This window comes from Chryseobacterium daecheongense (genome assembly GCA_027920525.1).
Taxonomy (GTDB): Bacteria; Bacteroidota; Bacteroidia; order Flavobacteriales; family Weeksellaceae; genus Chryseobacterium; species Chryseobacterium proteolyticum.
In genome coordinates this window covers 1,384,117-1,441,787 of record CP115858.1, presented here as the reverse complement: position 1 = coordinate 1,441,787, position 57,671 = coordinate 1,384,117, and the positions used below count along the sequence as shown (strand labels likewise).

Sequence of the window (57,671 nt, the reverse complement as noted above, 5' to 3'; positions counted from 1 at the left end):
GTATTCCTGGAGAAACAGGGAAATTCAGAGTTCTGAGAAATAAAGGAAGCGATGTATTTGAAATTATAAAGTTAAGTCCATTTAATTCTAAATTAGAATATACAAGAACAAGCAATACTTCCACCTTAATATTTGACTCTTTTACTGTAACAAATGATAAAGGAATTAAATACAAATTTCAAAATTATGATCTTTCAACAATGCGTGTATGGATGTATGATCACCCATTGGAAGGATCAATGTATGCCGATAGAAATTATAGGAGTGCCTTTTATTTAAATTCTATTTTGGATGAAAACAATCAAGAACTTGTAAAATATAGTTACCTAAAAGACACAAAATATGTACCAGGTACTTCAAATTTAGTCATAGAATCAGAAACGAACAAAGTTAGCAAAATAGAAATTAAAGATAGAGGAATCATAGAGTTAAATTATGATAAAAATGAGTCGGTAGATAAAAAGACCGATAGATTTAGCATTAACAATATTGTTTTAAAAAATATTAATAATCAATTTATTAAAAGATACAAATTTGATTATGATTACTCACCCAATCGAAGACTAAGAGCTTTTAAGCAAGTGGATGCTGCTGAAAATGAGATTGAAAAGTATACATTTAATTATCAATTAGTATCAAGTCCTATTTCTGAGGGTGACCAAGAATCATTAGAAGTATTAAAAAATGTTAAATTACCAACCGCAGGAATGGTTGAATATAATTTTGATCTTGTTCGTTCTTATTATACAGATATTACAAAAACATATACATCACCACCTGTAGAATTGGCTACTGTATCTTTTGATCAATTTAATGCCAGTACTAAAAAATATTATTTCACTCTTACCCAAAATAAAGAAATAATGATAAATATACCCTCACAGCTTCTTTCTGGATTTTGGTCGTTGAATTTTTTTAAAAAAGAAGGAAACACTTATAAAATGCTTCCCTTCACACTAGATGTTAACTCGCAATCAATGGAAAAAAGGATATATCCACCAGGAGAATACTATGTTTCTTTAGAAAATTCAGATCCTTCAGCTCCCTTCAATGGCCCAATTAATTTTAAAGCGCTTTACTATGACCAGGACCCTATTGAAACGGTTAATTTGATCGCTGGAAAAGCCAGGCTGCTAAGGATTAGGAGTATAAAATATTTTAATGAAGAATCTGTAGGCTTGGTTGCAGCCAGAATGGAAGAGTATAATTACAACAAATTTGATGACCCTTCAATCACTAGTGGATATTATACAGAGATGGGATCAAATTCAGATCTCAAACCTGTAAATCCAATAGCTGTCTATAAAAATGTAAAAGTAACTAATGGAAATGGTTATACGAAATATTACTTTAAAGCAGCTGATGCTTATCCTTCTCAGCCAACTGCTGATCATGACCGGGCTTACTGGCCATATTTTAACATTATGAGAAGTGGTCTAATAGAAAAAAAAGAGATATATAATTCTTTGAATCAAAAGATTACTGAAGATGTTTTTGAATATACGATCAATGATGATGCATCTCCAACATATTTGTCAATTCCGACGTGGATGGGAGGTAATTTTTATATGAACACTTCATGGATAAAAAATCAAAAAATAAACTCTAAAACTTTTTTTAATAATGGTATAAGTGAATCGCAATCAGAGACTGTAAGAAATACGAGTAATTATAAGATAAATCTTGAAAAACTTATTTCTTTTGATGGGACAATTGAGGAAACAACTTATCAATATGCTTTGGATAAAAACAATCAAAAGCTTATTGGAGCCAATATGATTGGTATTCCTTTGGAAATAACTTCTGTAATAAAGAAAACACCTTCTGATACAGGAAAAATAATGTCAAAATCAGAAACAAAATATGATAATGTTGCTAACAAGTTTCCATCTTCTATCATTTCTTATGATACTCAAAATATCCTTGCGTCAGAAACGATTTTCAATCAATATGATATCAAAGGGAATTTACAACAGTATACGACTAAAGACGGAATCCCTGTTTCAATAGTTTGGGGTTATAATAAGACACTGCCTATTGCTAAGATTGAAGGCGCGACGTACAGTCAAATAAATTCATATGTAGCAGATATTATAGCTAAATCTGATGCTGATAAAGATGATGTATCTGAACAGAATCTGCAGAATGCTTTGAGCCTTTTCAGAAATAACTCCAATCTCAGAAATTACCAGATCACAACCTATGTTTATGATCCTTTGATCGGTATGAAAAGTATGACCCCTCCTTCAGGGATCCGTGAGATTTATAAATATGATAGTGCCAACAGGCTGGATCAGGTTATCGATGAAAACGGAAAAGTATTAAAAAAATATAGATATAACTACAAACATTAAATGTAAAATGTATTAGCGTAAAATGTAATAATGAGTGATAAGTAAGTACAGATTACAGGAATACAGAAAACAAAACTTTATGAGAAAAAGAATAATATTATACATATCATTGTTTGTAGCAGGATTTTCATATGCACAAACAAGCACGGAAAACTATATACAAAGTGCAACCTGTTTAGATGCGGATTGTATCAAGAAATTCGAAACAGTACAGTATCTTGACTATTTGGGAAGACCAAAACAGATTGTGGGCATAAAAGCTACACCTACAGGAAAGGATTTGGTAACACCCATTGTATACGATGAATTGGGAAAGCAAACCAGAAGCTATCTTCCGGTTCCACAATTGTCTACTACTAATGGAAATATTTATCCTCAAAGTGCGGGAATGGTTCCTTATCCGGTAGCGGATGCTACCAATTTTTATGGAGGTGAAAAAACATATACAGAGAAGACCCTTGAAAAGTCTCCCTTGGAAAGGGTTTTTGATCAAAGACAGGTAGGAAATGCATGGAATAATAAGCCAATTACTTTCGGATATGATATAAATAGCTTAGCCGACCATGTCAAACAGTATGAAGTGGTAACGACCTGGGATCTAACCGAAAAATTATACAAGAATGAACTGAAATATACCGTTTCTGAATATGCTGTTGGGAAATTAATGAAAAATACGGTGACAGATCAGGATGGAAACAAGACCATAGAATTTAAAGACGGTTCTGGACAAACGGTATTGATAAGAAAGGTAATAAATGCGTCACAAAATGCCGATACCTACTATCTTTACAATGACTACAAGCAACTTGTCTATGTTATCCCACCAATGGCCTCTGCAGGAACTCTTAATGAAACCGTTGTAAACAATTTTTGTTACCAATATAAATATGACAGTAAAGGTAGGCAGGTTGAAAAGAAGCTTCCAGGAAAAGGCTGGGAATATTTTATTTACGACAAACAGAATAGACTCATAATGACCCAGGATGCCAAAATGGGAGATTCCAGGCAATGGTTTTTTTCAAAATATGACCAGTTTGGAAGAATCGCTTATACTGGAATTTATACATCAACGCAAGCCTACGGAACAGCAGGAAGAGTTGCTGAACAGGCATTGGTAGATGCTAAAGGGAATAATAATGTAGTAAGAATGGCTTCTGTAGGATTTATTGTAGGTGGCCGTGGAGTGTATTATAGTAATAATAACACAAGTTATCCCAATTCAATCAATGTACTTTTGAGTATTAGCTATTATGATACCTATCCGGTATATAGTTTTAATCCAACTTTTCCAACTGATATTTTAGGAAGTTCTGTAATTACGGATAATTCTACGGGAAATTCTATAAGTACTAAAGGCCTTCCAGTAATGACACTGGTTAAAAATATAGAAGATGATAACTGGACTAGTGGCTATAACTTCTATGACAATAAAGGAAGGATTATAGGGACTTATTCAGTCAACCATTTAGGTGGATATACGAAAACAGAATCAGAACTTGATTTTACAGGGTTAGCAAAACAAACCAAGGTTTACCACAAAAGACTGGCAACAGATGTTGAAAAGGTAATTACCCAGACCTTTACCTATGACAATCAAAACAGGTTATTGGTCAATAAACACAAAGTAGATAGTAACCCAGAAGAAATTCTGACACAGAATGATTACAATGAATTATCTCAATTAAGAAGCAAAAAAGTAGGTGGAACAAGCATTGCATCGCCACTTCAAATTATTAATTATACGTATAACATCCAGGGATGGCTGACCAAGATCAATGATCCTGCAAATCTTAACGGTAAGCTCTTTGGGTACGAAATGAGGTATAACAATCCTGTTAACACCAACATTGCACCAGGAAGGTTTAACGGAAACATCGCGGAAGTAGATTGGAAAAATGCTTCAGAAGATATATTAAAAAGATACAACTATGAGTATGATAATCTGGACAGGTTAAAAAAAGCTCTCTATAATGAGCCCATTACAGGAAATGAAGGTAAGTATGACGAATATCTTACCTATGACCTGAATGGAAATATAAACAACCTTAAACGTACAGCTGTTCCCGTATCACAACTTACTCCTACGGTAGTTGATAATCTTGATTACCAATATACAGGAAATCGTTTGGATAAAGTGATTGAAAATTCAATGAATGACACCGGTTATGAGGGTGGAAATAATCCCATTGATTATGACCTTAACGGTAATATGATCAATATGAAGGATAAAGGAATTAATACAATTGCCTATAATTATCTTAATTTACCAGATTCATATTCAATTACTCAGAATGATCCCTTTTCCGGAGTTGTTAATTTTGGATTAAACTATTTATATCGTGCTGATGGAGTAAAGATTCGTAAGACGAATACGAGAGGTGGAGGGAAAGGTAAGCCTACAACAAAAAATATAATTGATTATTTGGATGGTTTCCAATACAGTTATTATGAATCTTCCACTTGCTTATGGTGTAAAACCAGTGTGGCATTTGAACAGGAAGCATTTAAAGATGGAGATCCTGTTTTAGAACCAGTACCATTGGATCCACAATGGATTCTTGATTTTGTTCCAACTGCTGAAGGGTATTACAGTTTTAAAGAAAACCGCTATATTTACCAGTACAAAGATCACCTGGGAAATGCCAGGGTGAGCTATGCTAAAAACAGCGCAGGTGCTCTTGAAATTACCGATACCAATAACTATTATGCATTTGGGATGAATCATATTGGACAAGGAAAAGGTCTTTTAGGGGGATATAATAATTATAAATATAATGGGAAGGAAATCCAGGAAACAGGATTCTATGATTATGGAGCACGGTTCTATATGCCAGACTTAGGAAGATGGGGAGTTATAGATGCTATGTCTGAAAAATATAGAAGACACAGTCCCTATAATTATGCTGTAAATAATCCTATAATGTTTATTGATCCGGATGGAAATGACGTAACAACTTATACAGGAGAAGCTGCACGACAGATGTTTTCAGCATATAAAGCAAGCATGTCCCTAAGCTCTGAATTGGGAAATAATTATTTTACTGGGTTTAATTTCAGCCAATTTGGAAATGGAGATAATAATCCTCCTGATGATCATTTTAATCAATTTGGAAAGTTTTTATATACGGATAATAAAAAAACAAATAATATTGTTATTGATTTTCAAAACCCTATTACAGGGGCCCTAAATACAGCTCCTTGGCTATCTGTAGAATTAAAAGATTATATTTTTGATAAAAATAATTTTTCTATTATTATGAATATAGCAAAATATTATGCAAAAGCGGCTGGTGTAGATTTAGCAAACCTCAGAAATGGAGAATTTTCAGGTTCTGTATGGAATGGTCAGAAGTGGGAAGGTGGACAACCTATTTTAAAAAGTGGAACATTTAATACTTTTAATGGTGGAACATATTCTTATAAGGGAGTCTTAAGTACAATAAAACATGATAGAACAATTAACTTTACTGTTACTAATGGGCATTTAAATGGCTATTTAAATGATAAATATAATTTAATAAGTACTCTAGAACATGAGGGTGGTAAGGTTAGCCATTTAACTGTAAACATGCAATCTCCTATTGATGACTCAGATGTTGCTCAAAGAAATGAGCACTTAATTTTGTACAAAAATCAAATTAATTCTCCTACATTTAAGAAAACTACTCTCGATTATCAAAAATTAATATTAAGTAACTATAAAGATGTTAAAAATGGAGCAACTGGCAATTAAAAATTTTATATATCTATTCATTCTTTCTCTTATATCATGTAAGCAAGAAGAAAAAAAAATTGAAACACGAATTCATTATCAATATGTTGTTTACAAGGCGAATAAAAATAATCATTTAGATCTATATCTAGAGAATTTCCTTTATTTATCAAATAATAGCAGAGATACTATTAAAATAAAATTGCAGGATATTATAGATTCGTACAAAGTTATTTATAAAAAAGATACTTTAAATCTTCAATTTTCTGACGATCAAGATATTTTTATTTTACCCAATAGTTCAATAGATGTAAATTGTATAACAAATTTGAAACAAAAGGTTTCAAAATATCCTGAAGAACAACAGGCTGATAGTTTAGAATTTAATATATATAATATAAATGATAATAAACCATTGAAAAGAACTGTGGATTATGAAATACGAAATACTAAAAACTTTATGATCTTTAAGGATGCTTCAGAACAAAGTGATTCTGCAAAAAACACTTTGTAATAGATAATCTTCCCCAGCTTGCTTTCTACCGCTGGCGCGAGCGTCTCGCTCGTGTCGATAGACAAAAACAAACCCTCCCAATTTGCGAGGGTTTTGTGTTATAATGAGTAATATTTTTAATTTTGAGTGCTTGAATAAGCCATTTACAATAGAATGCAGATGTTTTTTATTTTCGGATCAAGTTTTTTGATGTCGCTAAAACGGTTGAGCATTGCCGGATCTTTAAAGATGTTTATTTCCTCAGTTTCTCCTAGAAGATAACTGATAGTAATTCCTAAAATCTTAGCAATATTTTGGCTACTCCAATAGAAGGATAAGGAAGCTTTTTGCCATTGAATTTACTAATGCCATATTTTTTCTATATTTAGGAGAAGTATATAGTAAATACAAAATGCTCGTAAACTCAATGCCCCATGCTGGCGCGAGCGTCACGCTCGTGCCAGAATAAAGATTAACAATCTATATATAAATCCGAGAAGATACACTTTCTCGGATTTATATTTTTAGTATTTAAGATTAATGGGCCTGAAAGTAGCTTTGTAACATAAATATACAAATGGAAATATGGTAATGAAAGAAACTACTGTAATGACGACCAGAAAATTCTGGAAATAGATTTAAATTTGTGATGTGAATGGCAACGAGCGTGACGCTCGCGCCAGCGGAGGCAAGCTCTTTTACAAATGAAGCTGTTGCAGAATCAGTTATTAGATCGACAATAAGAAGTAATCGAGCTGCAATTAAATCGTGGTTAAATTCGGGAGCTACGACCAATCTTAGATTAGAATATAATAGAGTGAATAATATAGGTCGAGGAATAATGAGAAGTACTGGTGTTGTTAATGATTTGAGTAATGCTAGAATAATTCTTAAAGCAAATGGAAATGGTAATTATTTTATATTAACAGCATTCCCACAATAAAATAAAAAAATAATAAAGAATATGGACTTTAAAAAAAAATTTCCAAATTTATATCAGTTTTTTGGAGCATACTTTCCAGATGCAGATTTCGATGATTTAACTGATGAAGAAGTTGTTGAAAATTATATTACAGATTGTAATAAATCGGAAGTGTCAATAAAGACTTTAGGTAAAGTAAAAGAAGAATTACTTATTCTCATTGAGAACATTGACTCTTACTGGCAAGAAGTTGGAGATGAAGCTAATCGTTATTTTGAAAACTCTAATGATGCTTTAGAATGGTTAATGATGATAAAAAAAGAATTGAATGGCTAATTTTGACTTTTATCACTAACGAATAAATAGATCCGAGAAGGTATACTTTCTCGGATTTTTATTTTAGTATTTAAAAGACTGAAAGTATTTTTTTGTGGAATCTTATAATTGAAATTTAATACTACAAAAAATTACCATAAAGATGATCAGGGAATTTTGGTAGTACGTTTAAATTTGTAATGTATGAATGGGCAATGAGCGTGGCGCTCGCGCCAGCGAGGGAGTTGTTGGCGCTATAGCCTTGAAGCAACCCGTATAGAGATTTTTCTACAGGATTTGATAAGGGTAAGATACTAGAAGCCATGAAAAGTTATGATAAAATACATTTCAACACAACTGGCTTTGGCAAAGTTAATTTTTCCAGATTTAATCCAAAGGCCCCCTGCTGGCGCGAGCGTCTCGCTCGTGTCGTTAGACAAAAACAATATTTTTAATTTTGAGTGCTTAAATAAGCCACCAATAATAGAATGCAGATGTTTTTTATTTTCGGAATCAAGTTTTGATGTCGCTAAAACGGCTGAGCATTGCCGGATCTTTAAAGATGTTTATTTCTCAGTTTCTCCTAGAAGATAACTGATAGTAATTCCTAAAATCTTAGCAATATTTTTGGCTACTTCCATAGAAGGATAAGGAAGCTTTTTGCCATTGAATTTACTAATGCCATATTTTTTCTATATTTAGGAGAAGTATATAGTAAATACAAAATGCTCGTAAACTCAATACCTCCGGATGGGGGCATGTTATATAAAGAAACCGATATGGCTCAGTTTTTTCCTGAGCCTTTCAATGCAATAACTGCTGTATTTTTTTTAGCCATAGCCATTTTCTGGACCATTAAATTGAAGGGTCGTTTTAAAGAATATCCTTTTTTAACCTACTGTTTAGTTTTATTGTACATTGGTGCCATAGGCGGAACTGTTTACCATTCTTTCAGGCAATGGCCGATATTTATCATGATGGATTGGATGCCCATTATGCTGCTGTGTCTGTCTGCCGGATTTTATTTTATAGCAAAGAGCACCAGATGGTACTATGCAGTTGTAATGGTTATTGTCTATGTGATCCTTATGTTAGGTTTGAGAAATTGGATTTTGGTCGATAACGTTGCTCTCTTTATCAATATCAATTATGCGATCATGGCTTCATTTGTGCTTTTCTCGGTAGTAAGGTACTTGATGTATACAAAGTGGAAAGCCGGAAAATGGGTGGGTTTTGCTTTATTGTCGTTTGTTTTCGCACTTATTTTCCGTATCGTTGATCAGTGGGGATGGTTGAGTTTCGGAACCCACTTTTTATGGCATACTTTCGGAGCGGCAGCCACATTTTGCATGTTTAATTATATTTATCTTACGCAGAATACAATGAGAAAAAAATAAAGAGTTTACATTTTCTTTGAATTCTAATTCATTCATAAGTGTGTTTAAACTTAACCACAAAATCACAAAAGTTTTATCATTTAAACCTCTTCGGTTTGTGGTTTAATAAAAATTTAAACATTTTTTTGTGAAATTCACAGTGTGATTCTTTTACGTTTGCAAGAAAGATGATTTACTTATATTTGTCGCAAAGCAAATTTAAATGTTCAAAAAAGTAAGCGCTGTATTTATTCTTGGCTTTTATACGGTTTTTTGTTCGGCCCAACAGGTTCGACCTTCCCAATCATCTGAAATTTACCGTGAACTCAAAACACTTAAACAGCTGCCTAAAGTTTTATACCTTGCGGCTCATCCCGATGATGAAAATACAGGATTGCTTTCCTGGCTAATCAACGATCAGAATGTTGAAACGGGCTATCTGTCTTTGACAAGAGGTGATGGTGGGCAGAATCTATTAGGGACAGAGCAGGGAGCTGCATTGGGTTTAATCAGAACGCATGAGCTTTTGGAGGCAAGAAAGTTAGACGGCGCCCAACAGTTTTTTACCCGTGCGATTGATTTCGGGTTTTCTAAAAATACGACCGATACTTTCAAACAATGGGATGAAAAGAGTATTATAGCGGATGTTGTTTGGGTGATCCGTCAATTCCGTCCGGATGTTATTATTTGTCGATTTCCTCCAACTGCAGCAGCAGGCCACGGACAACATGCGGCTTCGGCCGTGGTTGCGGAAAAAGCCTTCAGGCTGGCAGGTGATAAAACTGCTTTTCCGGATCAATTAAAATATGTGAATGTATGGCAACCTAAACGCGTATTGTGGAATACTTTCCGGTTTGGTGGGGTTAATACAACCGCTGAAAATCAACTGAAAGTTACCGTTGGGCAATATGATCCGCAGCTGGGAATGGGCTATGGTGAACTGGCAGGATTAAGCAGAAGCCTACATAAAAGCCAGGGAGCAGGAACACAGTCTGTAGCCGGAATCAAAACTGAATATTTTTCTCATGTTATCGGAGAGCCTGCAAAAGCAACACTTTTTGACGGAGTCGTTAAAACCTGGACCTCAAAAGGAAACGCTGACATTGACCGGGCATTAGATCAAATTATTTCCACCTTCAATTTCAATAATCCTGACCTGAGTTTACCCGCTTTGCTTGCCTTACGAAAAAAAGTTATGGCAGTTCAGGATGCAGACCTGAAAAAGGATAAAATAAAATCTCTCGACCATATCATTCTGAGCTGTGCCGGATTTATGGGCGAGGTGGTGACGAATCAGGCTGAAGCCGTAGCCGGGGACCATTATAATTTCAGGTTAAATCTGATTTCAAGAGCTGCTGATCCTGTTGTTTTAGAAAATGTACAATGGTTACATCAATCAGAAAGCTTCAATAGAAAACTGTCAAAAGATTCTTTAATTACCATTCAGCATGACATTCAGATTCCTGCAGATGCGGCACTTACAGAACCTTACTGGTTGGCAAAACCTCCCGCCAACGCAGCAACTTTCTCTGTTCCGAATGATACTTTAATTGGTTTGCCTGAGGCGGAGTCATCCCTGAATGTGTTGCTTGGTTTAAAAATAGGCTCGGAAAAGTTTCGGGTTAAACTTCCTTTATCTTTTAAGAAATTAGATCCGGTACGTGGGGATGTGGTCGAAGGCCTGCGTATTGTTCCAGCATTGGAACTGAAATTTATACAACCCCTGTATGTGGTTAAAGAAAATGAAGATTTGCATTTGAGTTTAAATGTTAAGGTGAATTCCAGCAAAGACTTCAATAAAGGTATTCTCAATCTCATGCATAACGGAGAGCGAGTAGGGGGCGCGGATATTAGTTCGCTCAATGGAAAAGATACTACCATCGATTATGTTATTCCAAAAACGAAACTGGCTTCAATTAATTCATCCCGCTTGCAACTGGAAGCCAATTTTGTTGCAGATGGAGTTACCTATAATAAAAAGCAGATATTAATTCAGTATCCGCATTTACCTTCCTTACAATATTTTGCACCTGCCACTGTAACCGTTATGAAAGGTGACATTCAGGCGAAGGTTAAAAAAGTGGGGTATATAGAAGGTGCAGGTGATTTCATTCCTGACTTTCTACGCATTGCAGGTATCCAGGTAGACGTCCTGAAAGATGAAGATTTTTATGGCAATATAGATGAGTCTGCCGGAAACGGGAGTCAGAGCAAGCTGTCGCAATACGATGCCATCGTACTTGGGGTTCGCGCTAATAACACAGAGAAAAAACTGGGTCGCTGGATGCCTTTTCTATGGTCTTACGTAAAAAAGGGTGGTAATCTGGTGATGCAGTATAACACCAACCAGGATACAACCGTTGATAAATTGGGGATATACAATTTCAGTATTTCCAATAAACGGGTTACCGAAGAAAATGCTGCGGTTACGTTTTTAAACCCTGATCATAAATTACTGAACTTTCCAAACAAAATTACTCCTGATGATTTTAAAGGCTGGGTGCAGGAACGTGGTGCCTATTTCCCTGCACAATGGGATGCAGCGTATGAACCGCTTTTTGAAATGCACGATACCGATGAAGAGCCTCTTCAGGGATCTACTTTATATGCCCAATACGGTAAGGGTAATTTTATCTATACGCCGTTGGCATTTTTCAGACAGCTACCTTCAGGAAATGTGGGGGCGGCACGTTTATTTTTTAATTTTTTAAGTGCACAGAAAAACTGATGAACAAACAACTTAAAAACTGGAATATCTGGTACATACTATTAGCAGTAGCATTAGTATTCCAGATCGCATTTTATTATTGGTTTACTAAATTCTGGGCATGAGTAATATAGATTGGACAGTTCTCATTTTTACACTGGTTGCAGTGGTGGTTTACGGCGTATTCATCGGCCGGGGCCAAAAAAACAACGAATCCTACCTGAAGGCAGATAATAAAATGCCGTGGTACATTGTGCTGATAGGTATTATGGCTACGCAGGCTAGTGCCATTACATTTCTTTCAGCACCGGGCCAGGCGTATACGGACGGTATGCGTTTCGTTCAGTATTATTTTGGTTTGCCTTTGGCGATGATCGTTATCTGTATTACCTTCATCCCTATTTTTCAGCGCCTGAATGTGTATACGGCCTATGAATATTTAGAAAACCGTTTTGATAAGAAAACAAGGGTACTCACTTCATTGCTTTTTCTTTTTTCCAGGGGTTTGTCAACAGGAATCAGCATTTACGCGCCAAGTATCATCTTATCAAGCGTTTTAAACTGGAATATTTATTTGACCAATGTTTTAACGGGCGGCATTCTGTTGATTTATACCTATGTTGGCGGTGCAAAAGCGATCGCTCACACGCAAAAATTGCAGTTTCTCATTATTTTGGGAACAATGGCTTTTGCAGGGTACCTGCTTATCGAGAATATGCCGAACGGAATTGGTTTTAAGGATGCGCTGTATCTGGCGGGGAAATCAGGCAAGCTCAATGTCATTACCACAGAATTCGACTGGAAAGACAAATACAATATCTGGAGTGGATTGATTGGCGGTTTTTTCCTGGCACTTTCTTACTTCGGGACGGACCAGAGTCAGGTCGGCAGATATATTACGGCCAAAGACAATACCAATGCAAAAATGGGTTTGCTGTTGAACGGATTGGTTAAAATTCCGATGCAGTTTGCCATTCTCCTGATCGGTGCCCTGCTTTTCGCGTTCTTTTCTCTGAAACCGGCTCCGATTTATTTTAATGAACGTTCTTATCAGTATTTAAAGGAGACAAAACCTGAGCAGGCTGCGGTTTTTGAAAAAGAACATCAGGATTTACAAATAAAATTTAACGCAGAATCAAAAAAAATTTTAAAGCTAAAAGAAACTCATTCTCCCCGGCTCAACAAAACAATTCAGGATTTTAAAAATACACAAACTGAGGTAAAAGCATTGCACGGAAGGGTAGAGGAAGCAATTAATAAATCAAATTATAATGCAGAGAAAACGGATACGAATTACATTTTCCTGTATTTCGTAAAAAATAACCTGCCTGTAGGAATGATCGGTTTACTGTTTGCCGTCATTTTTCTGGCAAGCTGGGGGTCCATTTCAGCAGCACTGAATTCCCTTGCCGCCTGCTCATTAAAGGATGTTCATCTGATATTCAGAAAAGATATTCCTGATGAGAAAACCGAATTGAAATACAGTCGCCTGCACACTTTGGCCTGGGGCATTTTCTCCATCGGGGTAGCCATGTTTGCCACGCAAATGGGTTCGCTTATCGAAGCGGTGAATGTATTGGGTTCCCTTTTTTACGGTCCGATATTAGGGATTTTTCTGGTTGCATTTTATTATAAGAAAATCAACGGCGCGAATGTATTTATTTCTGCCATTGTATCAGAAATTACGGTAATTGCCGTTTACCAGTTGGATATCATTTCTTTCCTCTGGCTTAATGTAATCGGCGCAGCGGCAGTCGTTATATTTTCTGCAATTGGTTTAGTGTTTTATAAGCCGAAAGATGTAAATTCGTAAACAACAAATAAACAAACAAATTATTATGAAAACAATGATTAAATCTGTTACTGTAGTTTTTGCTGCAATGACGCTTTCAGTAAATGCTTTTGCACAGGACACTAAAAAGCCTGCCAGCCCTCCGGCTACTGCTACGGGAAAAATTAAAGATGCCACCATTACCATAAACTATAGTAGCCCTTCTGTTAAAGGGCGTACCATCTGGGGTGGTTTGGAAGCTTACGATAAAGTTTGGCGTGCGGGAGCTAATGAAGCAACTACTTTTGAAACGGATAAAAATATTACTGTTCAGGGTAAACCGCTGCCTGCAGGGAAATACAGCTTCTTCCTGATTCCTAAAGAAAGTGGAACATGGACTGCAATTTTCAACAAAGAGCCGAAACAATGGGGTGCTTACAAATACGAACAGGCAAAAGATGCTTTACGTGTTGATGTAAAAACAAAAGCTTTACCGGCAACACAGGAAAATTTAGTGTATAAAATCAACAGTAATGGATTCACAATGGATTGGGATAAAATCTCAGTTCCTGTGGAGATCAAATAAATTGAGATACAAGAAAAAAAATCCCGGATCATCCGGGATTTTTTTATTTACAATTTTGATATTGTATCAAGCGCTGCAATATACAGTACCCCGATTTTTCTACAGAAATTAAGAAGTATGGGGGCATTAAAAATCATGATTACTTTTGGAAACAATGAATCTGTATAATATCATCATTAAATTCAGAAGCAATGAGAGAAACATCAGTATAAGAAAACATCCTTTCATATGCGTAGCAAATGATGATATTGATATCAATTTGCCGTTAATATCAGGATATTGAATAAGTACACTAATGATCATACTATTTTCTAACCAATCGAAAATTCCAGCCAGTAACGGAAGAAAAGCAATAAACCGGAACCAGCTATTCCATAATCTGTTTTTGATAAGTAATCGCACGGTAAGAAGGGTAAATACTGTCACATAAAAGAAAATAAACGGGACATCTGCATATAGCTCAAGAGACAGATAGGAATGTCTTCCTTCATGACCGAGTTTCTGCATTAAATATTCGGCATATTCCGTAGAATATCCACTGAACATGGTGTCCAAAAGCTGGGTAGTGCCAAGGTGCGCCTGCAGACCCGGAATAAGAAAAAAAGACATTATTCCGAATAGTATACCCATTGGTACTATAAATAACCATATATTGATCTTAAGACATAAGTTTTCAAATTTTTGTTTCATTTTATTTTTTTATTTGATTGGACAATATTTTATCTTTTCACAATAATTACCATATAATTATTATCTTTGACAAAGGTATAATGATGGTTTAATGAATAAAATAGTAAAAAATGACCATTTTTCAGCGACAGAAAATCTACTCTCGGAGACAATTTTTAATCAGGCATTTAAAGGTGAGCTTGATCCTAAAATGTCATTGGAAAAATATAGGCATGTGGCGTTTATCTTTTCAGTACTCCAGAATTCTACTGCGGTTCTAGTAGATTTAAAATTCAAAAAAAATTATGTGTACCATGGAGGCTTATCCGTGTATCTCGGAATTGCTGATGAGCAGACCGGCGAGGTAACCAGCTCTGTTCAAAATGACAACATTTTAAAACTTATTCATCCGGAGGATCTTACGATGAAGCATCTTACAGAACTCAGATTATTTCATTTCCTTAAGAATAAAACGCCTGTAGAACGCCTGAATTATCATATTATTCTTATCATCAGGATCTTAAATAAAGACGGGAAGTACATTCCTGTAGAACTGAAGATATTTTATGCTTCATCAACAGACAGTATTCAGCTTGTTTTATATCAGTATAGTTTTAGTAGTAGTATTGAACAGGCTCCTGCTGCTGTAATTATCGATTCCTCAAATGGGCAGATCATTCCCAATACAGCTTTTAATACAAAAAAAATTCTCACCAGAAGAGAAATAGAAATTTTAAAAGAAATTGCTGTTGGCAAGCCAAGTAAAGAAATTTCACAAAAACTTTTTATAAGTAAAAATACCGTAGACCGGCACAGGCAGAATATTATGGAAAAGCTGCGGGTAAAGAGTGCTATTGAAGCCTGCTATATTGCCGGTATGATGGGGATTATCTAGACTCTTCACTAAATTAACCCGAGCAAAAAAGCTATAGTGAGCCAAATAGAAAAGCAAATTTGAGCCGAATAGAAAACCAACAAAGTAAAATTGATCCTAATTTTGCTGTTGTAAATCATAACACATGGAGAGTAATGAACAGCCACAGGTATTCTTTTATTGTACGGATCATAATTATTCATCGATAGAATCTTTTATGACCGAACATAAAATATGGCATATACAGAGCGGATATATATTATTTTATGAAAATGGTAAAACCTATCGGGCAGATGCCGGACAGACCATCCTGCTACGTAGAAACCAACTTGTAAAGGCTTCCCTGATGAATGGTGAAAATGGTGAGCAATTTCAGATGCTAAAGATAATGCTGACCCGTGATTTTTTGAATAAGCTGATTAAAGAGGATCCATCATTTGTTTTGTGCGGGTCAGAGTGTTCACTAGAATATCCTGATAGTTTTCTTGTTACAGATCATGAGCTTATGTCCGTGTTTTTTACCTCACTAAAGATTTATATCAATGCGGGGCAGAATTCTCAGGGTCTTTTAAGTACAACAAAGTCCAAAGAAATTTTTTTGCTGCTTGAAATGTTGTGGCCTGGTATTAAAAACAGCCTTTTTGATTTTTCTGAGCCTGGGAAAATTGATCTGGAAGAGTTTATGAAGAAAAACTATAGTTATAACGTTACCTTAGAACGTTTTGCATATCTTTCAGGACGCAGCCTGGCCGCTTTCAAAAGGGATTTTAAAAAAATACACAGTTTGTCTCCACATAAATGGCTGATGAAAATGCGCCTGGAAGAAGCCAGACGTCTTATTATTGAAGAAAACCAGACACCTTCATCTGTTTATCTGTTTGTAGGCTTTGAGAATCTGTCTCATTTTTCTACAGCTTTTAAAAAATACTACGGCTTCAACCCTTCATCTGAAAAGGTTTATCAGTGAGTTTGATCTGTCAACGTCTATTATACTTAATAAATTATAAATTACAATGAGAAAAGTACTTATTACGGGCGCTAATAAAGGCCTCGGTTTTGAGCTGGCCAAATATCTGCTTCAGAAAGATTATTTTGTATATCTGGGATGCCGGAATACTGAAATGGGGAAGAATGCTGTTCGAGAATTAAAAAATTCAGGATTTGAAAACTGTATGCTGCTGGAAATCGATATATCGAAAGAAGAATCAGTGAATAGGGCGGCTAATGAATTTGGAAAATATAGTGATGTTCTTGATATTCTGATCAATAATGCAGGTATTCTCGGAAAAAGAAAGAGTGAGGATAATCCATTGTCAATTTCTGATGTAAGGGAAGTTTTTGAAACCAACTTTTTTGGTACGATTGCCGTTACAGAAGCATTTCTGCCTTTTCTGAAAAAATCATCTCTTCCAGTTATCGAGAATATTACCAGTGATCTTTCTTCCCTTACAATGCATCAGGATCCGGATTGGTTGCTTTACAATGCAAAATCGATAAGTTATGGCCCTTCAAAAACAGCTTTAAATGCCTATACTGTTGCGCTGGCATATGAATATAAAGACTTAGGGTTTAAGATCAATTGTGTTACTCCGGGGTGGACTTCCACCGACTTCAATGGTAACAGCGGAGGAAAATCTCCAGCTGAAAACTGTATCAACCTTGCAAAATATGCAATGCTTGATGAGAATGGCCCAACAGGAAAATTTTTTGGTGAAGAAGGCGAACTTCCATGGTAGATGAGGTTTAATAAGAAGATGGGAAAAACATTATTCAAATCTGGTATTATCAGTTTCTTCAGCTAGATTCTCTGTTGATATTTGAAGATTAAACCTGCTTTCAGAGAATTTAGTAATCTGAAAGCAGGTTTGGAAATTACTGTTTAAGTTTATCAAATCTAAATTTTTTATATCAGCTGCATCTGATCAGTAAAAATTATCCAGCTTTCGGATCTATATCCAGCAGTCTCAATTACATTATAATACAGCCTCTGACCATTCCTCAGCCATCTTTTCAACATAATCTACAAAATTGTCAACATCTTGTATTGTGTAAAAAGTGTATTCAGGCTGATCTTCAAGAGGATCAACATTCTCAAACCAATGATCATGTGCAAATAAAAGTACCTTCCCTGAATTCTTTTCATACATTGTCATATTGCCATTAGCTTCAAGGGCAAAGCAAATGAAGTCATTATATTGTATCGGTTGTTTGTGTTCTTCTTCACAAAGATTTTCATAATATTCTTCCCATTCGCCGATTCCCGTTATGCAGGCAGATTTTAAGAATAAATAGTCCTGATTATTAGTAAGGGATGGTTCCGGCTGATGATAAGACTCTACAATACCGCCTATCTCTTCAAGTAATAATTCATGTTCTTTTGCTAACATAAAGTTATCCGTATAATCTGACTCAATTTTGGTTAACCAGCCACAGCTTTTATTATACTTATTGGTCCATGAGAACAATCGGTAGGGATGATTATTTACACTAAATTCCAGCTTTCTGGCCTTTTGAATAAGTTGAGATAATTTAGGGAATTTTGATGTAAAATTTTCGGAAAGATTCAGAACTGATTCTATATCATAAAATGTAACAAGATCATTTGGTCTCATAAACCAATTGATGTCTTTTTTAAATGTTTCAAAGTCTAAATTCATTTTGATTTCTAGTTGAAAATTGAATAGACTGTAAATATAAGGAAGAAGTAATAATTGAGTCAGAGACATTGCAATTTAAGGATATGATTTCGAAGGCAGATCTTCATTCTTCAAGTCTGATATTATAATAAGAAATAACTCTATCAAATTGAATATCTTTATGATAATACACTTAATAATGAAAAAGTCTTGGTAATGTCATATAATGTTATTAGCTTTATAATGAATTCTGAATTCTGAATTCTGAATGACAATATTATTACACCTCACTAAATTTATTTAATCATGAAAAAGCAAATCTTTATCGTTGCGTTATCTCTGGGAGCAACTGCCTTAGGAACCCACCGGGTTATGGCACAAAATTCAGAGCAGGTGAGTACATCAGTCAATATTATTTTATCAGACGTTATTGCAATGGATATTGGCTCTGCTGCTTCAGAAGGTGCCGTAGGTTTTAATTATGGGAGCACAAAAGATTATAATTCATCAAAAAATGTGACCGTTCCCAATAGTTTAGTCATTATTTCCTCTAAAAATTTTGATGTAAAAGTAAAATCTGAAGGGGCACACTTTGTAAATGGCGCAAACGTTATTCCTGTAGATATATTACAGGTAAAAGCGATACCAGGCGGAAGTTTGGTGGGAACTCTGAATGAGGTCACTTTATCTCCAAATGATCAGGTATTGGTGAGTAATGCAAGTTTGGGTACCAAACAGTCTTTAAATATTGCTTACTCTATTTCTGCGGAAAATGCATCAAAGGTACTTTTAGGAAAACCACAAGGAACTTATACACAAAAAATAACTTATACTGCCACTGCATTGTAAGTAAATATCAATTTTAAATAGAAAAGCCCTCGATACTACAAAAGTATCGAGGGCTTTTCATTTATCATATGAGTAAATCTTGTAGTTATTTTACTACATGAACTTCCGTTTTCCACTACAAAGAAACTTTTAGCACCACTATAAATTTGCAGTATACAAAAGATAACAATTAAGTAAAAAATAACAATAAAATATTACCACCATGAAAAAACAAATCGTAATCACAGCCTTAACTTTTGGAGCAATCATATTTGGAACTAACAATGTTCAAGCTCAAAATACAACTGCAACTACAACCGTAAACATTACCCTGAACGACGTAATATCTATTGACGCGGGAAGTACAGCCATTGGTAATACGGTTGATTTTAACTATGTTACTGCAGCAGACTATAATTCTGATCAGACGATTACTAAAGCCAACTCTTTAAAAGTAACTTCAACGAAGAACTTTAATGTTAAAGTAAAAGCAGGGGGTGCTAATTTCATGAATGGAACGAACTTAATCCCTGTCAATGTTTTGACCATCAAAGCAGCTACAGCTGCCGGAACCATGGGGGGAACAAAAAATGCTGTAGTTTTATCTGCAACTGATCAGAATTTAGTTACAAATGCCCCACTAGGAAGCGCATTAACACTGAATTTGGATTACACTATTCCAGCTGCAAAATCATCATCATCTGATATTTTAGGTAAACCGGCCGGAACTTATACTCAAACAGTAACTTATACTGCAACAGCTTTATAAATTAATTTTTCATATTAATATTTTGTGATTTGGTGTTTCGAAGGCTTCCTCAGGAGGCCTTTGATTTTATATATATTGTACCGGTATAAATACAATTCAAAATCCGGGAATAAGTATCTGTCAGATGTAAGGTAGAATCTTTGTTTTAAATAACAATGATAACACATTTACCAACCTATAAATATTTTTTGTGAAAACCTAAATAAAAATTATACGCAAACGGTAGTTTATATTGCGACAGCCTTATAATAGAAATTACAGGAATTTATATACTCCCTCAACAATTAGAAAGTGTTGAGGGCTTTACTATTTAAGTTAAATGAATAAACCTTGTAGTTATTTTACTACATGAACTTCCGTTTTCCACTACAAGGAAACTTTTAGCACCACTATAAATTTGCAGTATACAAAAGATAACAATTAAGTAAAAAATAACAATAAAATATTACTATCATGACAAAACAAATCGTAATCACAGCCTTAACTTTTGGAGCAATCATATTTGGAACTAACAATGTTCAAGCTCAAAATACAACTGCAACTACAACCGTAAACATTACCCTGAACGACGTAATATCTATCGACGCAGGAAGTACAGCCATTGGTAACACGGTTGATTTTAACTATGTTACTGCAGCAGACTATAATTCTGATCAGACGATTACTAAGGCTAACTCTTTAAAAGTAACTTCAACGAAGAACTTTAATGTTAAAGTAAAAGCAGGAGGTGCTAATTTCATGAATGGAACGAACTTAATCCCTGTCAATGTTTTGACCATCAAAGCAGCTACAGCTGCCGGAACCATGGGGGGAACAAAAAATGCTGTAGTTTTATCTGCAACTGATCAGAATTTAGTTACAAATGCCCCACTAGGAAGCGCATTAACACTGAATTTGGATTACACTATTCCAGCTGCAAAATCATCATCTTCTGATATTTTAGGTAAACCGGCCGGAACTTATACTCAAACAGTAACTTATACTGCGACTGCTTTATAATAAAAACACATTTATATATAAATATGCCCTCAATACCGGTAAAGTGTTGAGGGTTTTCTATTTAAACCAGATGAATAATACTGTAGTTATTTTACTACATCAACTTCCTCTTTCCACTACAAAGAAACTTTTATCGCCACTGTAGATTTGTAGTGTTCAAAGAGAGCAAATAAACAAGAATAAAAATTAATAATACTACCATGACAAAACAAATCGCAATCGCAGCCTTAACTATTGGAGCAATCATGTTAGGATCTAACAATGTTCAAGCTCAAAATACAACCGCAACCACAACCGTAAACATTACCCTGAACGATGTAATCTCTATTGATGCAGGAAGTACTGCAATGGGAGGAACAGTTGCCTTTAACTATGTTACTGCAATGGACTATAATTCGGAAAAAACAGTGGCTCAAGCCTCGGCTTTGAAAATCACCTCAACGAAGAACTTTAATGTAAAGGTAAAAGCAGGTGGCCCGACTTTCGTCAATGGTTTAAACTCCATCCCTGTAGATGTTTTGACAATCAAAGCCGCAGCTGCTCCTGGAAATATGGGCGGAACAAAAACTGATGTGATTTTATCAGCAGGAGAAAAAACTTTAGTAGCAAACGCTCCTCTCGGAAGCGCATTAACACTGAATCTGGACTACACCATTCCAGCTGCAAAATCATCATCATCTGATATTTTAGGTAAACCTGCCGGAACTTACACGCAAACAGTAACTTATACAGCGACTGCTTTATAATAAAATTTTTAGTTTGTAAAGGTCCATTTTGATGCGTTTTCAGTAGTTTTGGGAATCTTTATTATTAAACTATTTACACCATGCACAAGTTCATTCATCTTTTCATTTTCTTTATCCTCGCGGGATATTCCTCACTTCTGGCACAAAGTATTTCAATGTCGCCTACACGCTTGTTTTTCACAGGTAATCCAGGTGAAAAAGTAACAAAGACAGTCACGCTTCAAAACAGCTCCGATAAGGATTATGTTTTTAATCTCAACTATAAAGATTGGGTTAGAGAAGAAGACGGAAATAAGGTTTATCTTGAAGCAGGCAGTTCAAAAACTTCCAACGCATCCTGGATATCTACTTTAGAAAATACTGTAACAGTTCCTGCAAAAAGTACAAAGGAAATTGTAGTAACCATGCAGATTCCTGCAAATGCATCAAAGTCTGCCGTCACAAACAGTATGTTGTTTTTCACCCAACTTCCTCAGCAGGCTGATAAGGCACGTATTCAGAATGGTATTGGTATTATCACCTTATTTGAGGTGGGGCTCCACATCTTTTATACTCCACCGGGTAACCACGTAAAAAGTTTGGATATTACCAATATTTCAGAAGCGAGTAATGAGAATGCAGCGAACAGAAAAGTCGCAGTAAGTATCCATAATGATGGAAACACCATCAATGATGCCACCGTTGAGTTTGAACTCACCAATACAGACAGTGGTAAGGAAATAAAATTACCCGCAATTTCCATCTCTATGCTTCCCGATACCAATCAGGTCGTTCAATTTTCCTTGCCAGAGAACATTTCAGGGAACTTCCTTGGCGTGGTTATTATCAAAATGGCAGAATCAAATGATTTACGCGTAGGAGAAAAAAACTTTAAATTTTAAAATTAAGTCTTGAAACCACAGAATGGAATACCGATATCATTGCTAAGAAGAACAATCTTATTTTTTGTAATTGTTTTTCTGCACTTTTCGTTGGCCTTTGCGCAGGAAAAGAAGGATATTCAAATCCATTTTGAAAATGACAGCGTAGCTGTTGAGAAAGGTTCTACTTTTAGCAATTTCCTGGTTATTGAGAATAAAAGTTCTGAAGAGATTACCATTCAGAATATTATACCCAAGGAAAAATATCCGGGATTGCTTTTCTATCCTAAAAATGATTTTATCTTAGGTGCGGGCCAGTCTAAAAATCTTCCTGTGAAACTGATCGCCAACGTGGATTTTATGAAACTTCGGTCCAATGAGATCCAATTCCAGATTTCGTACGTTACCCCGACGATTACCAGAACTGAAAATGCCTCTTTCTTCGTTACCAAAGGCGAGAACAAAAATATCGCAATTTATACAGCTACATACGAAAATTTCATTAACCCTGCTGTGCCCGAATCCTCAATCCTGCTGACTGTAGAAAACCAAGGGTACAGTAAACGAACCGTTAAGATTGATTTGCAATCCATTCCCGATGGTTTGGAAATGATGCCAAAGCAACAAACCGTATCTCTGGAGGGCTTAGAAAAACAAACGATTGAGATCAAAATTGCGGTCAGAAAACAGAATACAATTTATCCCGAATTTAATATTAATGCAATAGTCACAGATCTGCTTGATAATAAAATAGTAGGAAGCAACACGCTCTATCTGGTCGTTTTATCGCACAACAGACAAATTGCCCGGGGAAACGAAGCGATGGGCGGAAGTAATTTTGCGGAAATTAGTTATAATGAAAACAGTTCAGGTTTCAATTATTTTCAATTGAGAGGGAATACAGCGTTTCGGGTGACAGATAATTTGAGATCGCGTTTCAATATTAATGCAGATTACTATCATGAAGACGGCCGTTATAACTTCTATGATACCTGGCTGGAATTGGAGAGAAAAAATACGGTATTACGGGTGGGAAATGTTAATAGCAATGATTACGATTACCCGATTTTCGGTAGAGGAGGGAAAGTTTCTACGAAATTTGGTAAAAACAATCAGATTGAAATTCTTGCGCTTGAAAATAATTATAACTTGTATGGTACTTATTTCCAACAAACAAAAGGATCTACCATGGTGGGTGCAAAATATGGTTTTGGGAATGCTAAATCTTTCAACGGGAAAGTATCCTATATATTTGACCATGATCCGCGCTTTAACATAGATACACAGGTAGCGAATGCAGTAACTTCATTGCTAATTAATGATAAACACACCATCCGCATGGAGATGGGCCTGAGCCACGAAGAAGGTCTTTTGAATAAAGATGAAAATGCTGGAGCTTTAATGGGAGCCAATTATGAGGGGAAAATAGGGAGATGGGATATACAATCTTTCAATTCCTTTGCCACCAAAAGCTATGCAGGGATCAAGCGGGGATCTTTTTTCTCAAATCAGCGAATCGGTCACCAATTTTCCGCTTCTCAACGCGCTTTTATACAATATCAGAATTCGCAGGTAGAACCTGAGTTCCTAAGTTTCCAAAGTGAGCCAATCCAACCGGGGAATACCGCTAATTTGCGCTATTATTTCAACAGTACAGAAGCTTTGGGGTTAGGCTATCAGTTTTCTTTAAAGAAGTGGAATTTTCTACTTTCTCCAAAGGTTGAAAACCAGAAAACAGCTAATTTTTATACATCACAGGAGCTTTTTTCATACAAGTTGGAAGCCAATATAAGCACGACATTAGGTGCTCATGGATTCAACCTAACGGCGGAATATTCTTATTCAAAAGAGAACAATAAACAGGACTGGTTCAATAGTCTGAAAACAACTTTATCTTACAGATATAAATCATTTTCCCTTAACGGAACTGCCCAATGGAATGCTACCAGTGTCTTTGATTTAACTTCTTATTACAATGCAGACCGTAATTTTGCCAACTACAATGTATACGCCTCGTATAATTTCCAGATGCTCAATCATAATCTGACCGGATCTTTTTCTGCCGGAGCCTTCTATTCGGAACTTTATAAAAATTTAAACAGCAATATTACCGGTAATCTGGAATATAAGATTTCGCCTTCCTGGTCCACCACAGGTTATTTTAATCTTTCCGGTTATAAATCTACGGCTGAATATGCAAGCAGCGGCATTTATTACCAGTTCAGGGTGGGAATTAAAAAATATTTTACCACCGCTACGGCTCTAGGAAATCATAAAGTGGCATTCCAGTTCTTTGAAGATAAAAACTATAATGGACTTCTGGAGTCCGGTGAATCGGTACTTGCTAATGAAATTGTAAAACTGGACAATTATGTAGCGATGACGGATAAGAATGGAAAAGTAGTTTTTCAGAATGTTCCTGAAGGTACTTATACCCTGAAGGTGAACGAAAGTGCGGGCTCCCGGTTGATGACGGATCCTGTCATTATGGTGCACAATAATATCAACCGCAAAGTGGGCTTGGTAAAAAACATCAGAGTAACTGGGAAATTAACGGAGATTAAACAAGCTTACGATACTGTAGAAACAGATGTAACAGGAATTGTAGTATATGCAAAAGGGGAAGATGGTAAAATTTATACCGCAGTGGTTAACCCAAAGAATGAGTTTGAGTTTTTCCTCAAAGACGGCAAGTATGATCTCTATATTGAAAATGACAAATACAGCTATACACAACCCACCCAAACCATTTTGGTGACAAAAGAAGGTTACTCAAAAACCGTGATTTTTGAATACAAGAAGAAAGACACCATCATTAAGGTGAAAAAGTTTTAAATTTAAAAGTATGAAAAAGAAGAGGGCTTTTTTAATAGGAATTTTTACTGTACTTTGCGGATCTACAGCTACGAAAGCTCAGGATGTGTACCTTTCGGTTCCTGAAAATAATATTTTTAACAGGAGCGAATTTACCTCAGTACCTACAAGAGTAATGACGAACGCCAACAGAACAAACTGGGATTATGCCTTTTTAGGGATACTCCCGACAGCTCCTACATTTACCTCTGTTTCGGGACCAACTTTTACCCACTCTTCTTCCTCGCTTACTTTACCCGCTTCCATTCTACTGTGGCAGTTGGAAAGTATGGGTGGGCAGCTGCCATATACCGGATTAACAGGTTATTTACCAGGTTTTCAGTCGTTCAGTACAAGCGCCATAAAATGGTTTGAACCACCATCGACCAGTCTTGGGGGAGGGTTCAATCGGGGAAATATCAATTTTACATTTAAAATTCCCGCTTCACAATTTACTGCCAATACCTTTCGGGCTGGGAATTACTCCATGGAAATTACTCAAAATTATAATGACTTTACACCACGTAATTTTAAAACTATTTTAGTGATTCCTTCATCTATACGATGGATTACAAACTCTTTAACAAAATACATAGAAATATCTTCTTTGAATGACTATCGCAATACGGGCACGCGGGTATGGGATTTGGGGAATACGGAAATCGCGCATACGGTCGATTTTAATTTTTGGGCAAAAGCTGCTTCCACTAACGTTCAGTTCACTTCCTCTAAAGGTGTTTCAGGAGCCAGAAATATAGCAAGCATTAAATTGGCTAGCAATGGCTCAGCTCTCACGACCAAAGCCTTATCTGCCGATTTTCAGAATTTTTCCACGGCTAATTTCAGTGTTGTAGCGGGAAACAGAAATAGCTTCATTCCAGAGCTTCATGTGTCTGCTGAAGATTTTAAAAACTATTTTTTTGAAGCTGGAACTTATACGTTTGAATTGAATTTCAATGCCAGAAGCACAGATAACTCAATCAATAGTTTACAAAATACGGCTGTTCAGATAAAAGTGCTCCCTCTGTCGGAGATTACCATTCCCAGTTCCGGCCGAAATGTAAATTTCAATTTTAATACCGCTGCCCATTACACCAATGGTCAGTCACAAATGGTTCCAAACCAAATTATGCTTTCCAACAATGAAAATTTCGAGCTCTATGTTAAATCGGACGAAAATTATTTCAAGAAAGGTGGCCTCCAGACCGATATCAATTCCAACATATTACAAATAGGCATAGATGGAAGTTCTGTAAATGTTCCCTTATCCAAAACTCCTCAAAAAATACTTTTTAACGGAGCACCGGTTTTGGACCGGGGACTGAACATAAGATACACCATACCACCTGCGGGTGCTCAAAGTTTGGTAGGAAAGGAAAATACCACTTACTCTATCAATGTTTATTATAGCTTTACGGCAATTTAACAATACTTTAGAGCAGTCAATATTTTAGAATTTCAACTTCAATTTCATCTCTTGTTTTCAAATGTCGGCGGAGTTCCTTAAAAAGCTCCATAGGCACAAATAAGCTTTATACCTTCAAATAATTCTTTTTGTAAGTATTTCATTCCAATATTTCATGGCTGAGGGTCAATTATAGCGGTTGGTCCAAACACAAAACTGTCCAGGATTCCTAATATATTTTGGTGTCTGGCTATCAATTATTACCGCTTCAGGCACCTATTTTTAATTTGCATCATTGAGCCAGATTCGATCAGTAATCTGATGATATTGTCCCATGCTCCATCTTTTACCATTTCCGGTAGTGCCGGTAAACGGTTTTTACAGGGTAGAAACTCTGCCGAAATATCACGTCATGCAAAGCAAGTTTTAATTAATAAAATAATGCATTTATTGTTTCCAAATAGATACTATTTCATTTTTCTTTTTACTAATATGATATTTTTTATAACTTGCTAACTCCTGGAAGAAAGGGCTGAACTGTATTTTTTAATCATATTGAAACAATTTACCTTTCTGCCTTCTTCAAAAAAGTAATTCAAAAGCTTCTAAAACTGTGATACTTAATTTATGAGTGATTTTATCAACGAACTACAATTGAAAATTGAAAGACTCGAAAACGAAATCAATTTTAAGAACGGACTGATCTCGATATTGTCTCATGACTCAAAAGAACTGTTTGGAACCTTCCTTTGGCTTATAGAGGAGCTAGAGCAGAAGACCATAAGTGAGGAAGATTTTTTTAAGTTGTTGCCGCAGGTAAAAAAAGATGCCCAGAAGAATCTGCAAACTATCCAGGACAGCGTTGCCTGGCTAAAAACGCAATACGGGGAATTTAAGATTAGACCCGTTAAAATTATGGTGATAGATCTTTTTCACTATTTAGAAGAAAAATACGCTGCTAAATTAAAAGAAAAAAATATTCAATTTTATTTTAAGGGAGATCATAACGCGTTTCTTACAAGCGACCGCCTGTTGATCGAATACGTTTTAGATAAAATTTTTAACAATGCGGTAAAATATTCCTTTCCGGGACAGGATGTTTATTTACAGGTGATTACAGAGGATGATCAGGTTGTGCTTTCTGTAATTGATTCCGGAATGGGAATCAATGAAAAGTATTTACCTGCGATCTATACGTATGGTAATCCTATATTCCTGGGGACTGCCGGCGAGAAAGGAGCTGGGTTAAGTTTGAAAATTGTAAAAAATTTTATATCCTTGCTGCATGGAAACATCCAAATCATTTCCACTGAAGATAATGGCACTACGGTTTCCCTTTTTTTACATAAATTTATAGAATAATGGGTTTAAAAGTAAACATTCGTATTGTAGTAGCAGATGATCATGGTATCGTTCGGATGGGCTTGATACAAACGATCAAACGATTGATACCCGATGCCATCATTTCAGAAGTAGAGGATTATAAATCGCTGTACAAATTAATTCTGAATGAAAAGCTGGATCTGGCCATTATGGATGTTAATATGCCTAATGGTACTGTTCAGGAAGCAATAGATTACATAAAGATTCACCAGCCTGAATTAAAAACTCTGATATTTTCTTCACAGGATGAAGAGCTGTATGGGATGCGCTATCTAAAAATGGGGGCAGGAGGCTATCTAAGCAAGCTGAGTTCCGCTGAAGTAATTGAGACCGCTTTAACGGCGATGGTCAGTAAAGGCCGATATATCAGTGATAATATAAAAGAAGCGATTTTTTTTGAATCATTAACCGGTTCAGGAAAAAATTCTCCCCTTGAAGCACTATCAGACCGGGAATTGCAAATTGCCAATAAACTTGCAGAAGGCCTTCCCCTTAAAGAAATTTCTAATCAGTTGAATCTCCATTCATCAACGATCAGTACGTATAAAAACAGGTTGTTTGAGAAGCTGAAGATACGATCCATACCTGAATTGGTGGAAATTCTCAGGCTATATAATCAGTAAATATTCTATCATAAATTGATTGTGATTCAATGAAATGATGCAATATGCTGCTTTTCTTTCTCCTTATCTGCTTCTTCGTGCAAAGCAGCAGTCAGATCGGGAGAATGACGCATCAATTCTCATACAGAACTGAAATTTTTCGGAATTGATAATAAGCATTTTAATATAGAATTTCTCTCCGGAATATAGACTCATTATGATCTGTACTCATTTCCAATATTTTCTGACAAATTTCTAAATTAATTTGCTACTAATATAAAATGACCTATTTTTATTACAAAATACTATTCCATGCCGAAAAAAATTATAAGAAATCTTAAAATTGGTGTAGTGATTTCTTTGGTACTTCTGATTGCTAGTTCTATAGCATCTTATGTCAGCATACATAAGCAGATGGAGAATAGGGAAAACCTCATAAAAAGTAAAGAATCTATAAGCTTAGCAAAAGATTTATTAAATACTCTTTTAAATGCTGAAACGGGAAATAGAGGATATCAGCTTACCGGCCGGGAAAATTTTCTTGAACCTTTCAATAAAAGCAAAGATGAATATCCGTTGCTCGTTTCGAATAAAGATAGGCTTAATCTTAAAAATAAAGATCAGATTAAGGTCTTAAATGAACTGCTAGACGCTTCACAAATGATGATGAAGGAATATGCCTTACTTATTAATAATCGTCAACAAGGAATATTAATGAGTCCGGAAGAACTTGTACAAAACAAGGAGGCTATGGACAGATGTCGCAGACTCGTTCAGAAATTTGTAAAACACGAGGAAGTTCAACTTGCTATAAAAAATGAAGATCTGAAAAAATCTTCCCAGTGGACGGTTTTGTTCATCATCTTTTCTGCCATTGCAGCCATTGGTGTAACCATTTTTGTTTATATACAACTAAAATCTGACCTTATTCGTCGTGGTAAGTTAGAAAAAGATCTGTTTGATACTAAGGAAATGCTTGAGGAAACAAGTTCAGTAGCCCAGGTTGGAGGTTGGGAGGTCAATATGAAGACCGGAAAGATCTTTTGGTCTCAAAGTACAAGAGAAATTCACAAACTGAAAGATGATCTCCAGCCTACTTTTGAAAATGCCTTGGGATTTTACAAAGGAGAAAGTGGAGAAAGAATAAAATATTTGTTTAACAGGGCAATACAACAAGGAATTCCTTTTGATGAGGAGCTTCAGCTTTTACGTAATGATGGAGTTACGACCTGGGTAAGAGTAAAAGGTATTCCTGAATTTGAAGATGATATTTGCAAAAGGGTTTTCGGAATCATTCAGGACATTGATGCATTCAAAAAAATGTTTCTCGAGGTTTCCCGGAAAGAGGCAATAATGCAATCTTTTGTCACTGATGTTCCTGTTCCTTTGGCCATGTTTGATAAAGACCTTAACTATATTGCTGTAAGCAGCAGATGGAGAGAGGAATTCCGTATGAATAATGTAGATCTTATCGGCAATAATCTATTCACGATATCACCTAATATTCCCGAAAAAGGAAAAGAGATCTATGAGAATGCACTATTGGGGAAAACGTATATTAACGGTGATTTTACGCTAAAAGTGGAAGGTAAAGAAGAAATCCAGCATTACGACCTTAAAGTTGGACCCTGGTATCTTACAAAAGATGAAATAGGTGGTGTAATTATTTCTATACAGAATATTACAAATGCTGTAAAGATAAATGAAGAATTGAAAAATGCCAAAGAAACAGCAGATATAGCCAGCAAGGCAAAATCCGAATTTCTGGCCAATATGAGTCACGAGATTAGGACTCCTTTAAACGGAGTTATTGGTTTTTCAGACCTTCTCCTTACGACACCGCTGAATGAAACACAGATGCAATATCTGAATTACATCAATGAGTCAGGAGAAAACCTGCTTAGCATCATCAATGATATATTGGATTTTTCTAAGATAGAATCCGGAAAAATGGAGCTTTTGATTGAAAAATGTGATGTTTATGATATGTTAAGCCAGGTAATAAATGTGATCATTTATCAATCCCAGAAAAAAGATATCGAACTACTTCTCAATATTGAGCCGGGCCTTCCAAAAATACTTTATATGGATGAAGCAAGGTTAAAACAGATCTTGATCAATCTTCTGGGGAATGCTGTGAAGTTTACAGAAAAGGGAGAGATTGAGCTAAAAGTAGAGAAGTTGCACATGAATGATCGTACAATCGCTTTGCGCTTCTCGGTACGAGATACAGGAATTGGCATCCCTGTTGAGAAACAGAAATACATTTTTAATGCCTTTACTCAGGAAAACAGTTCCATCAGTAAACGATATGGTGGCACGGGTCTGGGGCTTACCATTTCTAACACTATCCTGGGATATATGGGAAGTCATTTGTCGCTGAACAGCGTAAGGGAAAAAGGGTCTGTATTTTTCTTTGACATTGAGATTCCTTACGAGATTCCTCAAGTGAGAGAGGAGGAGGAAATAACTATTAAAACGGCCTTAGTGGTTGATGATAATGAAACCAACAGGATTATTCTTGAGCACATGCTTACCTATAAAAATATCAAGTCTACCTTAGCTTCTAATGGGATGAAAGCCTTAGAGATCTTGTTGAAAGGTGAGAGATTTGATGTTATCCTGATGGATTATCATATGCCTATTATGTCCGGATTGGAAACAATAAATAAAATAACAGAGCTGTTCAATCAGCGAAAAGAGACTTCACCATTTATAGTACTTTCTTCTTCTTCTGAAGAACTGAGCATACTTAATTCAGTTAGAAAAATTGATAATGCACATTTACTTTTAAAACCCATCAAATCACATGATTTATACAAAACTTTAAAAAAAGTAGACCAAAGCTATTCAGTAGAAATTACTAAGGATTATTCTGAGAAAGTTACGCATGTATTTACCTCGGAATTAGAAGTGCTTTTGGTTGATGATAACGTAGTAAATATGGTCCTGAATAATAGGATAATGAAATCTTTTGCTCCCAATATAAATCTGACGGAAGCAGTCAATGGACTACAGGCTTTGGAAGAATGCAGGAAAAAACACTTTTCCATTATCATGATGGATGTACAGATGCCAATAATGGACGGTATTGAGGCAACACGCAATATCAGAATGCTGCCGGGATATGAACATATACCTATCATAGGCATTACGGCAGGAAATGTGTTGGGTGAAAAAGAAAAGTGCCTTGAGGCCGGAATGAATGATTTTCTTCCCAAACCTGTAAAGCAGGCAGATCTTCTTGAAGTACTCAAAAAGTATATTAGTGTTTAGAATCTATGAAAAAAGGAATCAATTTTTTGTAAATATTAGGGAACAATATATTTATATACGAAATGTATAACGGATTAGGACAAAAAAAAACCGACATCCAAGAGTGAAATCTTCAAATGTCGGTCTTGTGACCTTAAGAGCGTATCTTCAAACACTTTTATCGATGATTAGGTTCGATTAAGTCAAATTAACCAAGAGTTACAAAATTCATTTTTACAAATAATTTCTATTCATTTTTTGTCTATGGCTTTTAATTCTACAAATCAAAAAAAATAGTGGAATAGTAGGCCTTACGTTGGATTCAACGGTCTTTTAATTATAAATGAAGATTTAATTAAGAAATAGGAAATAGTATGATATTACTAGGTAATTAGATTGGAAAATATAGTCTGGTACATTAAAATATCAAATAGTATCAGACTCATATAAAAGCCGGCTCTGAATAGTTTTAAACTATTCAGAGCCGCATATGTATTAATTATCATTTTTTTACAAAACTAATGTAGGTGCTTTTCCGAATTTCTTTTTAAAAGCATGGGAAAAATGAGAAAGGCTTTCAAAGCCCAGGTCAAGATAAATGGAAGATGGACGTTGGTTTTTACTTTCGATGAGATGTCTTGCCTCATTCAATCTTTTATCCTGCAGCCATTTTCGCGGGGGCATTCCAAATGTTTTCTGGAAGTCTCTCTTAAATCCTGAAAGGCTTCTTCCTGTCAATTGGGAAAATTTTTCAACCGAAATATTAAAATGATAATTGCTGAGCATAAATTTTTCAAGATCTATTTTGTAAGGCTCAGAAAAATCGAATAGAAAGTTTTGTAGTTCAGGCATGGCAAGAATCATAAGTTTAATGCCTTCCTTCACTTTTAAAAGTCCCATTTCGTCGGTCATTTGAGCACCTGAGTTTCTGGCATAGGGAACAATAGACTGGAAATATCCTTTTAGAAATTCATTATGAGGGATTATCAAATTAGGAAGTCCAATGTATTTACCAGCCGCCTCCATTCTCTCCTCCAAAATAATCTTACGCATTAGATCTTCCTGCAGAGATATAACGATAGTTTCATAATGTCCGCCGGGAAGAGGTGTTTTGGTAAGGGTTCCCAGTTGATTTTTTCGTATTAATAAAACCTCTCCCGCAGAGATGGAAATATTCTGCTCTGAGGTCTCCAAGACAAGTTGACCTGAAACCTGTAAAACTAAGGTATGATGATTCCAAAAGCAGACCTTTTGTTTCTGCTCCGAAGAAAGATAGGAATAAAATATAACGCCGGGTAAAATCTCTGCTGGACTTTCCATTATCTTTGAAGATAGGTACCGCCTTTTATGGTGCCTATTGCAAATGTAGTGTTTAAAATGTTCATTTCCTCAGGAGTGAATATAATTTCCATTGCAGAAATATTCTCAGGTAGTCTCGATCTGCGGCTCATACTTACGAGCGGCATTATATTCTTACCTTGTTCCTTTACCCAGGCAATAGCAAGCTGTGTCGGTGTGAAACCTTTGCGTAGAGCCATCTGCTTGAGCACTTCTACTTTTTCAAGATTATGAATCAGGTTTTCACCCTTAAAACGGGAGAAATGATTTCGGTAATCATTCTCTGATAATGGTGACTGAAGATCCCCGCTCAAAAGCCCTTCCGCAGTATTTGCGAAGGCGATGACACCGATTCCTAATTCTCGGGCGGCAGGTAATAAATCTTCTTCTATCTGGCGGTCTGCCAAAGAGTATCCGATTTCCAAAGCACTGATTGGATATATATTATTAGCTTTACGAAGCTGATCCGTTGTGATCTCCGATACTCCGATATGACGTACCTTCCCTTCCTCAACAAGACCGGCGATTGTTCCAATAATATCTTCTATAGGAACACTGTCATCCATCCTGCTTGGCTGATAAAGATCAATGGTCTCAATTCCCAGACGGGTAAGAGAGTAATTGACAAAATTTTTGATTGCTACAGGACGAAGATCCATTCCAATCCACTGACCATTGTGGAAAATAGCGCCAAACTTGACACTGATGAATGCATCTTCACGTCTTCCCTTAATTGCTTTTCCAATGAGCATCTCGTTATGACCTGCACCATAAAAATCTCCGGTATTGAGAAAATTTATTCCATTATCCAATGCCTGACGAATAGTAGCAATACTTTCTGCTTCATCAGGTGTCGAACCGCCCCAAACTGATGACATTCTCATGCATCCCAAACCAAGTTTTGAAACCATAGGTCCATTTTGACCTAACTGTATTTTTTTAATTTCTGACATTTTGATTTATTTAATTTAATAGGACAAAGTTCAGGTATTATTGCATATTCTACTTTTGTGTACGGTTCAATTTACTTGCTTGTGTGGTTCAAGAAAAGTATTGATCGTTTATACTTAAATCTTTGAGCAGAAAAAATAACATAACCTGGTTTAATTTTTTCGTCCGCTTTTTTTTATTTGAATGAAGAAATATCGAAACATTTGCTAAAAGTTTTTTGAAAGAATTTTGCAATTTTGAAGCTATGAAAACCTTTAATGATTTAATATCATACAACAAATATCTGAATCTTTCACTTCCTGTTCATCTATTAATGGACAGCAGAGTGTGCAAACAGGCTTTCCTGGCGTAACACCTGTTCAGTATAAAAAAGAAGCAGTCAAGTAAATTCAGTATTATAATCTGAACTTTTTTACAAACTGACATTGAGCTTTTTTACAAAGTTTACCTTTCATTTCTCATCTAACTTTGTCCTATAAAATTTTAGAAATGAAAACAGTAAACAAAATTTACATCAATGGCGAGTTTGTAACGCCTCACGGAACAGAAACTTTAGATTTAATCAATCCGTCTAATAACCAAAAAATAGGAGAGATAACTCTGGCAGACGAAGTTGATACCAGAAACGCCATCGCAGCAGCAAAAGAAGCTTTCAGAACCTTCTCAAAATCTACAGTGGATGAGCGAATTTCCTATCTTGAAAAGCTTAAAGATGCGGTAGAGAAAAGAAATCAGGAGCTCATCGACGTAATGATCGAAGAATACGGAGGAAGCAAACAGTTTGTTACTTTAAGCAGTAATAACACCAACAGTTGGTTCGATTCAATGATAGAATCTATCAGAAATTTTGAATTTGAACAAACCATTAATTCTTCAAAAGTTCTTTTACAACCTGTCGGTGTTGTAGGAATTATCACCCCGTGGAATGCCAGTAACAGTTCGGTTTGCAGTAAAGTGGCGACAGCGATTGCGGCAGGTTGTACAGTGGTCATTAAACCAAGTGAAATGAGCGGTCTGCAGACTCAGGTTTTGATGGAAGCCTTTCACGATGCTGGTTTGCCCAAAGGAATTATCAACTTTGTGACAGGTTTGGGAAATGTAGTCGGAACGGAATTAACTATTAATTCTGATGTTTCCAAGATTTCGTTCACAGGTTCTACGGCGGTAGGGAAACTTATTGCAAAAACTGCGGTCGATACAATGAAAAGAGTAACTCTGGAGTTGGGAGGAAAATCACCCAATATTATTTTGGATGATGCCAATCTTGAAGAAGTTATTCCTACAGCGATTTTCGGGGCGTATATGAACAGCGGACAGGCCTGTATCGCACCAACAAGACTTCTTGTTCCTGAAAATCAGATTGATAAAGTGAATGAAATTGCACGAGCAACGGCAGAAAAAGTAATTGTAGGATTGCCACAAAGTGAAAACACAAATGTGGGACCGATGGTGAGTGTAAAACAATTTGAAAGAGTTCAGAATTATATTAAAATAGGGTTGGAAGAAGGGGCAACTTTATTAGCCGGAGGAGAAGGCAAGCCTGAAGGACTGGAAGCCGGAAACTTTGTAAAACCGACCATTTTTACCAACGTAAACAATACAATGAGAATTGCTCAGGAAGAGATTTTTGGTCCTGTTTTATCCATTATCCCTTACAAAACGGAAGAAGAAGCGATAGAAATTGCGAACGATACGCCTTATGGTTTAGCGGCTTACATCAGTTCATCTGATGTGGAAAGAGCTCAGAAAGTGGCTTCACAAATTGATGCGGGAAGGGTATGTATCAACGGTTTCCGCCACGACCCAATGGTTCCGTTTGGCGGTTTCAAACAGTCTGGAATTGGGAGAGAATACGGTGTGTATGGTTTGGAAGCTTATCTTGAACCGAAAGCAGTTCTGCAATAATATTTTGTACATTTGATAAAGCGTTGTTTCAAAAAATGACGCTTTGTCTTTTAGCATCAATTAAAATGGAAAAATCTGATATTGTCTATTCCTGCTATCACGAGGTAAGCCGAAAAGGTGAAAATTTTGTTCCTCAGCACGTCCTTGCTTTTCAAATTTCGGGACAATTTGTGCTGTCTGACGGTAAGGAAAAATACATTGCGAAGGAAGGTGATTTTAATTTAATCCGGAAAAATCAGTTGGTGAAATTTACCAAATGTCCGCCCGAAAAAGGAAGTTTTGAAAGCATGAATATTTATCTGAATCAGGAGGTTTTACAGACTATGGCGAAAGAATATCATTTTTTATCCAACCATTCTGAAGCTTTAAAGCCTTTGGTTTCAATAGAAGTGAATGCTGTGCTTCAAAATTACATCACCTCGTTGCAAACCATTCTTGAAAACCCGAAACTGCTGACCAAAGATTTTATTGACCTTAAAATTAAAGAGTTATTATTTATTTTAATCGAGATTCAGCCTGAGCTCAAAAATATTCTTTTCGATTTTTCAGAGCCTTTTAAAATTGATTTGGAATCTTTTATGATTCAAAATTATAAATATAACGTCAATCTCGAACGTTTTGCTTATCTCACAGGAAGAAGTTTAGCAACTTTCAAACGCGATTTTGAGAAGATTTTTCACTCTTCTCCACACAAATGGATCTTACAGAAACGACTGGATGAAGCTTATTTTTTAATGAAGGAAAAACAGCAGTCACCTTCAGAAATTTATGTAGATTTGGGCTTTGAAGATCTTTCTCATTTTTCATATGCCTTTAAAAAACAGTTTGGATTTAGCCCGAAAAATATCGCAGCAACACTTTAAAGACTTAATTTAATTCTGCTCAGGAGACTGCTTTTTGAAGTGCAGTGGAGAAATTCCGGCTTTGGTTTTAAAAATTTTGATGAAGTGGGAAGGATGTTCAAAACCGTGTTCGTAAGCAATTTCGCTTACCGGTTTTGTGGTTCCCAAAAGGATATTTTTTGCCTTGTCTACTCTCAACAGCTTAAAGATTTAGCAAAAGTAATAAGTCTTGAAGAGCTGTCCGAATATGTTGATATAAAATACAGCGGGAAAATGAAGGGGAGAGCGGTGGTGAAACTTTAGTAATTGAATTTTTAGGCAAGTTAAAAAAGATTAATCTGGATTCTGGAATTAAAAGCAAAAAAAAAGGCGCCAACTGTCTTCAGCTGGCGCCTTTTGGCTTTGGTGACCTTAACGAGCGTATCTTCAAACACTTTTATCAATGATTTGGTTGGTTTGGGTCAAATTAAAAAGGAGTTTGCAATTCAAAATTTTTAACATTTGATCACTTGTGGTTGTAAAGTTATTTGCAAATTACTTTTTAGGTAAATGTAATTATCCAATATGTATTGTTAGACCATGGTTGGCTTCCACCTTCTTCTATCGGTTGAGTAAAGATTTAATCAATGATTCATAGAATATTAGTGAATAATATATTGAAAATATAATGTGTGCATTCAAATATATATTTTGCTTAATATAATCCGATAATCTTACTAAATTTGCAAAGATATTTTACAATGATGTTATTCGATCAGAGTTTAATGGTATCAAGAAAAGATAATATTACTCCTTTTCGAGATAACGTTTGATATCTCTAACATAGAGAGGGTATTCTTTCTTTGCTTGCGCTGTTTTTTTTAAATCTATGGAATGAGTAACAAATTTTCTTTCCGGGGTGGTTGATTCTAACAAATTGCCAGTCATCGGTTCTATAATCCAGCCTGTGCCACCCCAATCGAATTCAGCACTTTGTCCTGACCTGTTTGAACTCAAACAGTAGGCTCCCGATATAATTGCTGACGCTCTGCCAATTGTTAACCATTGTTCAACAGAAGATTTCCCCGTTGCTCTGGGACATAACAATAGATCTGCATTTTGTTTTCCATATTGACGGGCCCTTTCTGTGAACCACAGTTCAGTACACATAAGCACACCAATTCTCAAGTCATCAAGCTGAACTGTCTCAAAGGAAATATTGTCTTCTCTGTCGAACCAGCTTTCTTCCCAAAAATGATCTTCTTCCGGAAAAAGGGCTTTGGTATGAATTTTCCGATGGCCTTTTCCCTTTTGAAAAACAAATGCAGTATTGTAAAATTTTGTACCAACAGTTTCGGGAGCAGAATAAACAATATACTTGGCCTCAAGCTTTTCTACTTCCTTAAGCCAAAGCTGATGTTGTTCTACACTTTTTTGCTGTACATCTTCTGAGACCTCTTTGCTATTAACAAACCATGAATAAAAAGGCATTTCAGGTAAGAGTAATAAATCTGTCTTATTTTGGTTGAGATAAATTTGGAGTTCTCGCCAGTCTTCTAAAAATTCCTTTCTGTCATTACTGAGTTCACATACCGTAACATTCATACTTAGCTATTTTTAATACTATATAATGGATTATTTAAACGACAGGACAAAGTTTGAAAACCTTGTCCTGTTTTATATTGTTTCAAAATCAATTATGCGGAAATACCGCCATCAATTTTAAAGCTGCTGCCTGTGATGTATCCTGCTTCATCACCCGCGAGAAAATTAACCAAAGATGCTACTTCCTCTGGAAGGGCAAAACGCTTTAATGGAATGGATTCCATAAGATACTGGCGTATATTTTCATCAGCATTAATCAGCATATCTGTTTCCGTAGCTCCCGGCTCTACACTGTTCACTGTAATTTTTCTGGGCGCGAGATCCCATGCAAGACCTCGGGTATAAGCAGAGACAGCGGCTTTTGTGGCTATATAATCAGACATACCCGGACTGCCAATCCTGATTCCACCAACCGAGGCAATGTTGATGATTCTTCCTCCGTCAGGCATATATTTCTGTGCAGTTCTAACGGCTTCGGCAACAGAACGAATATTTACATCAATCTGGATATTGTATGCTTCTGCTTTTTCGCTTGCAGTTTCAATCGGACCGTTTACGGCTACTGCAGCATTATTGACCAGTATATCGATTTTGCCAAATGCTGCTGCTGCATTTTCGATAGCATTTTCGACAGCTCCTTGAATTGCTCCATTAGCTTTTATGGCTACTGCTTTTCCTCCGGCCTCAACAATATCAGATACGATTTGCTGAGCGCTGCTTTCTGAGTTTAAATAAGTGAAGGCAACCATTGCGCCTTCTTTTGCAAGGCGTTCTACAATTGCTTTTCCCATTCCGCGAGTTCCTCCGGTAACGAAGGCTGCTTTTCCTTTTAATGTTGACATTTTATTTAAATTTTATTTTAATTTCGTTAATATCAGTTTATAAATAATCTAATGTATGTAGCACTGATCATGTAAAATTTCTAAGACTTTCATTGAGGCTTTATCGTTACGGATTGACGATAATTTTACCTGCAGTGTGATTTTTTTCAAGTTCTGTATGAGCCTGTGCTATTTCTTCAAGTTTAAACTTCTTGGAAACATGTGATTTTACTAAACCTTCTTTCATTAATCCTGCAATGGCGGTCATATCTTTCCCGTTTGAAACAACAGCATTGTAATAGGCATGCACATCTAATTCTTTAGCACGCTTTTCCCATTCGCTTCCCTCAATGTGAGACCATAGGCTTAATAATGTACCTCCTTTTTTCACTATACTAAGGGTTTTTTGGATATGCTCCTCCCGCAATCCTTCAATAACATAGTCTACCGGTTCGGTTACCTTTAGGAAGTCAGTCTTTTGATAATCGACAAATTCATCTGCGCCGAGGCTCATCACCAAATCCTTTTTTGATCCGGACGCTATAGCAATAACATAAGCACCAAAATATTTGGCAAACTGCACTGCAAAATGCCCCACACCGCCACCTGCTGCGGTTATAAGTACACGATCACCCATTTTTATAGGATTTTTAATGAGCGGCTGCCAGGTAGTTAATGCTGCCATGCCTGCAGCAGCAGCTTCATCATGGGAGATATTATCAGGTTTTATTGTAATATCAGCTATGTTGGCAACTACATATTCTGCATAAGCTTTAGCGTGTCCGGCTGTTGTAAAAGTTGGGAAATTGAGTAGACCAAACACCTCATCACCAACAGTAAATGTGCTGACATTGTTTCCTACAGTTTCAATGACACCCGAAATATCCCAACCCAATATTTTGGGGGTTTCATTGTTAAATATGTAGTCTAATGCAGGGTTTTGCCGGGCATAGATATCTGTGGGATTAATGCTTATTGCATGTACCCTGATGAGCACCTCATCATCATTGGGTGTTGGAATAGGGAGCTCTACCATTGATAATTGGTCAACATCTCCCTGTTTTTTTAGTATGACTGCTTTCATTTGAATGATTATATAATATTGTTGAGAATGTGATAAATTTTTTAAAATTTTGATCTTTATCTCAATTTCTTATGCAAAGTTATAAGCAATTAGGTATAACTTTGTAACCAGTATCATGGCTGATACTCGGGAGCAAAAATGGAAGTCTTGAATGAAGGCAAAATTTGCGCTGATAACCGAATAGTAAAGAATAAGGATATGAAAGAATGTGTAAAAACAACAATTGATGCTCAGGATATAAAAGCATTGCAGGATACAATTTATGTGATCGGGGGTAAGTGGAAACTGCCTATAATTTACTCAATATGTAATGGGAATAAGCGTTTCAGTGATATCGAAAAAAGTATTCCCACAATTACCAAACGAATGTTGTCACTAAATTTAAAGGAGCTGGAAGCCAATAAACTGATCACGCGTAAAGTTGACATAGATTTCCCATCAATTATAGAATATGAGTTTACAGAGTATGCAAAGGAATATGGAGCTTTAATTACCGATATGATCGAGTGGGGAAAGAAGCATAAAAGACTGATAACCGATAAAAGTTAGATTCAAATAATGATTTTAAAAGTGCAAATATGAAAGAAGTAGCCTTTGAGATTACTTCTTTCATATTTACAGTCGGTTGATCATTCTAATCAACCCCGTACAGTATTCAACAGATCGTGTGGATACCCCAAACTAATGGAGCTTAAGGCATCTAAATGTGCTAATTCTTCTGCTGTCAAATTGATTTCAGCAGCTTTGATGCTTTGCTCAAATTGATCGATATTTCGTGCTCCAAGCAAGGGAAATGCATTCTTGGATAAAGTCCATGCAAATGCAATCTGGCCAAACGTAGCTTCATATTTTTCTGCAATTGCTACCAGTCCATCAATGATTAGTTTGGTTTTTTCGTCTTCCGAATATTCAGCGTCAGTGGAATGACTGTCGCGCGAATATCCAGCTTCTTTGGAAAGAACTAAGAATTTTGAAGCATTGATCATTGACAATCAAATTTCTTCCTGAGTCCTTCACATCTATTAAGTAAAAGGCCAGAATTAAAAGCAGCCGAACTAAATGTTGTAAGTCTAAATGCGAAAACTGGTTTGGCAAAAGCTGCAATGTACCCGAGCATAAGTTTGTCACCATCAATAGGTGTTAATTCAAATAAGAACATTACTTGGTTTGATCGTCCCGGTTCTATTAAAAAAACGTTGGCTGCCAATTTGGCAATGCCACTTTTGAATAAAAGACAACTTAGAACAGGCTACGAGTCTGCGGTTATTGAGCAGAAAAAAGCAGTCATCAATTTTAAGCTGACGGTATTGACTACAGTCGGTGGAGTTTCTGATGTGATGGAAAGCTCTGAGATACCGTAGGTGTTGTTTTTGCGTATTATTACTGCAGGAGGATAATAATGATCTTGGTTGATCAAAATCAGGAATCTTGAAAACAGTTTGTAAATTAAAACAAAAGAGGTATTGCTTGATAAGATCCATCGATATTTTCAATGATCTGTTTAAATATGCCCAAACTTGTTACTATTGAAACAATGTGATGCGTTGTAATCTAAATTTAATTTAGGTGTTATTTCTACAAATATTTTATAACTATTTTAAATAAAGAAATGAGTTATCGAAAGATAGCACTTTTTTTATTAAGTAGTAAAATAAATACGTGACGATGCACTTAAATGTATCAGATTATATTTGTATAAATGTCAGTTCTGCTATCTAAAAAAATATTAGATCAATTATCAAACAAAGAAGATTTTATTCTTGTGATTTGTCATATCTAAATATCGTAAGTTGCTTTAATCAATTTGTTGATTTTGGGATTCTTGAAAATTCTTTGTAAGTATACACATTGTAAGGATAGATTTTCTTTGCCAGGACTTTAGCAATAACACTACTGATGAACAAAGGAAACAGCAATAGATATCCAGACGGTACTATACTGGAAATAATAAACATGGCAGTAAGAGGGGCGTGAATAGCTGCGGAAAGCATGGCAGCGGCTCCAAATAACGCAAAGTTAATAACCACAAGATGGGTACCTAAATAATGGTTGCAGAATTGGGCAAAAAATACCCCTAAAAATGCACCTGTAACAATACTCGGGGCAAATACACCGCCGTCACCGCCTGCGCCGAGAGTGAGGGAAGCCGCCAATGGCTTTATGAAGATGAGCAAAACCAGAGGAATTAAATATGCGGGATTTACAATGTCGTACGAACTACATTCGAGGATTTTACCAAGTCCGTGATAACTATCACCATATAAAGCCGGAAGAAAAAAGATAAATACCCCAACAGTTATGGCACCTAAATTTACGCGGATGAAATTGTTGTTAATCCCACCAAAAAATGTTTTTGCGTAGATGACAATTTTTGTAAAATAAAGGGCAAATATACCTCCGATTAAACTTAGTATCACAGCAAAAGGTATGGATTGCCACCGCCAGTCCTGTACCTTAAATGTAAATAATGGGTTTGAGTCATAAAAATGCACAAATAGATGAGCTATAATCATCGAACTTATTCCACTGATCAGTAAGGTTTTATTGTATTTACGTGCAATAACTTCAAATGCAAATAGAAAACCGCCCAGCGCACTTCCAAAGAGTACTGTTACACCCGCTATAATACCTGCACATATCAGTTCCGTCTTGTAGGCCCAAGCACTATGCAAATGTTTGTATGCCTGATTACCAACTGTTGCGGTGGCAACTACTGTTGATACTTCGACTCCTGTAGATCCTCCAAAAATCACTGTTAAAAAGCCATTAATGCAATGAGAAGGTATTTTAAAATAAGGAAGATGATCCTTTCTTGTTTCCAGGGTTGTATATATTTCTTTAATTCCTTTATTTTTTCTGTTCTGAAAGAAATATTTACGTAGGAAATAGATTGCTGTAATGCCTACACTTGGTAAAAAGATTAACAATTTGTTTTCCGTGGCTATAATTTCTTCAAATAGGTATTCCTGTACCTGTCCTGTCAAATGTTTTAAAGTATAAGATATAAGACAACAGATAATACTAACGATAATAGATATCCCGATTAATTTGACATAGCTGGATCTTATTATTTTCTTTCTGTACGCTGTATCGCCTTGCATAACTATTTTAGTTTTAAAGAAGATGTAAAGGTAACGGTTATTTTTTGAAATAGTAAAAGTTGCTTGTTACTATATACTATCGGTTTTTATTCACATTTTTGATCAAAAGAGTGAGTAATGTAGTAGCTACTCAGATGATCCTACCAAGAAAGGAAGCAAGAAACATTTCGATAATGTTTACCGCGTTAACGGTTGCCAACCTTGCAATGGTGCCTTTGCTAACTTATTTAGGGCACTTGCATCATTGTTGTTATGTCTATAAAAAAGAGACAACAAATAAATGGTTGTCTCCTTACATAGTCTTCTCCTTAAGTGACATCCTAGGAAAATGTTCAAACCAGTTAAGAGTAGATATTGATAATATTCTGAACGTCTTAAATGATATTTAATTTTATACATCAATTAAAAAATGAAACTAATAAGTCTGTTTTTAGCTGTGCAAATTCGGCATGGTACTTTCCATATGAAGCAAAAAAAATTGCAATCGACTATAATGGATTAAAGTTTTACAACCACGATTATAGTTTTAGTTATGATTTGACCAATGAAAGTGCTAAATCGGGAGTCGCAATATACTTATCTCAAAGTCTTTAAACGTAATCTTTTTTAAACAAAATTGATAGTTTCGTAAAGCTTTAAGACAATCAGGATTGAAATTAGTTTTAAATTTCAGTTGTTCCAAAGTCCATTTCAGCAGGCAATTATTCCGTTTCGGTAAAGATAAAAGTCAGGTGTCGGATTCTCGTTCATTTCTTTGTATTAATAAATATAAATAATTGAACCAGAATATTATGAAAAAATATTTTTTTCTAGCTGATTCCAAGAAACGAAAAACGGGACTCAGATTAGCAGGTATAGCTCTTATTGCATTTGTGCTAGTTTCGGCTTTTGCTTGGTCTGCAGGTCTTATTGGGCAACGTAATACAACCAGGACATTTTTAGAGAATACACCCGAATCATTTCCCGCAGGATACCGTCGGGCTCACGGCAAAGGTATTTGCTTTGAAGGCACTTTCCACGCATCTGGAAATGCTGCCTCATTATCTGTAGCGCAGGTATTTGAACAGAAAGATGTTCCTGCAGTTGGTCGATTTTCTTTAGGTACCGGCAATCCGCATGCGCCGGATAATTCCAGCCGTACAGTAAGTATGGCTTTGATGCTGACATCTGCTGATGGCGAACAGTGGCGAATGAAATTGAATAATAAACCTTTTTTTGCAACTCGTGATGCCGTAGGCTTCCTAAAACAGATTGAAGCTTTTAAGCCCGATTCTGCAACAGGAAAACCTAATCCTGAAAAGGTTGCAGCTTTTCTTAAAGAATACCCAGAAGCAAAAAAGTCTATGGAATATGATGCCAAGGCACCCTGGACTAAAAGTTTTGCAGGCTCGGAATATTATGTTATCAATGCATTTCTTTTAATAGATTCCAGCGGAAAAGAACATCCTGTTCGTTGGTCAATGCGTCCGCACGCTCCCTTTGTTTCGATGAGCGCAGAAGAGCGAAAAAAGGCTGCCCCAAACTATTTATTTGATGAATTGAAAAAGCGACTCGAAAAAGCTCCTCTTTATTGGGATCTGGTATTGACTATCGCTGAACCCGGAGACCCTGTCAACAACCCTTCCCAACAATGGCCTGCAAACCGTAAACAAATCATTGCGGGGACTTTGGAAGTTAACCGTGTTTTTGACCAGGCAGAAGGTGGATGCAGGGATATCAACTTTGATCCAACGCTTGTGCCGAAGGGAATTGCGTTGTCTGATGATCCTGTTTTAGCAGCAAGGGCAGGTATATATTCCCATTCGTATAATGACAGGGTAAGAGAAATCGGTTATGGCAAAGCGACTGATGCTGTAGGAAAACCTAAAAAAGACAACTCTCAAAACAAATAACGATGAATAATAAAAAGCTGACTCAAATGCCTCTTTCATCTTTTAATAGTACGGCGCAAATCCTACACTGGCTGATGGCCGCAATGATATTGACCATGTTATTCGTTGGAGTTGGAATGATGACATCATTGACATTAAGGCCGTGGCTGCTGGATTTGCATATACCGTTGGGAGTAGCGATACTGCTGCTGGTAATTGTCCGTTTGATCAACCGCCTGACCAGACCCGTTCCAAAGCTTCCCGGTGAAATGCCGGGCTGGCAGAAATATATGGCTACGATACTGCATTGGATATTTTATGCACTGATGTTTGCACTGCCAATTTCCGGCTGGGCACAGCTTTCAGCCGGTGGCTTTCCTGTAAGACTTTACCCGGGTTTTCATCTTCCCGCAATATTAGAACAAAACCCAACTTCCTATGCCTGGCTGCACGATTCGCACCGGATAATGGCTTGGGCGTTTTTCTTTATGATAGTTGGGCATCTTTCTGCGGCCTTGATTCACGGATTTATTTACAAAGACAACATTTTGCAATCAATGATAGGGCAAAAAAAGCCAACTAATAAATCTGATGAAATCTGTTCTGACCAATAAACTTAAGAAGGGCAAAATGCTATCGGTGTAAAAGTCTTTGTATATTTAAATTCTCATTTTTTAATTAATAATGAATTTTAATAATATAATTCGATCATACCGAGTGAGATCTATTTTATGAAGAAAGAACAAAATGCATTTTTGAATAACCGCTGGAAACGAATCCTGATTGTTTGTTTTGCATTTTTAATGATGTATCTCATTTCATTCATCATCGATCCGTTCTCTCCTTACTGGGGCAATTTTTTTAAAAGGGATTGGACGAAAGTAAGCCGGGATCTTGCAACGTCTTTTATTTTTTGCTTTATTGTATCAGAAGTGAGCATTCTCATCAGCAACAGGTTTAACCAAAGTATTCCCTGGACCAATTATCCGGGAAAGCGTTTTACGATTGAAATATTTCTGAACCTTTTTGTAATCTTGGCGGTACAGCTGATTATCAACTTTTTCAAATCGAGGATGAATGGAAAACCTCTGACTTTTGGATTTGGTCCGGGAGGATCCGTAGAAGAAGCAAGAGGGATGATCCAGTGGCTGGTTGTCAGTACTATTATTGCACTATTTATCGTAGGAATTCATATTGGCAATTATCTCATATCAAATTGGAAAAACGAGGCATTAAAGGCTTCAGAGCTTAAGCAATTGGCATTGGATGCTGAATTACAGTCATTAAAACTTCAGATAGATTCACATTTTGTATTCAATAATCTGAGTGTATTGTCTGAGACCATCCTCAAAGACCAAATGCTGGGATATGCATATGCTGAAAACTTTTCCCGTATATACCGGTACCTTCTTGTAAATGCTAAAAAAGATATTATTACGCTGGAACAGGAGCTTAAATTTTTAGAGTCTTACCAATTTCTTATTGAGCACCGATTCTCTAATGGGGTACAGTTTCATATCTCTGCAGATGAGTTATCAAAAAGTCTTTATATGCCACCTCTTACCCTGCAGCTGCTTGTTGAAAATGCATTAAAGCACAATAAAACGAGTCGAAAAGAACCACTGATCGTACGCATCAGCACTGATAATACACAAACATTGACAGTTGAAAATAATATGCTACCAATTGCAAAGGTGCAAGATTCTTTTGGCATAGGATTAACCAATATAAAACGTAGGTATCAATTGCTGTCGGACAGGCCGGTTGAGATCAGTAAAGCCAACAATTGTTTCAAAGTAACCATACCCCTTCTTAAACTATGATGACAAGCAGAATTTTAATTATTGAAGACGAGATTCCCAATGCAGAAAGACTTGTTCGTTTACTTGGTAAAGTACGACCAAATGCAGAAATAGTAGCTGTTATTGAAAGCGTTGCGGAAAGTGTTGAGTGGTTTAATGAAAATGAGCAGCCCGATGTTGTGATGATGGATATCAGGCTATCTGATGGATTAAGTTTTGAAATTTTTGAAAAAGCAGAAGTGCTTTGTCCTGTTATCTTTACCACTGCATATGACGAATATGCAGTCAAAGCATTCAGGTATAACAGTGTTTTTTATCTCTTGAAGCCTATCGAGCTGGATGAGTTGCATATGGCTATAGAAAAACTCGAAGCAAAGACGATTGTAAACATTGATCGTACATTAATGGAAACTCTTTTAACTTCTCTGAAGCCAAAAGGCTACAGGAATCGTTTTTTGATATCGTATAGAGATAGTTATAAGACTGTACTGGTGGATGATATGATGTACTTCTATTCAGAATTTAAAATGACGAAAGCCAGGCTGGCTAATGATGAGGAGGAAGTAATTCCGGAAACCTTGGAAGAACTTGAACAGCAACTTGATCCCAAATTATTTTTCAGAGCCAACAGGCAGTATATTATACATATTAATTCTATTTTACAGGTCAATAATTATTTCAAGGGTAAGCTTAAAGTAAAACTAAAAAAAAGCGATGAAGCAATTATCATAAGTCGAGAAAAATCTGCACAATTTAAAGCTTGGATCGGTTACTGATCAAGAAATTGTCCTTCTATAAATAGGATTGTAGAACTATTATTCGGCAAAAGCACTGATTTATAAAGCAATATAATAGACTACATAAACCACTGGCAAAGAAATATAAGAACCTTAGTACGATTTCAAACGCTTAAATAGTGATGAATCTATGATGTAACACTTTTAGGATAAATATCTTAACCTGAGTTATTTATCTCAGCTTAGAATCGGCCGTATGATTAATTGTCTAAAAGTAGTTAGTTAATCTTTTTTCTTGGCAAGCCAGTGAAAGAAATTGTTTTAGCAAGCTGTTATGAGATTTATTTAAGAGAGCATAATCTTTCCAAAACTAAAAAATTAAAAAAAGTATATCTTTTGGCAGGTCCGTCTTTCTTTGAAGTCGCAGGTGGCGCGATTAAAAATGCGATTGCTGAAGTGAAGAAATAAAACGTCGAAAGCAATACAAATAGCGCCCAATGCAACTATTTGGTGCTATTTGTCTATTTGTTAACTCGACGAGCGTATCTTCAACCATTTTTATTGATGAAATGTTAATTTAACGTGAGTTCGATTTAAGCAGCAATTAATCTATCTTCATCAATAATGTCTTCATTGGTGTTAATTGATGGTTTTTTATCAAAGAATGAATAAGCAGCTAAAGCCGATAAAATATTCAGAACAAAGTTGTCAAAACTTCTGTGACGGGTATGCTCTATTTGACAAATATTCTTGAGTTCATCGTTTACAGACTCTATCAAAGCTCTTTTTCTGAGCATAATTTTGTCTTGTAAAAGCATCAATGAATTTTTCATATTCTTCTTTATTTTTGTGATGAGATGAACACCATCAATAAAAAGCTGTTCAAATAGATCCTTCCCAATATAACCTTTGTCACCAAATAATTTTCCAAAAATCCATTTATGCAAATCCATACTTTTCAGTGGTTCTCGATCATCTACATTTCCTGTTGTTAGGATAAAATCTAAAACTTCTCCTTTGTCATTAATAATCAAATGAAGTTTAAATCCATAAAACCAACCCAGAGAACATTGTCCTTTTTGGGCAATGTTTTTAAAGGTTTTGTGTTGTTTTTCTCTTTTAATATGGCAAGCTCTGATTGGTGTTGAGTCGATAAAAGAAATACCTGTACATTTTCCCAGACACCTCATTTTCACAAAAACAGCCATGGGAACATTCACTTTCTTTTGGAGTTCTACAAAACGATTGTAGGAAACTGTTACGGGGAATTCTTTCTTCATATGTCTTTGCACGTAACCCTGGTAAAAGTGCTTGAGGTTTTTGAATGCACCGTAATGAAACAGGATCATAATAGTCATTACTTCACTTTGAGACATGGCAGATTTTCGGTATCGGATCTTAATTTTTGGATCTTTCAGAGCATAATCTTTGAGAACGTTATCAAATTCTTTAAAAAACTCATCAACAATGTAATAAATAGTTGTAATTTTTTCATCAGAAATCATAGCAGAAATTTTAGTTAAATATTTGAATTTCAACACTTTAAATATGCTAATTTTTCTGCTTTTTGTATCATGAATTTATTTATTATTATCCCGAACTCACGTTAATTTAGATTATTCTGGAATCAAAAAACAAAAAAATGGCACCAATTGTCTTCAATTGGCGCCATTTGGCTGTTGTGACCTCGACAGGATTCAAACCTGTAACCTTCTGAGCCGTAATCAGATGCGCTATTCAGTTGCGCCACGAGGCCATTGTATCCTTATCGTTTAAAGGTTTGCAAATATAGCACTTTTTTCTTTTCTTTGAAATATGAAACTAAGAATTTTACTACTATTTGCGTTTTGTACTCTAATTTCCTGTAAAAGAGAGCAAAAAATTTCATCCGATGATTGGACGGTTATCTCAAAAAAGCTTCAATACAAGGATGAAGCTAATATTTTACACATCAAGTCGGGGAATTATACCTATGATTTCAAAAATAATCAGGTTCCATTTAAAAAAGTGGTCCTTCTCAACGCAAGTTTGATGGGATATGTTTCAGCTTTGGATGCGGAAAATCTGGTCGTAGGGATTTCAAGTCCCGAATATATTTATTCGGAAAAAATTCAGGGATTGCTTAAAGAAGGGAAGATCCAGAATGTAGGAAGTGATCAGAAATACGATGTGGAGAAGATTATTTCCTTACAACCGGATGCCGTTTTCACCAACTATATTGCAAGCTTCGAAAATACCTATCAGTTATTAAAAAATAACGGAATTCAGGTTGTTTTTTTTGATGAGTACCTTGAGCAAAAAGCACTTGAAAAAACAGCATATCTCAAAGTGTTCGGAAAACTTTTTGGAAAAGAAAATGAAGCAGAAGCCAAATACGCTGAAATTGAAAAGAACTATAACGAATTAAAAAAACTTGCCTTAACCGCTAAGGATAAACCGGTAGTTCTTGCCAATGAGATGTATGGAGATGTTTGGTATTTACCCGGAGGAAAAACGTCTGTAGCGAACTTTATTTCAGATGCCAATGCAGAATATATCCTGAAAAATAATAATGAGGAAAAAGCTGTGACCATGAGTTTTGAGGAAGTTTTCTCAAAGTCTGATAAAGTTCAGTACTGGATCAATGCAGGAAACCATACTTCAAAAAAAGAAATGCTGAATATAAATCCTTTTTACAGTAAGCTGGGAGTATTTTCGAAAGGGAAAATATACAGTATTTCGGGAAGGGAAATCAAAAAAGCGAATGACTTTTTTGAAAGTGGTGTGGTAAGATCGGATTGGGTTCTGAAAGATTATATTAAGATTTTCCATCCCGAACTTTTGCCGGGATATCAGCTGGTCTATATGAAAGAATTGCAATAACTCGGAGGATTTGTTTATTTTTGTAGTGCTTTTTTTAAAGGTATGTGGAAAAAAATAAAACAACTGTTGTTTATCATTCTGATTTTGAATGTGGTGTTCATTATATGGGGCAGATTCTTTAATCCACCCATTACAATTACTCAGATCGGAGGCCTGTTCCAGTATGGAAAATTACAAAGGGATTACATTTCCTATGATGAAATGGGTAATAATGTGAAGAAAGCGGTCATTGCTTCTGAGGATCAGAAATTTTTTACGCACAACGGCTTTGACTATGTGGCTATTGAAAAAGCGATGAAACATAATGAAAAAGGAAAAAAAGTAAGAGGCGGAAGCACCATTTCCCAGCAGACGGCTAAAAATATTTTCCTCTGGCAGGGAAGAAGCTGGATCAGGAAAGGATTAGAAGCTGTCTACACCTTTATCATTGAGAAAGTATGGAGTAAGGACATTATTCTGGAAAGATACCTTAATTCCATTGAAATGGGACGTGGGGTATTTGGAGTAGAAGCTGCATCCGAATATTATTTCGGGAAGTCGTCTAAAGACCTAACAAGTTCGGAAGCGGCCTGGATAGCGGCTGTTTTGCCAAACCCTAAAGAGTATGACCCTAAAAATCCTTCAGCCTACCTGACAAGGAAACACAACTGGATTTTAAGACAAATGAGAAATGTAAGTTTGAAATAGTATCTTTGTACTAATGAAATTTTTCAATTCCAGCACAAATTTTGAAACCGTCCTTAAAAAATATTTTTCTTTTAAGAACGAAACTCTTTCCTTAGAACCGTTTGCCGAGTTTTTGGAAAGCATTAAGAGAGCTGATTTTACAGACGTCCTCAATTTCTTTAAAAGTAATCCGGATTTTACAGCCAATTTTAAGCATTATATCTACAATATTTTTGAGGGAAGGCCTTTTAACCTTTCGCTTACAGAGGCAAATATCCTTTCTGAAAATGCCTTTTTACCGGAACTGAAAAAAAGGATCCTTAATAAAGTCCTTCCTCCTGTAGAAAAGGAGAAAACGGTATGGTATCTTATCGATAATATCAGCCTGAGACCAAAGAAAGATCTTGAATATCTTCACAATCTTCCTGAAAATGAAGTCAATGAGTTCCTCACTATTTTAGGGATTTCTGATTTTATTATAAAAAATAATGTTAAAAGAGAGCTTATTTTCTCGATGAATATCCTTTCCTGGCGTGTTACAGGAATGGCTATGGAGGTGGAAGTGGTGAGAATGGCTCCCGAATACAGGAATTTTGACAATCCTTTTCTAGCTTTACAAAACGAGCTGGAAAGCCTTGCTGCAGAACTGGAAGCCGACCCCGGATTGCAGCTTCACTCAAAAGACAGCAGCTACAAGCAGATAAAGATCTACATCCAGCAATGTCATGAGTTTGTTAATATAGCTTTTAAAAACTCTTCCAAATATGGAATTTCAGGGAAGATCAATCAATCACTTCTGAAAATCCGTCAGCAGATTGAGAGAATTAATGAAATCATCAAGCTTTTGGTCATCAATGGTGATGAAGATGTGATTATCAAATCCAAACAGCTGATGTTTAATATTCTCCGGTATAAATCCCATAAGAATAATATCGCAGAGCTTATTAATGACAGTACAAGACTGATTTCCCATCTTATTACAAATCATACGGCAGAAGCCGGATCACATTATATTACCTCCACCAGGAAAGAATATATGAAAATGTTCTATAAAGCCAGTGGTGGTGGAATTATCGTAGGAGCACTCTGTGTGTTGAAAATGTTGTACGGATATATTCCGGGAAGTGATTTTTCCCACGCATTTTTATATTCTATGAATTATGCTATGGGATTCGTCATGATCTACCTGATGGGATTTACTTTAGCAACCAAGCAGCCGGCGATGACTGCTGCAACTATGACTAAAGTACTTGCTGAAGAAGGCAACAGCAAAAGAAATAACACGGAATTTGCACATCTAGTCTCTAAACTATTTAGAAGTCAGTTTATTGCTTTTGTGGGAAATGTAGCGTTATCATTTCCGATAGCTCTGGCTATTATTTATGGGCTTGATGTTTTTTTCTCCCAAAACCTGGCTGTCGACAGATCCGACAAGCTGCTTAAAGACCTGGATCCTTTTCAGTCAAAAGCTATTTTGCATGCAAGTATTGCAGGTTTCTATCTTTTCATCTCAGGAATTATTTCGGGAAATATAGGAAACAACTCCGTATTTTATCAGATCCCTGAAAGGATCGCAAAAAATATATCCATTAGAAAATTATTCGGGGTTAAATTTGCCAAAAACCTTTCTAAATACTATGCTAAGAACTGGCCGGGAATTATATCTAATTTTTGGTTCGGGGTTTTCCTCGGTGCTACTGCTCCGGTAGGGTTATTTTTTGGTTTGGATCTGGATATCCGGCACATTACCTTTGCTGCAGGAAATCTGGCACTTGGATTATATGGAAAAGATTTCTCTGTGGATGCCTACACATTCTGGATTTCCTTCTTTACGGTATTCTTAATTGGATTCTTTAACTTCCTGGTAAGCTTCGGGCTGTCTATGTTTTTAGCGTTCCGTTCCAGAAAACTGAATTTCGGGCAGGTAAGTGAGATTTATAAAGAAATATTCAGGTATTTTTTAAGTCATCCGTTTAAGTTCTTTTTCCCTTTAAGTTCAAGGTTGGATAAACATGCGGATGACCTGATGAACAATACCATATCTACAAAATCTGAAGATCATTAAACTTCTCTTGACCAAATTTATCCTGGAATTTCTTCAGGTAAAAACTTCTCCGCATCTTAAAATCATTTTTTAAAAGAGGGGAATCTATTTTGATCACAATACATTGGTCATGGATCCCTACACTTCTGATTTCCTGAAAAAGACTTTCATCAAGATAATCTTCCAGAAAATCTTTGATTTCAAATGCGATCAATTTATCCTCAAAGCCGTGGATTCTGGCAAAGGATTTAACAAGGTCGGATGATTGAAATTCTCTTTTTTTTCGTTTCATTGTTTTAGATCCGAGGTTAGGATTATGTATTAGAATTTGTAGATTAAGTTTTTATTTTTTTAGGGGTAATGTATGATATATTTTCGTTTCTGTTTTCTCTAATACGTTCATTCTTGATAAAGAAAAGTGAGTTTTTATGTGTTTTTAAGAAGAGATCAGAAGCAATTTTATTCTAACTCGCATTCTGAACTTCCTACTTTGTTTCTCGCATCAGATTTCAAAAATTATACTTTCCTCGTTTATTTTCTTAACTACGCTTTCCGTTCTTTCCCTATGGGTGTCTGTAATAAAAATCTGCCCAAAATTTTCTTTATTGACCAACTCAATAAGTTGTGCCACACGATGGTCATCCAGCTTATCAAAAATATCATCCAGTAAAAGAATAGGCGTTTTACCGGTAAGCTCTTTTACGAGACTCATTTGGGCAAGTTTGAGCGAAATAAGAAAGGATTTTTGCTGGCCCTGGGATCCTATCTTTTTAATCAGTGCGGCATCCATTTCGAAAAGCAGGTCATCCTTATGAATTCCTCTGGAAGTATACGTTAGCATTCTGTCTCTTTCCAGGCTTTCCTTAAGTAAATTTTCGAATGAAGATTCCAATAGATGAGATTCGTAGATTACAGATACCATTTCCTTACCTCCGGAAATAATCTGATAAAAGTTTTGAACAATAGGATTGAGTTGGGAAACGAATTCTTTTCTTTTCTCAAAAATTTTAGTTCCGTGATTATGAATAGGAGCATCATAAATCTCTAGGGAATCTTTATCGAATACTCTGTTCTTGGCAAAATACTTTAATAAGGCATTTCTTTGCTGGATGATTTTCTGATATTGGATGAGGTCAAAAAGATATCCCGAATCAGTCTGGCAGATCATAGAATCTAAAAACTTCCGGCGGCTTTCCCCGGAATCCGAAATCAGATTGGAATCATAAGGAGAGATCATTACACTTGGCAGGTAACCGATATGGTCAGACATCCGGTCGTAGCTTTTATCATTTTTTTTAATGATCTTTTTAGCCTCTTTGGGCTGCGATATTTTTAAAGTATCCTCACTATCATCATTCTGAACTTCGGCATCAATGGTGAAAAAGTCTTCCTCCTTTTTTATGTTATTAAGATCGGTGTTCCCTAAGAAACTTTTTCCCACGGATAAATAGTGGAGGGCATCCAGGATGTTGGTTTTTCCCACACCATTGTTACCTACAAAACAGTTGATTTGAGGGGAGAATTCAAATTTTTTCTCAGCATGGTTCTTGAAATTGTACAGAGAAAGTTTCTTAATAATCATTTGTCAAAAATACTTCATTATTCCCAAAAATAAAAAGGGAAGTGCAGAACAGGTTTCTACCCCAAAAGAAAAATAGGCTTCATCTCTTTTGTTCTCAGAATAATAGATCAGGATATAGGTAATCACACTGGCCAGAAAAAAAGAAACTGCATAGGGCGGATCCAGATAAAAAGAAGCCAGCAGGCTACTTATAAAAACCAAAAGATAAGCTATGTATTTTGTATTCTGGGTACCGATAAGTTTGGGAAAGGTTTGCACCCTGTCACTTTTCATATCCCGGATGTCAAAAGGAAGGACAAGCGCCGTAATAAAAAAGAAGCTGATCAGAAATATGGAAAGGCTGAATTCCGGTAATGTAAGCCAGCAATTTACCAGTGCCCACACCAGTCCCACATAAAAAACCTTCAGTAAGGGGATTTTTCTTATGTAAACGTCCAGAAAAAAGCTATTATATAACAATCCGAGGACGACTATGATAAACCATTTGATTAATCTTATTTCATTGTGATTATGGATGATGAGAAATGCACAAATTACGCCGGCTATAGCATTTAAAATTAATATTTTAAAGAAATGCTTAGTGTATTGATACTTAGTGTAAAGATAACCACTGAAATACGTGATAAAAATTAAGAAAACGGAAGGGAAACGGAATGTGTTTTGCTCTTTCATGAAAAATACTGCAAAAAGAGTTCCCATTACGGAGACATAAATTTGACTGTCTATGACATATTTTTTCAGTATTTTTAAGAAATTCATTTATCAAAAATAACATTTATGAAAAGATTTTCCAAGGTTTTTATGCTTTTGCTTTTAATGCTGAATTTCTCAGCAGTTTTTGCACAGAAATACTACGACGATCAGTGGAAAAAAATTGCTGACAACAGCCAGAAAGGAGCGTACAAATCGAATCTTCCCATTGTTTTAGACATACAAAAACAAGCTATGAAAGAAAATAATACACTGCAGCTGATCAGATCCCTCAAAGCAGAATTTAGTATTGTAAATCAAACGACTGACGATGATCAGAATAATTCCGCTTCTAAATTCTTCGGTAAGCTTCAGGATACACAAAAGCAGCTGAAAGGTGATGAAAGGGTGGTGTATGATGTACTCTTAAGTAGTTTTTTTCAGGATTATTATAAACGGCATTCCTGGGAGATTAATGGACGGACGAACCTGAACTCTCAGGACGTTTCTCAGATTGAAACCTGGAGCAAGCTGGATTTTAAAAATTATCTGACGAAAAACTTCAAAGATCTTGACCAGCAGAAAGAGCAAATGAAAAAAATCTCTTTGGATAAATATAAAAGTGCATTTTCAAATACTAAGGATATTATCTATTTTCCAACATTGTGGGATTGGTATTCTCTGAGGAAAATCAACTTTCTGGGGGATAACGAAATTTTCACAAAAAATGAGCTTGCCGAAAACAGGGTTCAGATCAATACAATTTTTGATGAATTAATTGCACAGAATAAAGGAAATTCAAAGTTGTATTTTATGCACCAGAAGCTTTCTGAAAACTGTGATGCCAATCAGTGCAAAGATAAACTGGCGCAACTTCAGAATCTTTTGAAGACTGATACCGAAGGAGATTATAAGGTATTGATCATGGAAGGGATCATGAATGAATACCTGGTAAAAAAGCAAGCGAAAGAAGCTTTAGCAGTTGCTGCCCAGGCAAAAAGCCAGTATCCAAAATCTCCATTTCTTGAGAATATAAAAAATAAAGAAGATCAGGTTCTTAATCCGAATCTTACTCTCAAATATGAAGAGCAAACCCAGGCCAATCTTCCTATCCACCTGGTTGCTGAATATAAAAACGTTTCAGAATTTTCATTGAATATTTACGAAGTAAAAGATGATTTTACTTCTTTCATGCAATATATCAGGAACTCATATGGAAATACGTTCGGACAGGTGAAAAAAAGCCTGGTAAGAAAAGAAAGCTATCAGCTTCCGGATCCTAAAGATTACCAGATGCATAAAACCTCAATGGAAATTCAGCCTTTACCTTCCGGTATATACGTTGCTGAGTATCTTGTTGCAGGAGCTGACGCCAGTGATAATGATGCCAAACAGAATTTTTACTTTCTGGTTTCAAACAACAAGGTGATCTACCAGTCGAAAACAGACAGAAATCAACTTTCAAACGAATTGAAACTGGTAAACAGCGAAAACGGAAAACCTGTAGCTAATGAAAATCTTACATTCTACGAATTTGTAGCCAATAAAACTTTAAATAAAGTTGATGGAAAAACCAATGATAAAGGTGTTTTCAAATTTCCTTCTACATCAAGTAAGGATTACTACAGGACATTTTTGATACAACAGCCGAAAACCAAAGATTATCAAATCATGCA

Annotated in this window: 48 protein-coding genes and 1 tRNA gene (2 of these 49 only partly in view); 34 read left to right on the top strand and 15 right to left on the bottom strand. The window is 35.9% G+C overall.

From position 1 onward, the window contains the following. The 8 genes from PFY10_06310 to PFY10_06275 form a co-directional block, all read left to right on the top strand. Window positions 1–2,354, top strand: partial view of a hypothetical protein gene (locus tag PFY10_06310; protein ID WBV58052.1) — the 3' portion only. The gene continues 403 nt to the left of window position 1, outside the view; the window shows 2,354 of its 2,757 coding nt (coding positions 404–2,757); its start codon lies off the left edge, out of view; its stop codon occupies window positions 2,352–2,354. 79 nt (window positions 2,355–2,433) lie between these two features. Beyond that, window positions 2,434–6,087 (top strand): DUF6443 domain-containing protein, encoded by a 3,654-nt coding sequence (locus tag PFY10_06305; protein ID WBV58051.1) that lies wholly within the window; start codon window positions 2,434–2,436, stop codon window positions 6,085–6,087. Then, window positions 6,068–6,580: a hypothetical protein gene (locus PFY10_06300; GenBank protein ID WBV58050.1), complete on the top strand. Its 513-nt coding sequence runs from the start codon at window positions 6,068–6,070 to the stop codon at window positions 6,578–6,580. The genes PFY10_06305 and PFY10_06300 overlap by 20 nt, the downstream gene beginning before the upstream one ends. 943 nt (window positions 6,581–7,523) lie before the next feature. After that, window positions 7,524–7,817, top strand: coding sequence for a hypothetical protein (locus PFY10_06295; protein WBV58049.1), 294 nt, complete (start codon window positions 7,524–7,526; stop codon window positions 7,815–7,817). A 737-nt stretch (window positions 7,818–8,554) separates the two neighbouring features. Next, window positions 8,555–9,193 (top strand): hypothetical protein, encoded by a 639-nt coding sequence (locus PFY10_06290; protein ID WBV58048.1) that lies wholly within the window; start codon window positions 8,555–8,557, stop codon window positions 9,191–9,193. Window positions 9,194–9,395: 202 nt separating this feature from the next. Continuing rightward, on the top strand, window positions 9,396–11,900 hold the full coding sequence (locus PFY10_06285) for a PIG-L family deacetylase (protein ID WBV58047.1): 2,505 nt from the start codon (window positions 9,396–9,398) through the stop codon (window positions 11,898–11,900). 100 nt (window positions 11,901–12,000) lie between these two features. After that, window positions 12,001–13,692: a sodium:solute symporter gene (locus PFY10_06280; GenBank protein ID WBV58046.1), complete on the top strand. Its 1,692-nt coding sequence runs from the start codon at window positions 12,001–12,003 to the stop codon at window positions 13,690–13,692. A 25-nt stretch (window positions 13,693–13,717) separates the two neighbouring features. Then, window positions 13,718–14,236 (top strand): DUF2911 domain-containing protein, encoded by a 519-nt coding sequence (locus PFY10_06275; GenBank protein WBV58045.1) that lies wholly within the window; start codon window positions 13,718–13,720, stop codon window positions 14,234–14,236. 126 nt (window positions 14,237–14,362) lie between these two features. Here PFY10_06275 and PFY10_06270 read toward each other — a convergent pair whose 3' ends face one another. Beyond that, window positions 14,363–14,926: a hypothetical protein gene (locus PFY10_06270; GenBank protein ID WBV58044.1), complete on the bottom strand. Its 564-nt coding sequence runs from the start codon at window positions 14,924–14,926 to the stop codon at window positions 14,363–14,365. Between the two features lie 91 nt (window positions 14,927–15,017). On the opposite strand from PFY10_06270, the gene PFY10_06265 reads away from it, so the two are divergent. From PFY10_06265 to PFY10_06255, 3 genes are all read left to right on the top strand, one after another. Beyond that, window positions 15,018–15,800 (top strand): helix-turn-helix transcriptional regulator, encoded by a 783-nt coding sequence (locus tag PFY10_06265; GenBank protein WBV58043.1) that lies wholly within the window; start codon window positions 15,018–15,020, stop codon window positions 15,798–15,800. Between the two features lie 124 nt (window positions 15,801–15,924). Further along, window positions 15,925–16,746, top strand: a complete 822-nt coding sequence (locus tag PFY10_06260) for an AraC family transcriptional regulator (GenBank protein WBV58042.1) — start codon at window positions 15,925–15,927, stop codon at window positions 16,744–16,746. Window positions 16,747–16,792: 46 nt separating this feature from the next. Then, entirely contained in the window at window positions 16,793–17,515 is a 723-nt protein-coding gene (locus tag PFY10_06255) for an SDR family NAD(P)-dependent oxidoreductase (protein ID WBV58041.1), read from the top strand. Between the two features lie 237 nt (window positions 17,516–17,752). Here PFY10_06255 and PFY10_06250 read toward each other — a convergent pair whose 3' ends face one another. Beyond that, window positions 17,753–18,436 (bottom strand): hypothetical protein, encoded by a 684-nt coding sequence (locus PFY10_06250; protein WBV58040.1) that lies wholly within the window; start codon window positions 18,434–18,436, stop codon window positions 17,753–17,755. 285 nt (window positions 18,437–18,721) lie between these two features. Here PFY10_06250 and PFY10_06245 point away from each other — a divergent pair, with 285 nt between their 5' ends. The 10 genes from PFY10_06245 to PFY10_06200 all read left to right on the top strand — a co-directional run bounded on the left by PFY10_06245 (window position 18,722) and on the right by PFY10_06200 (window position 32,136). Then, window positions 18,722–19,264, top strand: coding sequence for a peptidoglycan-binding protein LysM (locus PFY10_06245; GenBank protein ID WBV58039.1), 543 nt, complete (start codon window positions 18,722–18,724; stop codon window positions 19,262–19,264). 202 nt (window positions 19,265–19,466) lie between these two features. After that, window positions 19,467–20,012 (top strand): peptidoglycan-binding protein LysM, encoded by a 546-nt coding sequence (locus PFY10_06240; GenBank protein WBV58038.1) that lies wholly within the window; start codon window positions 19,467–19,469, stop codon window positions 20,010–20,012. Window positions 20,013–20,465: 453 nt separating this feature from the next. After that, on the top strand, window positions 20,466–21,011 hold the full coding sequence (locus PFY10_06235) for a peptidoglycan-binding protein LysM (protein WBV58037.1): 546 nt from the start codon (window positions 20,466–20,468) through the stop codon (window positions 21,009–21,011). A 200-nt stretch (window positions 21,012–21,211) separates the two neighbouring features. Next, entirely contained in the window at window positions 21,212–21,757 is a 546-nt protein-coding gene (locus PFY10_06230; GenBank protein WBV58036.1) for a peptidoglycan-binding protein LysM, read from the top strand. Window positions 21,758–21,837: 80 nt separating this feature from the next. Beyond that, window positions 21,838–22,638, top strand: a complete 801-nt coding sequence (locus PFY10_06225) for an Fn3-like domain-containing protein (protein ID WBV58035.1) — start codon at window positions 21,838–21,840, stop codon at window positions 22,636–22,638. A gap of 9 nt (window positions 22,639–22,647) precedes the next feature. Further along, on the top strand, window positions 22,648–25,452 hold the full coding sequence (locus tag PFY10_06220; GenBank protein WBV58034.1) for a hypothetical protein: 2,805 nt from the start codon (window positions 22,648–22,650) through the stop codon (window positions 25,450–25,452). A 10-nt stretch (window positions 25,453–25,462) separates the two neighbouring features. Beyond that, on the top strand, window positions 25,463–26,896 hold the full coding sequence (locus tag PFY10_06215; GenBank protein WBV58033.1) for a hypothetical protein: 1,434 nt from the start codon (window positions 25,463–25,465) through the stop codon (window positions 26,894–26,896). A gap of 606 nt (window positions 26,897–27,502) precedes the next feature. Then, window positions 27,503–28,237, top strand: coding sequence for a HAMP domain-containing sensor histidine kinase (locus tag PFY10_06210; protein WBV58032.1), 735 nt, complete (start codon window positions 27,503–27,505; stop codon window positions 28,235–28,237). Further along, a complete protein-coding gene (locus PFY10_06205) occupies window positions 28,237–28,881 on the top strand; it encodes a response regulator transcription factor (protein WBV58031.1) in 645 nt (214 codons plus the stop codon). The genes PFY10_06210 and PFY10_06205 overlap by 1 nt, the downstream gene beginning before the upstream one ends. A 291-nt stretch (window positions 28,882–29,172) precedes the next feature. Continuing rightward, the gene (locus PFY10_06200; GenBank protein WBV58030.1) at window positions 29,173–32,136 is read left to right on the top strand and encodes a response regulator; all 2,964 of its coding nucleotides are present in this window, start codon (window positions 29,173–29,175) and stop codon (window positions 32,134–32,136) included. 489 nt (window positions 32,137–32,625) lie between these two features. Here the strand turns inward: PFY10_06200 and PFY10_06195 are convergent, their stop codons facing one another. Then, window positions 32,626–33,435 (bottom strand): AraC family transcriptional regulator, encoded by an 810-nt coding sequence (locus PFY10_06195; GenBank protein WBV58029.1) that lies wholly within the window; start codon window positions 33,433–33,435, stop codon window positions 32,626–32,628. Further along, window positions 33,435–34,406 (bottom strand): aldo/keto reductase, encoded by a 972-nt coding sequence (locus PFY10_06190; protein ID WBV58028.1) that lies wholly within the window; start codon window positions 34,404–34,406, stop codon window positions 33,435–33,437. Before PFY10_06190 ends, PFY10_06195 begins: the two co-directional genes overlap by 1 nt. A 487-nt stretch (window positions 34,407–34,893) precedes the next feature. Between PFY10_06190 and PFY10_06185 the strand changes: the two genes are divergently transcribed. Both PFY10_06185 and PFY10_06180 read left to right on the top strand, forming a co-directional pair. Continuing rightward, entirely contained in the window at window positions 34,894–36,309 is a 1,416-nt protein-coding gene (locus PFY10_06185) for an aldehyde dehydrogenase family protein (protein WBV58027.1), read from the top strand. 65 nt (window positions 36,310–36,374) lie between these two features. Next, window positions 36,375–37,172 carry an AraC family transcriptional regulator gene (locus tag PFY10_06180; GenBank protein ID WBV58026.1) on the top strand — a complete coding sequence of 266 codons (798 nt, stop codon included), beginning with the start codon at window positions 36,375–36,377 and terminating at the stop codon, window positions 37,170–37,172. A gap of 9 nt (window positions 37,173–37,181) precedes the next feature. Here the strand turns inward: PFY10_06180 and PFY10_06175 are convergent, their stop codons facing one another. From PFY10_06175 to PFY10_06160, 4 genes are all read right to left on the bottom strand, one after another. Beyond that, window positions 37,182–37,349 (bottom strand): helix-turn-helix domain-containing protein, encoded by a 168-nt coding sequence (locus tag PFY10_06175; protein ID WBV58025.1) that lies wholly within the window; start codon window positions 37,347–37,349, stop codon window positions 37,182–37,184. A 588-nt stretch (window positions 37,350–37,937) separates the two neighbouring features. Beyond that, window positions 37,938–38,735 (bottom strand): carbon-nitrogen hydrolase family protein, encoded by a 798-nt coding sequence (locus PFY10_06170; GenBank protein WBV58024.1) that lies wholly within the window; start codon window positions 38,733–38,735, stop codon window positions 37,938–37,940. 92 nt (window positions 38,736–38,827) lie between these two features. Next, window positions 38,828–39,577 carry an SDR family oxidoreductase gene (locus tag PFY10_06165; protein ID WBV58023.1) on the bottom strand — a complete coding sequence of 250 codons (750 nt, stop codon included), beginning with the start codon at window positions 39,575–39,577 and terminating at the stop codon, window positions 38,828–38,830. A 106-nt stretch (window positions 39,578–39,683) separates the two neighbouring features. After that, the gene (locus PFY10_06160; GenBank protein WBV58022.1) at window positions 39,684–40,640 is read right to left on the bottom strand and encodes an NADP-dependent oxidoreductase; all 957 of its coding nucleotides are present in this window, start codon (window positions 40,638–40,640) and stop codon (window positions 39,684–39,686) included. 198 nt (window positions 40,641–40,838) lie between these two features. Between PFY10_06160 and PFY10_06155 the strand changes: the two genes are divergently transcribed. Beyond that, window positions 40,839–41,189, top strand: a complete 351-nt coding sequence (locus PFY10_06155; GenBank protein ID WBV58021.1) for a helix-turn-helix domain-containing protein — start codon at window positions 40,839–40,841, stop codon at window positions 41,187–41,189. Between the two features lie 89 nt (window positions 41,190–41,278). Here the strand turns inward: PFY10_06155 and PFY10_06150 are convergent, their stop codons facing one another. Then, window positions 41,279–41,626 (bottom strand): aldo/keto reductase, encoded by a 348-nt coding sequence (locus PFY10_06150; GenBank protein WBV58020.1) that lies wholly within the window; start codon window positions 41,624–41,626, stop codon window positions 41,279–41,281. 18 nt (window positions 41,627–41,644) lie between these two features. Between PFY10_06150 and PFY10_06145 the strand changes: the two genes are divergently transcribed. Beyond that, window positions 41,645–42,001 (top strand): TolC family protein, encoded by a 357-nt coding sequence (locus PFY10_06145; GenBank protein WBV58926.1) that lies wholly within the window; start codon window positions 41,645–41,647, stop codon window positions 41,999–42,001. A 438-nt stretch (window positions 42,002–42,439) separates the two neighbouring features. Here PFY10_06145 and PFY10_06140 read toward each other — a convergent pair whose 3' ends face one another. Beyond that, entirely contained in the window at window positions 42,440–43,741 is a 1,302-nt protein-coding gene (locus tag PFY10_06140; GenBank protein WBV58019.1) for a chloride channel protein, read from the bottom strand. A 776-nt stretch (window positions 43,742–44,517) separates the two neighbouring features. On the opposite strand from PFY10_06140, the gene PFY10_06135 reads away from it, so the two are divergent. The 5 genes from PFY10_06135 to PFY10_06115 all read left to right on the top strand — a co-directional run bounded on the left by PFY10_06135 (window position 44,518) and on the right by PFY10_06115 (window position 48,619). Continuing rightward, window positions 44,518–45,633 carry a catalase family peroxidase gene (locus PFY10_06135; protein ID WBV58018.1) on the top strand — a complete coding sequence of 372 codons (1,116 nt, stop codon included), beginning with the start codon at window positions 44,518–44,520 and terminating at the stop codon, window positions 45,631–45,633. Window positions 45,634–45,635: 2 nt separating this feature from the next. Next, complete coding sequence (locus PFY10_06130; protein ID WBV58017.1) at window positions 45,636–46,226, top strand: cytochrome b; 591 nt, start codon at window positions 45,636–45,638, stop codon at window positions 46,224–46,226. Window positions 46,227–46,343: 117 nt separating this feature from the next. Continuing rightward, a complete protein-coding gene (locus PFY10_06125; protein ID WBV58016.1) occupies window positions 46,344–47,435 on the top strand; it encodes a histidine kinase in 1,092 nt (363 codons plus the stop codon). Then, complete coding sequence (locus PFY10_06120; protein WBV58015.1) at window positions 47,432–48,190, top strand: LytTR family DNA-binding domain-containing protein; 759 nt, start codon at window positions 47,432–47,434, stop codon at window positions 48,188–48,190. Before PFY10_06125 ends, PFY10_06120 begins: the two co-directional genes overlap by 4 nt. 267 nt (window positions 48,191–48,457) lie before the next feature. Then, window positions 48,458–48,619, top strand: coding sequence for a hypothetical protein (locus PFY10_06115; protein ID WBV58014.1), 162 nt, complete (start codon window positions 48,458–48,460; stop codon window positions 48,617–48,619). Between the two features lie 125 nt (window positions 48,620–48,744). On the opposite strand, the gene PFY10_06110 is transcribed toward PFY10_06115, so the two are convergent. Further along, the gene (locus tag PFY10_06110; protein WBV58013.1) at window positions 48,745–49,656 is read right to left on the bottom strand and encodes an IS982 family transposase; all 912 of its coding nucleotides are present in this window, start codon (window positions 49,654–49,656) and stop codon (window positions 48,745–48,747) included. Window positions 49,657–49,833: 177 nt separating this feature from the next. After that, window positions 49,834–49,907, bottom strand: a tRNA-Arg gene (locus PFY10_06105). 59 nt (window positions 49,908–49,966) lie between these two features. Here PFY10_06105 and PFY10_06100 point away from each other — a divergent pair. Genes PFY10_06100 through PFY10_06090 form a run of 3 tightly spaced genes read left to right on the top strand, consistent with a single transcriptional unit; the run spans window position 49,967 to window position 53,744 of the window. Further along, window positions 49,967–51,013: an ABC transporter substrate-binding protein gene (locus PFY10_06100; GenBank protein WBV58012.1), complete on the top strand. Its 1,047-nt coding sequence runs from the start codon at window positions 49,967–49,969 to the stop codon at window positions 51,011–51,013. 42 nt (window positions 51,014–51,055) lie between these two features. Then, window positions 51,056–51,700: a monofunctional biosynthetic peptidoglycan transglycosylase gene (mtgA, locus tag PFY10_06095; protein WBV58011.1), complete on the top strand. Its 645-nt coding sequence runs from the start codon at window positions 51,056–51,058 to the stop codon at window positions 51,698–51,700. A gap of 13 nt (window positions 51,701–51,713) precedes the next feature. After that, entirely contained in the window at window positions 51,714–53,744 is a 2,031-nt protein-coding gene (locus PFY10_06090; GenBank protein WBV58010.1) for a recombinase, read from the top strand. Here PFY10_06090 and PFY10_06085 read toward each other — a convergent pair. From PFY10_06085 to PFY10_06075, 3 genes are all read right to left on the bottom strand, one after another. After that, window positions 53,722–54,015 carry a hypothetical protein gene (locus tag PFY10_06085; protein ID WBV58009.1) on the bottom strand — a complete coding sequence of 98 codons (294 nt, stop codon included), beginning with the start codon at window positions 54,013–54,015 and terminating at the stop codon, window positions 53,722–53,724. The genes PFY10_06090 and PFY10_06085 overlap by 23 nt on opposite strands. 210 nt (window positions 54,016–54,225) lie before the next feature. Beyond that, the gene (locus PFY10_06080; GenBank protein ID WBV58008.1) at window positions 54,226–55,305 is read right to left on the bottom strand and encodes a DNA replication/repair protein RecF; all 1,080 of its coding nucleotides are present in this window, start codon (window positions 55,303–55,305) and stop codon (window positions 54,226–54,228) included. Window positions 55,306–55,308: 3 nt separating this feature from the next. Continuing rightward, on the bottom strand, window positions 55,309–56,064 hold the full coding sequence (locus PFY10_06075; GenBank protein WBV58007.1) for a hypothetical protein: 756 nt from the start codon (window positions 56,062–56,064) through the stop codon (window positions 55,309–55,311). Between the two features lie 18 nt (window positions 56,065–56,082). Between PFY10_06075 and PFY10_06070 the strand changes: the two genes are divergently transcribed. Beyond that, window positions 56,083–57,671, top strand: the beginning of a protein-coding gene (locus PFY10_06070; GenBank protein WBV58006.1) for an MG2 domain-containing protein. 4,306 nt of this gene lie beyond the right edge of the window; only the first 1,589 of its 5,895 coding nucleotides appear in the window; its start codon is at window positions 56,083–56,085; the stop codon falls past the right edge of the window.

What these genes read in the sequence shown, in the direction of transcription:
- PFY10_06305 (WBV58051.1), top strand. Translation starts at nt 2,434, where the DNA reads ATGAGAAAAAGAATAATATTATACATATCATTGTTTGTAGCAGGATTT.
- PFY10_06300 (WBV58050.1), top strand. Translation starts at nt 6,068, where the DNA reads ATGGAGCAACTGGCAATTAAAAATTTTATATATCTATTCATTCTTTCT.
- PFY10_06295 (WBV58049.1), top strand. Translation starts at nt 7,524, where the DNA reads ATGGACTTTAAAAAAAAATTTCCAAATTTATATCAGTTTTTTGGAGCA.
- PFY10_06290 (WBV58048.1), top strand. Translation starts at nt 8,555, where the DNA reads ATGTTATATAAAGAAACCGATATGGCTCAGTTTTTTCCTGAGCCTTTC.
- PFY10_06285 (WBV58047.1), top strand. Translation starts at nt 9,396, where the DNA reads ATGTTCAAAAAAGTAAGCGCTGTATTTATTCTTGGCTTTTATACGGTT.
- PFY10_06280 (WBV58046.1), top strand. Translation starts at nt 12,001, where the DNA reads ATGAGTAATATAGATTGGACAGTTCTCATTTTTACACTGGTTGCAGTG.
- PFY10_06275 (WBV58045.1), top strand. Translation starts at nt 13,718, where the DNA reads ATGAAAACAATGATTAAATCTGTTACTGTAGTTTTTGCTGCAATGACG.
- PFY10_06270 (WBV58044.1), bottom strand. Translation starts at nt 14,926, where the DNA reads ATGAAACAAAAATTTGAAAACTTATGTCTTAAGATCAATATATGGTTA.
- PFY10_06265 (WBV58043.1), top strand. Translation starts at nt 15,018, where the DNA reads ATGAATAAAATAGTAAAAAATGACCATTTTTCAGCGACAGAAAATCTA.
- PFY10_06260 (WBV58042.1), top strand. Translation starts at nt 15,925, where the DNA reads ATGGAGAGTAATGAACAGCCACAGGTATTCTTTTATTGTACGGATCAT.
- PFY10_06255 (WBV58041.1), top strand. Translation starts at nt 16,793, where the DNA reads ATGAGAAAAGTACTTATTACGGGCGCTAATAAAGGCCTCGGTTTTGAG.
- PFY10_06250 (WBV58040.1), bottom strand. Translation starts at nt 18,436, where the DNA reads ATGAATTTAGACTTTGAAACATTTAAAAAAGACATCAATTGGTTTATG.
- PFY10_06245 (WBV58039.1), top strand. Translation starts at nt 18,722, where the DNA reads ATGAAAAAGCAAATCTTTATCGTTGCGTTATCTCTGGGAGCAACTGCC.
- PFY10_06240 (WBV58038.1), top strand. Translation starts at nt 19,467, where the DNA reads ATGAAAAAACAAATCGTAATCACAGCCTTAACTTTTGGAGCAATCATA.
- PFY10_06235 (WBV58037.1), top strand. Translation starts at nt 20,466, where the DNA reads ATGACAAAACAAATCGTAATCACAGCCTTAACTTTTGGAGCAATCATA.
- PFY10_06230 (WBV58036.1), top strand. Translation starts at nt 21,212, where the DNA reads ATGACAAAACAAATCGCAATCGCAGCCTTAACTATTGGAGCAATCATG.
- PFY10_06225 (WBV58035.1), top strand. Translation starts at nt 21,838, where the DNA reads ATGCACAAGTTCATTCATCTTTTCATTTTCTTTATCCTCGCGGGATAT.
- PFY10_06215 (WBV58033.1), top strand. Translation starts at nt 25,463, where the DNA reads ATGAAAAAGAAGAGGGCTTTTTTAATAGGAATTTTTACTGTACTTTGC.
- PFY10_06210 (WBV58032.1), top strand. Translation starts at nt 27,503, where the DNA reads ATGAGTGATTTTATCAACGAACTACAATTGAAAATTGAAAGACTCGAA.
- PFY10_06205 (WBV58031.1), top strand. Translation starts at nt 28,237, where the DNA reads ATGGGTTTAAAAGTAAACATTCGTATTGTAGTAGCAGATGATCATGGT.
- PFY10_06200 (WBV58030.1), top strand. Translation starts at nt 29,173, where the DNA reads ATGCCGAAAAAAATTATAAGAAATCTTAAAATTGGTGTAGTGATTTCT.
- PFY10_06195 (WBV58029.1), bottom strand. Translation starts at nt 33,435, where the DNA reads ATGGAAAGTCCAGCAGAGATTTTACCCGGCGTTATATTTTATTCCTAT.
- PFY10_06190 (WBV58028.1), bottom strand. Translation starts at nt 34,406, where the DNA reads ATGTCAGAAATTAAAAAAATACAGTTAGGTCAAAATGGACCTATGGTT.
- PFY10_06185 (WBV58027.1), top strand. Translation starts at nt 34,894, where the DNA reads ATGAAAACAGTAAACAAAATTTACATCAATGGCGAGTTTGTAACGCCT.
- PFY10_06180 (WBV58026.1), top strand. Translation starts at nt 36,375, where the DNA reads ATGGAAAAATCTGATATTGTCTATTCCTGCTATCACGAGGTAAGCCGA.
- PFY10_06170 (WBV58024.1), bottom strand. Translation starts at nt 38,735, where the DNA reads ATGAATGTTACGGTATGTGAACTCAGTAATGACAGAAAGGAATTTTTA.
- PFY10_06165 (WBV58023.1), bottom strand. Translation starts at nt 39,577, where the DNA reads ATGTCAACATTAAAAGGAAAAGCAGCCTTCGTTACCGGAGGAACTCGC.
- PFY10_06160 (WBV58022.1), bottom strand. Translation starts at nt 40,640, where the DNA reads ATGAAAGCAGTCATACTAAAAAAACAGGGAGATGTTGACCAATTATCA.
- PFY10_06155 (WBV58021.1), top strand. Translation starts at nt 40,839, where the DNA reads ATGAAAGAATGTGTAAAAACAACAATTGATGCTCAGGATATAAAAGCA.
- PFY10_06150 (WBV58020.1), bottom strand. Translation starts at nt 41,626, where the DNA reads ATGATCAATGCTTCAAAATTCTTAGTTCTTTCCAAAGAAGCTGGATAT.
- PFY10_06140 (WBV58019.1), bottom strand. Translation starts at nt 43,741, where the DNA reads ATGCAAGGCGATACAGCGTACAGAAAGAAAATAATAAGATCCAGCTAT.
- PFY10_06130 (WBV58017.1), top strand. Translation starts at nt 45,636, where the DNA reads ATGAATAATAAAAAGCTGACTCAAATGCCTCTTTCATCTTTTAATAGT.
- PFY10_06125 (WBV58016.1), top strand. Translation starts at nt 46,344, where the DNA reads ATGAAGAAAGAACAAAATGCATTTTTGAATAACCGCTGGAAACGAATC.
- PFY10_06120 (WBV58015.1), top strand. Translation starts at nt 47,432, where the DNA reads ATGATGACAAGCAGAATTTTAATTATTGAAGACGAGATTCCCAATGCA.
- PFY10_06110 (WBV58013.1), bottom strand. Translation starts at nt 49,656, where the DNA reads ATGATTTCTGATGAAAAAATTACAACTATTTATTACATTGTTGATGAG.
- PFY10_06100 (WBV58012.1), top strand. Translation starts at nt 49,967, where the DNA reads ATGAAACTAAGAATTTTACTACTATTTGCGTTTTGTACTCTAATTTCC.
- mtgA (WBV58011.1), top strand. Translation starts at nt 51,056, where the DNA reads ATGTGGAAAAAAATAAAACAACTGTTGTTTATCATTCTGATTTTGAAT.
- PFY10_06090 (WBV58010.1), top strand. Translation starts at nt 51,714, where the DNA reads ATGAAATTTTTCAATTCCAGCACAAATTTTGAAACCGTCCTTAAAAAA.
- PFY10_06085 (WBV58009.1), bottom strand. Translation starts at nt 54,015, where the DNA reads ATGAAACGAAAAAAAAGAGAATTTCAATCATCCGACCTTGTTAAATCC.
- PFY10_06080 (WBV58008.1), bottom strand. Translation starts at nt 55,305, where the DNA reads ATGATTATTAAGAAACTTTCTCTGTACAATTTCAAGAACCATGCTGAG.
- PFY10_06075 (WBV58007.1), bottom strand. Translation starts at nt 56,064, where the DNA reads ATGAATTTCTTAAAAATACTGAAAAAATATGTCATAGACAGTCAAATT.